Genomic DNA, 44123 nt, shown 5'->3' with positions numbered 1-44123 from the left:
CCCCCCCCCCCCCCCCCCACACCACCACCCCCCCGGCCCGCCCCCCGCCGCGCGGCCGGGCGCGCGCCCCCCGGGGGCGCCCCCCCCCCCCCCCCCCCCACTTCAGCACGGTGAGATGGGGCAGGGCTCGCGCTCGGACCAACTCGGCGGGTGGTTCCGTCGGGGGATTTTTGCATGAGACCTCGCCCTGCCCTGCCGCCTTCCTCCCTCGTGAACAGAGACCTGAAGATGGCCAGGGTTAAAGCGCCCGCGACCGCTTCACTGGATTCGAATAATAGATGACAAATTCCTCCTTGCATGTGCCCTCGCCGCTCGCGGGAGCCTTGCGCGAGATCCGTCCGGGCCTCTTCGCGGCCGGCGGGCTCTCGCTCTTCATCAATCTTCTCATGTTCGTGTCTCCGCTCTACACGATGCAAATTTATGATCGCGTCCTAACGAGCCGTAATGCCGTCACGCTCGTCATTATTTCGGTGATCGTGGGCGTGTTGCTGATGACCTATGTGGCCCTCGAACATTATCGGGCTCGTATCCTCCAGCAGGCTGGCGTGCGGTTCGACCGGCTCTTGTCCGGTCCCGCCTTCGAGGCGGCGCTTTCCTCGGCGCTGCGTGTCCGCGGATCGAATCATGCACAGACCCTGCGCGATCTCGACCTCATGCGCGACATTCTTTCGGGCGGCGTCATCATGGCGCTGATGGACGCGCCCTGGGCTCCGATCTACATCGTGATCTGCTTCCTACTTCACCCGTTGATCGGCCTTGTGGCCCTCGTCGGCGCGGTGGCGATAGTGACGATCGCACTCGTAAATGAGCGAGCGACGAAGGGCTTGCTCTTGCGAGCCTCGCTCACGAACACTCGCGCGATCGACAGGCTGGGCTCCTCGCTGCGCAATGCAGAGGCAATTCGGGGGCTCGGGATGGGGCCCGCTATCCGGTCATGGTGCACCGGAATCCGCGAGGAAGCGCTAGGTTACTCCGTCAGCGCGGGCGAGCGCGGCGGCACCCTTCTTGCGTTGTCCAAGTTTCTGCGCATGGCCATCCAAACGGCCATGATGGGCGTCGGTGCGTACCTGGCTATTAACCAGGAAATCTCCGGGGGCGTCCTGTTTGCGGCGTCGCTTATCATGGGTCGGGCGCTTGCCCCGATTGAGATCATGGTGGCGCAATGGAAAAGTATCGTGTCCGCGCGCAGCGCCCATGCGCGCCTGGAACGCATATTCGAGGAGAACCCGCCCATTGCCGGACGCGTGCGTCTGCCTGACGTCAGGGGTACGGTTTCCGTCGAGAACCTTTTCGTCCTCGCCCCCGGTACGAACACGCCGGTCGTCATGGGCGCGACGTTCACGCTGAACGCGGGAGAGGTCGTCGCCCTCGTCGGGTCATCGGGCTCGGGCAAATCCTCGCTCGCGCGTGCGCTTGTGGGTGCGTGGCCGCCGGCGCAAGGATGCGTGCGACTCGATGGCAACGATTTGCGCCATTACGATCCGGACCAACTCGGCACCGCGCTCGGCTACCTGCCCCAGGATATCGAGCTGTTCTCCGGTTGCGTGCGCGACAACATTGCGCGCTTCCGAGCGGACGCGGCCGATGCGCAGGTGACCGAGGCGGCAACACACGCCTCTGCGCACGAGATGATCCAGCGCCTCCCCAACGGGTATATGACCGACATCGGGGAGGATGGAGTCGGACTGTCGGGTGGGCAGCGGCAGCGGGTCGGTCTCGCGCGCGCCCTGTTTGGCAAGCCGAGCTTCGTCGTGCTCGATGAGCCTGATGCCAATTTGGACAGCGATGGCAATCGCGCACTGATCCGGGCCATCGAAGGGTTGCGGAGAGACGGAAAGACCGTTGTGATCGTGACCCACAGGCCGAACCTCCTGTCGGCGGTGGATCGAATGATCATCATGCAGGAAGGACGAATAGCGCAGATGGGCAGTCGTGACCAGTTGCTGCCGTCGCTCGTCGGCCCGAACGTAGCGCCGGCACCGCGGCGGCCCGTCTGGGATGGAGGGCGCGCCGGACCGCCGGCGTCAGATCCAGCGCACTCTCTCCTCCGCCGGACACGCGTCGATGCATAACGAGTCGAGACCAACGATGATGATGCCTGACACCTCGAAAAGGACTGCAGTCATAGCACGCGTTCGCGGGCTCCCGACGCGGACGGCCCGCTCGACGCCTGCCTCCGCTTGTACAAGCGCGGTGGGGCCGACACTTTCCGCGCTCTTGCGTGCAGGACGGGTGACTCGAGCTAGCTTCCCGCAGATTTTCACGCCGTTAGATTTTGCCGGCCCAGACCACAAGCCGGCACACGCAAACCTCTCCGGCGACTGGCGCAAGCCCGCGCGGATGGGCTTTGGCATCGTCGTGCTGACCTTCGGCATCCTCGGCGGGTGGGCCTCTCTGGCCAGCCTCGACAGCGCGGTGGTCGCTTCGGGTACAGTTGTGGTCGAAACCGACCGCAAGGCGGTTCAGCACCTTGCGGGCGGTATCGTGCGTGACATTCTCGTCTCGCCCAACGCACACGTGACCGAGGGTCAGGTGCTCGTGCGCCTTGATCTCACCGAGGCGCAGGCGCAGGGCGAAATCGCGAGGTCCGCCGTCTTCTCGCTGCTTGCCGAGAAGGCACGGCTGCAGGCGGAACTGGACGGAGCCGAAATGGTCACTTTCCCGCGCGAACTCACGCTAGGGAGCGCCCCCCTGGCCCAGCGCGCGATGGAAGACCAGTTGCGACTGTTTAACAAGCGCCGCTTGGCCCGTACGAACGAGGTTCCCATTTTGCAGGAGCGCATCGCCCAGTCCGAACGGAAGATCGAGGCCGTACAATCCCAAAGCGAGGCTGTCCGTTTGCAGATCGAGAGTATCACAGAAGAGCACGACATGCTGGCGCCCTTAGCCCATAAAGGCATCATTCTGGGCACGCGGCTGACCGCGCTCAAACGGCAGCAGGCCGATCTCCAAGGTCAGCTTGGTGCCTTCCTTGCCGGAATAGCGGGCGAGCGCCACACTATCGGCGAGGCGCGACTCCAGATCGAGCAAGTCGGGCGCGAGGCCATCGAAGAGGTCTCGGCACAGTTTGCCGAGACCAGTGCCAAGCTCGCCGACGCCGGCGAAAAGCTGCACGTTGCAGATGACGTGCTCAACCGCACCGAAATACGCGCACCGCGGTCCGGGCGCGTTGTCGGCTTTAAGGTACACACGATAGGAGCCGTGGTTCGCCCCGGCGAAACCTTGATGGAGATCGTCCCTGATGACGACACTCTGATCGTCTCCGCGAAGATGTCGCCGGTCGACATCAACAATGTTGCCGAGGGCCTTCCTGCCGAGATCCGACTGCCTTCGTTCAAGGCTCGCTCGACGCCGGTCGCGATCGGCGAGGTGCAGACCGTTGCCGCGGACGCGCTCCATGACGAAGTGACGCGTGAGCCCTACTACGAGTTGAAAGTTTCCGTGCAGGTCTCTCAGTTCCCCGAACAGGTCCGCGAGAAACTTAGGCCCGGCATGCCGGCGGAGGTGATCGTTGCTACCGGCGAGCGGACCGTGCTGTCCTACTTGACGCAACCTCTAACGGACGCGTTCCGTCTCGGCATGCGCGAAAACTGAGCCCCCTTCCTTAGACAGGATCAGGGTAGACCGCAGAGGCGCGGCAATATGGCAGGATCGATGACTGCTGGGGCAAAGATCGGGCGAAGCGCGCTTCCGTTTCCACGGCCGCCTCCAACCGACTTAGGCGTTCCGGACTACACGTCATCTATGATCGGCCAGAACGACCAACGAAACCATTCTAAGGCTTGCGGCCAGAGTGGACGCGTTTCTTGCTGCCCCATCCATGTCCGGGACGTGCGCCATGCGATGCGGCAATAGCTTGCGAGTTCAAGCTCGTGCCAAGCAACAGAGCAATGGATGGAGGTGTTACAACAGCAAAACGCCCGGCATTCTTTAGAAATTCACGACGTGCCTGTTCTTCCGGGACAAGTTTATCTGTCTTTACTTTGGAATATTTCCAGCTCTTCATCAAATGTACTCCAGGCTTAGAATAACAACTCTAACCTCTAACCATATAAACTATCATATGCGACTCGTGAAGACAACGCGCCATCAAGATACAATTCAGGAAATTAAGTATTACTACACTTTTGACCCGAGATCGCCGTCAAGGAGGATGCTAGTGGCGCGGCGTCCAAAGTCGAGCGGACTCCGTCGGCCCAAGCCATCGCCATGTAGGAGTCGCCACATACCCCACAGCGAATTGCCGACCAGGCGCAATGGAACGCCGAGGACGGGATGGTACAAGGGGAAGACACGCCGCCAGTGTTGAAAGCGAACCAATGGGCGCCGCACATATTGCGCCGGTGCTCTGACGCCAAAGAAGTGACTCAATGCCAGGAGTTGAGTATCGAACGCGTTCCGCGCGCTCTGGTCGGGCAAGGATGTTCGGAGCACCGCCCAATCCAGCTTATGCTGTTCCGCCAGCCGCGCCAGATCATAAAGGTGGCGAAAGTCGGTCCTTCCGCGCCAGTAGTCCGCCTCCTTGATGAGATCATGCATGATCCAGTGGAGGGCCCGCGACTGTGGGGCGGGGATTTTCGCCCTAAGGCCGTGACGGCGGGCAAGCCTCGGGGACTCGCGGTCAATCTCCCGGTACGGCCGGAGCTCCAGGAGACCGACGTCTTGCGGGCGCGCCATGCCACCATCGACCGTCACTTCGGCATAGCCAAGCTTGGCAAGGCAAGCCCGGGCAGCCCCTTCTTTGGCCGTTTCCACAGCCACGTCGAGATCGCTCATGATCCTGTCGGGAACCCTGCCGCTCGACGAAAGGAACAAGGGAACGGCCCCTTTGAGCAGGACCGGAACGACGCCCCCCTGATTGAGGGCAGCAACGGTTTCATTCAGCTGCCTGCGCAAGCGCAAATTGCGTTCCCGGTTGCAGCGGTAAATGAACTGAAGATACTGGCCCACGTCTTCGGGGAGCCGGTCAAGCTGGCCCGTGTGCGCAAGAGTGGCGAACAAGACGGGCGTAAGCAGAGTGTGGTTGGCGAGTGCAATTACCGCCTGCCAGTCGGCCGTTACCACCAGGCGGCCGCTAAGTCCCGCGATCAGGGCCTCGAGCGCATCCCTGGTGGGCTTCATCGGCACGCCGCCTTCAGCAGTTCCAACGCGTCATCCAATTTGGCATAGGTCAGGCAAAAGCCCTGTGCCGATCGGATGACTTGGCAAAGAACGTCGAACGCGGTGCTGCTTAGCTCTTTATTCCGCGCAAAGGCGCCGTTCAGCAAGCCACCCAGGATGTCGGTCGGGTCAATCACCCGCAGTGAAGGTTTGGCATCCTGCGTCCGACAGAGCAAGACCACCCAGCCCACGGGCCGGGGAACGGGAGGGACATGATCCTTAGGCACAAGAAAGCGCACGCGCCTGCGATCGGGGCGCCGGTAAACCGGAGACCTGCCGAGTTCGGGGAAAAATTGTCCGAGAATGGACCATGATCCCGATTTGACTGCAGGCGCAAAAGCAAGGCCGATACCCTGTCCGGCCGAGTCGAGAAGTGTCACATCGTCTGCCGCGAAGCCAAACCCCGCGTGGACCAGCGCCAAGGTCAGCGTCGTCTTGCCCGAGCCGGGGTTACCACAAAGGAGGAGCGTGCGGCCGTTCTTGAAAAGCGCCGCCGCATGGAGGGCGAGTTCATATTCACTGTCCCCAAGCACTTCGGCCAGCAGTTGCCCTTTGACCATAATGGGTATCTCGTCTCGACCACAGGAATCAGTCCAGTGGCCATCCCGGAACAGGTGGATCCGCTCCCTGCGCTCAACCAGATGGAATAGAACGTCGACGGCCCTGTTTCGAACTTCGAGATGCTGAAATACGGTCGCGGCCGGAAAGGCGACGGCCGCCGGATACAGTATGCGCACACACACGCCTGGAACAGCAACGACCTGGCAGATATATTGATGAGCTGCGGTTGGGCACGGCGGTGGAGCAGGCTGGATTAGGCCGAGTTGTTCCCAGTCTTGAAGGGCAGCCTCGACATAGCCATAGGCCTCTTGCCTATCAACGCCACGGGCTGCCATCTCGCCCAAGATAGCCTCGACCGGCACGCCTTCTTCAAGCGAGCGCCAGATATCCGCCGCAGTGTCATTGAGCGCAAAAACTACCCCCTGCGTTGAACTGAGCAGGATATTTTGTCCTTTGATGCATGCAAGCCGACCTTGGGGAACTAACCTCGCCGTAGCATACTCGATAAGGGGAGGCCCCGCAGTTCGGTCAGTGGTTCGGGTTTGTTGCGGACTCACAGAAGCCGTCATCCTCGTTTGTCTGGGCGTGGAGATCGTTCCATTCGAGTGGAACTCACGACCAGAGAGACACGATCTTCGTCAATCGCCCGAGTCATAGCATTCCTCTCCGCTCCCATAGCGGTACCTTGCCAACCCCGTTGCCGTGCGGGCACTTTTGCTTGAAGTCGCAGGTTATGCATTGAGCGGTCGCTGTGTTTCGCACTGATCATCGCTTGCATTCAGATGTTCTGTAACAGCGCCAGCCGCCACTCCTTGCAAATCAATCACTTGCCACACAAAATCGCCTCCAGCGGCCTCGGACCGGCAAAGTTGGGCTAGAAGGCGTTTCGCCCCGTCCAGATGCGGGGGATGGTCAGAAGCAGGATCTTTATGTCGAGCCAGACCGACCAGTTGTTGACGTACCACATATCGTGTTCGACACGCTTGATCATCATGTAGACATGCGGCGTCGCGCCGCGGCAGCCATTTATTTGTGCCCAGCCGGTGATCCCCGGCTTCACCTTGTGCCGAGCCGGATAGAGAGAAATGATCTGGCTGTATTCGCTGTCATGCGCCAGCGCGTGCGGCCGCGGGCCTATCAACGACATGTCGCCCTTCAGCACGTTCCACAGCTGCGGAATCTCGTCGATACTGAACCTTCTCAATATGCGCCCAACGCGGGTGACGCGGGGATCGCCCCTGCAGGCTTGAGGGACAACAGGCCCGTCCTCCAGGATCGTCATCGTTCGGAACTTATAGATCTTGAACGTGCGGCCATTGAACCCGGCCCGACGCTGACAGAAGAGCACCGGCCTCCCGGATTCGAGCGCAATCAGCCCCGCTACAACGGCCAGAGGGGGCAGAAGAAATGGAAGGGCGGCAGTGGTCAGCACAAGGTCGAAGAGCCGCTTCGTAAGCAGCTGAGGCGTCGTTAGGGGCGCGCGTTGCAGTTCTATCGCCCTCGTCCCCCCCAGGTTGACGACAGGCCGCTTCAAGAGCGCGCTAACGACGTGGTCCGGAAGGAGCCTTACGGGTACCGGAACCACGCAAAGGTGAGCCGTGATTTTCTCAATCAGGGATATGTCAGCCCAACTGACAGCAAGGACTATCTCGTCGACAGAACGCCGACGCACATGTTCAATGAGCTTATCCATACATTCAAGGAGCGAGCCCTCGCTGGATGCCGCCGGCAATGTAATCGTTTGGCAGACGTCGCATCCGGAAGCCTCGATTGCCTGGACTACGCCACTTGGCACGCGCACGTCCGATTGCGTTACGATCACTACTTGCGGTTTGGCAAGCATGTCCGACCTGGTCAAGGAGGCAAACAGTCGTCCGGCGCCCAAGCGCACGAAGATGATGCCGCCAAGTCCCGTCACGAAGAACAGCATGACGGCTTGGCGCGAAAACATGTCTCCCACCTTGAGTGCAAGCGCCACAACCGACAGGCAAAGAAAGACCGCCGTCCAGATAAGCACGACCTCCTTGATCTGAGAGGCCAGCGACCGCGGCTCGGAACTCAGATATGGGCAGCGCGCATATGCGGAAGTCGAAAAAAGGGCGGCTACAACAACACCGAGCCCGAAGTTCCGGCCGTACTCGCCGAGATGTCCGAAACTCACAAGATCATATACCATTCCCGAGACGATGCTGAGCAGCACGACGGACATTGCCTCGAGAAGCGGAAACGACTGCAGAAGAACATTGCCCTTGAGGGGCACGTTCCACCGCGGTGCGTTTGACGTGGCGCCCGCACGGGGGCCTTCATGAAGAAGTGCCATGACGTTCACCTGCGTTCAAAGCCGCATCCATCCACCAATGTCGTGACGACCGCCCCCTCCTCGGCTGAAAACCGCCGAAATGCCCAGCGTGACTGCGTCCGCCGCCTGCGGTCATTGCCCCTTCACGCGAAGTTCGATTGCCGTGGCTGCGGTAGCACTCGGTTCTTGGAGTTGAGAGAATGGCAGCGACACTGTGCGAATCCAATTCGGCATAAGCTCTAACCCCAAAGGGCAGAGCCGGCGGACACACGACCTTCTCCTTGCCCGCTTCCGGCGCCTGTTAGCCCTTCGGAGTACGTCGAAATGAAATGCTCTCGCGCGCAGCACTGGAGCGGCGGACGCTCCGACGGAAGCAACCGGTTCGGAACTGCCGCTCTTTCACCGTTTGAGCACCGAACCCGAAACCGGTTCCCACTTTCGGGCCTGATCGTCTAGGCGAGCGCCATCGCATCGGCGGCGATCTGTCGCAGCAGGGACTTGCGAATGTGGAGTCGCGGGAACGGCTCCATTCCGATCGTGACAAGGATGTGCTCCCAACGGTAAACCCAATCGTGCATCTCTAGGCAACGGACCGCGTTTGTTCGGCGCAACAATTCTGTGCGGCGGGGGTTTGCGTCGAGTTCGCCAATTACGTCTGCGATACTGCTCGAGTCTGGTGATACCTCGATCACCGCGTCTTGCCAGTCAAAGTGCTCGCCGAATTCGGCGCATAGCGGCGCGGTCCCAAGCATGACGGCGCCGCCCGCGGCCCCTTCGAAGAGACGGGCAGGCAGCACCTGCTCGCCGGCAACCGTGACGGACTTGGAGTTTGCAAGTGCCGCAGGACTGAAAGCCATGAAATAGCGCGTGCGCCTGATGATATTGGCGAGCAGCAACCGATGCTCATGCCAGTCCCTGACCCGGGAATCTGTGCTTGCGAGCGTGTCGTAGAGATAGAAGAAGTCCCGCTCTTCGGCCAGCTTCAGAAGCTGCCGGTGCATTTTCGCGGCTCGGTTGCCGAACGAGTATACGTCGACCACGCGTTTGACCGGCGACAAATACGGCGTTGAAATAAGGCCGTCGACACCCGTGGCAAGAAAGGAACAGGGCGTGCGGGTGTATTGAGGCAGGCGCGGTATGCACGCGCTGTGCAACAGGAACACGTGATCGAACTGGTCCAGGAGCTTCAGATATTGGCGGTCCTGTTCGAGCGTGCTCGACCAGAGTTCGAACAGATACGCGACAGCAACCTTGCAGCGGCCGCGCCAGTCGTGGATCCGAGACAATTCAACAAGACTTTGCGGGCTCCAAGCGACGAAGAAGAAAAGGTCATAGTCTTGGGTGAGCCGAACATGCTCCATGGTTGGTGCGTTCCTCAAGCCTAGCCCTTTGCGAATCGCGCTCGTCAGTCTGTTGAAGTCACGCTGGACGTTGTGAGGGTCGTGCTTTGGCAAGATGGCGTGAAAGTGTCTCGTCAGGTAGTTGTCGATGCCGGGGGCGATCAGATCGGCATCCTCGCATTCGGCAACGATGCGGCAAAACTCATACGCCAACGCAAAGTGAGCCCGGTCCTTCGCATTGAATTCAGAGGCAACCAGTGTACGTCTCTTCAAGGAATTCTCCCGGCACTTGTCGTTCGACTTTCAACTATTCGGCCGCCGCAGGTTGGACCGGCGCATGGTGTTCCAGTGCCGGGAGGGGTTGCCGACCCAGGATCATGTCTGCTGCCTTTTCCGCGATCATAAAGACAGCGGCCGAAGTGTTGGCCGAGGGAACGGAGGGCATGATGGAAGCATCAATGACCCGCAGGCCCTTGAGGCCGTGGACCCGCAACTGGTCGTCCACGACAGATTCAGCACTGTCGGACGGGCCCATCCGGCACGATCCGCACAAATGATAGGCAGTCAGCCCGATTTCGCGGGCAAACTGCAGACGGTCGGCGTCGTCGGCTATTTTCGGGCCGGGAAGCTCTTCCGTGCAGTTGTAGCGCCTGAGCTCGGGAGCCCGAAACAGCTGCTGCACGGCCTTCATGCCGTCGACGACGACCTGTCGGTCCCGATCATCGGCGAGATAGTTGGGCTGGATGAGCGGAGCTTGAAACGGATCGGCCGAGATCGCCCGAACATGTCCGATGCTCTTCGGCCGCAACTGATAGTAGCCAAGCTTGATGACCGGAAACCGCCGCGCGCCGTGGTCGGTATAATTGCCCAGGGTAAGTTCAAGCTGGATATCGGGGGTGGACTGAAGATCCCGCGAGTTGATGTACCCGTAGACGAGCGACGGACTGACGGCGAGAAAGTTCGGGCGGCCCAGCATCCATTTGGCCGCCTCGCGCAGGAGGGCGACGCCGTGTCCGCTGACCGTTTCAATGCCCTCCACCCGGGCGATCAGGTGGACGGTGTAGTGATCCTGAACCTTTGTACCGACACCGGACAATTCGTGCACGACCGGAATTCCAAGCCCCGAGAGCATACCCGCAGCACCGACGCCTGACAGCTGCAGCAATTTTGGTGAGTTCGCGGCCCCAGCCGAGAGGATCACCTCGCCACGGGCCTTCACACAGCTCGTTGGATGACCCGGCCCTCCTCGTGCATATCGAACGCCGATGGCACGCTTTCCCCCGAAGAGGACGGCAGTGGCCTGCGCGTTCGTGCGGACATCCAAGTTCTTCTTTTTGGCGATCGGCCGTAGGAAAGCCCGCCCTGCGCTCACGCGCCATCCCTTTTCTATATAGCGCTGATAGTAACCCACGCCGGCTTGGTTTGCCGCATTGTAGTCGGGATTGCGCGGGACACCGGCATTTAGCGCGGCCTCGATGAATGCATCACAAAGCGGATGTCGCCAATCGCAGTCTGTAACCGGAAGCAGCCCGTCAGTCCCGCGGTAGAAGGGATCACATGCCCCAAGCCTGCGCTCGGTTCTCTTGAAATAGGGCAGCAGGTCGGCGTAGCCCCAGCCTCGATTGCCCTGGCGGGCCCACTCGTCGAAGTCCGCAGCGGCGCCACGGTTGTAGATCATCCCGTTAATTGCGGTCGACCCGCCTAGTGTCTTGCCCTGCACCATTGGAATGGAACGATTGGCCGTGCCCGGGCTCGGCTCCGTTTCGAATTGCCAGGTATATTTCGGATTCGAGCATGTCTTGTAGAGTCCCGCCGGAATGTGCAGAAGGATGCTGCTGTCGGACGGTCCCGCCTCGAGCAGGCACACCGAATTGGTCCCGTCAGCCGCCAGACGATTGGCCAAGACGCAGCCTGCCGCCCCGGCTCCGACGATCACATAGTCAAAGACATCCGCCTCGACCGACATCGGTTCGCGCTCCGCTTATCGCCAGCTTCAGAGAATGGCAGGAAATCCGGCAGATGGCACTTTGCCCATCGGTATTAAGACCTATGAAGGGCTTTCGCGGCGGGCTGAATGGAGAGATGCTGTGCGGGCACAAGCCTGCCGCCAATCTGCATTCTTGGGGAACCTGCGCCGGCCGGCGCACAGGGGAGATGGGGGATGCCTGACGACAATCTCGCCGAGGAAGCCGCCTTGCCGAGAGGACGGATGCGGCATGCCCATCCGCATCTCGTCGGCGACCTCGACGTCTCCGCACAAGCGGAGCCGACGTCTGACACCCGAACGGGTCGCGCGGCCAGCAATCTCTTGAAGTCCCGCCCTAATCGGCGCTGTCTCCTTGCCGGGCTGGCGCTGCCCGTCTCGGGCGTCGTCGGCGCAGCGCTGCATCTGGGCATAGGGCGATCGGGCGGCGGTAAATGGTTCGGGGGCGCGGCCACCTTTCTGCGTCCAAGCGGACCGGTGCTCTCGCGCGCAGATGGGCAGATCATTGAAAATCTTGACATCTATGCCCCCCATGGCAACGGGATCACGGCACTCCATCGGGGCGTCATCGTCCGCAGCTGCCGCATTCGTCATGCCATGGGCAGCGGGATATACGCTTGCGGAGCCGCCGGAATACGCTTGCAGGATCTCGAGATCGATCATGTCGGCGTTCCCCCCTCGGGGACCGGACCAAGCCAGAACCGCAACAACATAGAGCTGGAAAGCTGCCCCGATGCGATCATCATCCGTGTCAAGGCGTCCCGCGGCTCCTCCAATATCTATGTCGTCGACTGTCCGGGCACTCAGATGAGCTTCCTCGAACTGCACGACGCGCGCGGGCCGTTCCCGCGTGGACAGAATGTGCAGTTCAACCGCTCTTCGGATACGAGCCTCGAAGAATTCTCGGCCGAGAACGGTCCCACCTCCTGGACCGAGGACAATATTTCCGCCTTTCACTCGGATCGCTGTACAATTCGACGTGGACTCGTCTTCTACAACAACAGCCCCACGGGCGCTGGCGTCATGCTGGAGGGAAGCTTCAATTGCCGGGTCGATGACGTCGATGCCGTTCAACAGGGCAACGGCGCGTTCTCGGCCGTTCCGCAGGGTAAGGTCGGCAGTGGCGGTTGCTCGTTCAACCGCTGCCGGAGCCGGGACACCTACAATGAGCCACGGGACGGCAGGGACGCCCCGACATCCAACGGCCTGTCGTTCCATACCCGGATATCGGAAGGCGCTGAAAAGCACAGCGTTAGGGACTGCTGCGTCTACGCGCTCGCCAATCCCGGCAACATCATCTGGGAAACGGCGGCCGTGCATGCCGGGTGGTCCATCGAGCGCAAGACATTTGATCCTAGGCCGCCATTGCGGCTTGCCTTCGACTGGCGGTGAGCGGAGGGTGCGCTGGCGCATCGCCTCCGACCATGCCCTACCGACGACGACGCCAAAAGAGAAACAGGTCTGCTAGCATTGACCGCGGCGGGGACATCCCAAGCGTCCACAGAGGCGCTGATGCAAGGATCATGCGTCCCGTCGTCGTGCTCGTATCGATAGGTGTGTCGACGATGCGAAGACCGACATCCTTGGTGCCAAGCCTTTCGATGAGCGCCAGCACTTCGCGGGTTGTGCGCGCAACACGGTACGGTTTCGTGACCGCAATCACGTCTCCCTTCCTGGCACATGCGATCGCCCTCTCCAGCTCCGGCGTCGAGCCGAACATACTGGCCTTCTCGCAGAAGAAGTTCTCGGCTCCCAACCGGGCAAGATAAAGCTTCTGCGCCTCCAGCCTGGCAGCGGGTTCGAAGGAGTTGATACGACAGTAGCCGATGATCATCGCATTCCCCAACCGTAAGAAGCTTTCAGGGAATGGGATGCAAGGGGCCCGACAAGCCGCTGACGATCTGCGAGCCGCGGTTCGTCAGTCCCTTTGTCTTCCTCCCCCTTCACCGAGATTCCGATGTTGGACCGCAATCCGGAGGGGTTCGCGAGCTCCAGATATTGCTTTGCAACACTGTGAGCATCGAACTGTCTAACCCTCTCGCGGGCACCCGCCGACAAACGCGACCAAAGGTCATCATCGTCCAGCACCGCCTTCAGCGCTGCGGCCATCGCCTCGGCCTGTGGTTCGACCACTGCCCCATTCACGCCATCCGCGAGCAGATCCCGGCTGAGCCTTGAAGACCCAACGATGGGCGTGCCGGTGGCGATCGCCTCCATCACCGTTGCCGAGGCGACAGGGACCGTATAGCGCGTGGGGAAAGCGGCGACGCGAACGCGGCTGTGTAGTTCGCGAACGCGTGCTCCCTCTGCCATGCCGAGAAGGACCACGTGCCCCCGTATCGCTTCAGGAAGAGCGTCGACCGCCTCCGTCACCGGTCGTGTGATGTCACCCGTCACGTAGAGCCGTACGGAAGGGTCGTTGAGGGCGCCGAATGCACGGATCGTCGCCTCCGGCGCCTTGTAAGGCGAGGTGCCGGCATGGAGGATTGCCCGCTCGCGATCTGCCAGTCCACGGGACGCATATGACTGGCGATCGATGCATTCGGGAATTTTGAGGATTTGGTCCCTTGGCAGACCAAGATCTAGCACGAGTTCTTCCTGTAGCTCGGACGTAGTGGCGACGACGTGGTGGGAGCGCCGCGAACTTATCCGTCGAATGGCTCGCCAGACTGCCGCGAGCGTCCCTTTCCGCCTCTGAAGATCGTGGACGACCTGCACGATCGTGCCATGCAGCGGAAGCGGCACCGTCTCGCTGTGGATGATAACCTCCGGCCGGAAGCGATTGATGATGCCGATCGCCCGCAGCCACGCCGCGACTGAGGCCGGCCCGGTCAAAGGCACACGGCTCAATCCGATTATCGGCAGCTCGAGGCGAGGCGAAAGAAGTCGCTGGAATTTTGCGCGGCTTTCGAAGGTGCCGACCACGATCTGCACCTGGTGCCCCAGTTCGAGCAACGCCTGGGCAAGTGCCACAATGAAGATGCTCACACCGTCAGGCGAATCCAAAGGTTCGCGCCGGGTCAAGACAATGCGCATTCGATCAAACCCCTCGCATAGGTGCCTGCGAGCGGGCCGCAGCCTCCCGTCGCACTCGCGGCTGTTTCAGTAATGGAAACAAAAGAGGTAGTCATGGGCACGCGCTGAACCTCTCCGAAGTGCACGAGGCGGTAGGATCGATCCTCGGGGCAAATCGATCAGCGACTAATAGGGAGTACCCCGGCCCGCCGGCATGGCCGCACTGCGCTCGTTGACGCGTGAAGCTTGGTGTGCCCTTTGGGCAGTCCTGGCCGGTTCCTGCCGGCGCATGTTCCGGGCCCACCTCACGACACTGCCGCGAAGGCCCGGCTTGGGCGCCTGACCAGGGGTTCATAGATGGCCATCAGCCGGTTGAAGTTTGCTTCGGGCGTGTACTGCTCCTGATAGGCGGCATAGGCCCGGCCTGCCAAGTCCTCCAAGGCAGATCGGTTTGAAAGCGCCCAGCGCACCTGATTGGCCAATGCGCCGGCATTGCCGACAGGAACGACAAGGCCGGTGACGTCTGGCTCCACGACCCCTTTGATCCACGGCAGCTCCGAGCAGATGACCGGCAGCCGGCTTGCGAAGGCCTCGATGACGGTCATGGGAAACAATTCATACCCTTTAGACGGAAAGAGCAGGAATGCTGCAGCCTGCATCTCCTTCAGCACCGTCTCGCGCGACTGACGCCCGAGATATTCCACGCGCTCGCCCGCAGATTGCTCGACGAGCGGAGCCAACGGCCCGTCGCCGATGATCCGCAGCGGATAGTCGATCTCCTTCCACGCCTCGAGCAGCGTGGCCACTCCCTTGTGGTGCTCATCCAGTCGTCCGACGAACAGCCCTCCATTGCGACGAAGGTCACCGAAGATCGGCGGCCTGGCAACTGCGTTCGGCTTGACGACAATGCGTTCGGCCGGCAGGCCGCCTTCCACAAGCTTGCGCCTGGCCCAGTCGGTAAGGGCAATGAAGCGGTCGACCTTGCGGGACCAGGTGCCGACTCTCTTGTGAAACTCGACCATTGCGGCAAGGGCGAGCGTACCCGCCAGGGAATTCCTGTAGACCTTCTTCGGAACAGTCCACCAGCAGGCGTGGCCGAGACTTCGCTCCCGAAGCCTCTCATCGGGATAAAGCAAGGCGCTGGGACAGAGGATCCTGAAATTGTGCAAGGTCATTACTGATGGCACGCCGGCCTCGCGGCACGCATCCAGGATCGAGGGGCTCAGGAGAGGAAAGAAATTGTGGATATGGACGACATCCGGTGAAAATTCCGCCAATTTTCGGGACAGGGCCCGCCGTGAATGACGGTTGTAGACAACCCCCAGGGCGGTAGAAATCTTGCGCGCGACCCGCACGATATCGTCATTCGTGGCGGAGAACAGCTCGACGTCGACCCCATTCTGCTTCAGGCACGCGAACTCCTCCCGAACCACGCTGTCCTCTCCGGCCCTTATCTGGTAGAAATTATGAACCATTAAGACGCGCATCGCAGTCCGCCCCGTCCGAATCTCAATTCGGCATCCCGGACGCCCGTGGCGACGACGCGACGGCTCCGGCAAAGTCGGCCTTTGGCAAAACGACCTCCACAACGTCGCCGGGCGCAAGCCCGAGATCTTCGCTGCCGGGGAGCGTCTCTGCGCCCTGCTCTCGCTTTCTATGGACTGTTATCTCGGGCCGACCCGCGGCTATCAGCAAGGTGGATTGCGCTTGACCTGTAAGCGCCAGCTTCTGCGCGGTACCCTCAAGACGCGCCGAGATCTGGGCCAGATTCATATAGGCCTCCTGTAGCTCCCCCAAGGCCGCGATTTGTCGTTCACTGTCGATCTTGTTCATCTGTCTGACATATTCACCGCGCTGGCGCTCGATGTTCGATGCCTGGACGATCGTGTCGAGCAGTTGGGTTGATGACATAAGCACCGCTCGACGGGCTTCAGATAGACGCGTGGTCGGCGCCAGGCCCTTCTGAAACAGCGTCCTGACGCTCTCGTATTCGTCGGCGTCGGCCTGGCTTCCCTCTTCGTCCTTCTTCTTCTTTTCAGACAGAAGCCCCAGTTGCAGGTTAGTCTCCTCGACAGCACGTCGCAGAAGCTCCTTGTCCTTTTCACTGTCTGACAGCCGAGCTTCGATATGCGCTGTTGCCGTTTGCTTCAATCGTTCGGCGAGCGCCTCAGGCACCGGCACGTTCTCGACATGTTTGACTTCTTCGCCGAGTTCGGTGCGAAGGCGCCAAATGCGAGCCTGTTCCATTGCGAATTGCGCCCATAGGGCTTTGTACTCGGAACGGAAATCGGCCGCTTCCATGAGCGGATTGGCGATGCGAACCTGGGCAGCGCTGTAGCCACCCGCAACCGCCACAGCCTGTCGGACGGTCATACCCGGCCGGAAGATGTACTCTCCCGGCTTGGCCACATCACCATAAACATAGATGGGCCGGTATTCGGCAAGCGAAACGAAGACCTGGTCGGTCTCGATCAGGTGCGTTATTTCACGGCCGTCCGCGGTCCCCTGCCGATACTGCTTGCTGGCGAGACTGCCAGCGATTATTTCCTGCGCTTGTTGAATGGAAAGGCCGCTGACTTGAACCGCTCCAACCAGCGCCAAGTTCACCTCGCCGTCCACTCCGATCAGCAATCGCTGCCTGAAATCCGGAATACCAGGGACCGATACTTCCAGCGTATCTCCGGGCTGTAGCGTGTAGTCGGCAAGTGCCGCTGTCGGAATCAGAGCGATGGCGCCAGCCAACGAAGCGAGGCGGGTCGAAGCCATGGTCATCGACAGCGCCGACAACAAGGATCTCAACAGCTTCATGGGTCCCCCAACGGTTGCCTCCGTATCTCTACGGGCGACTTAGCACGGGTTTCTCCGGCGCGGCCGAACCTGCGCAGTGGATGGCCCTATACTACCAGAGGAGGCATAGCCAAGGCCGAGGCAAAATGGCTGGCTCGCTGGCTCTTTCGAGGCACTCCTCATGGAAGCGGCACGGCGCCGACGCATGAGCGGGCACATCAGCGGACGGCTCTCCTGCTCCTGCCGCGCCAAAATCGGTACAACGCGATCCCCTTCTACCGAGAACGATAGCCCGCCGATGTCGGGTGGGCCGCATCCATGTTCGGTCAGATGTATGAACAAGCGCAATGCTGCGTTCGACCCGCTTCAACTGGAGGGGGTTCCACAGCCAAGGCCGGAACGCTGGCGCGAAGTGCAATCAAATAGCCGTATGAGAAAGCAATTCCCACAATCTGTACAGGGCTCTCCAGGACTGGATTGACGAACATGGCGAGGAAAATCGTGATGAAGACTGTGGACGCATGATTGCTAACACCGCGTGGCAGTCGATTTGGCGGGAAGGCCACCAAAATGGCAGACACGATCAAAATGAAACCAATGACCCCCGTCCGCAATATGGCTTGAAAGAACGAATTGTGAATTCCTGTCGAGAGTATCTCAAGCATTTTGGCATGCGTAATATTCCTGGTGTCAGGAAGAAAGGTAATATCCTCGAACCCGGGAAACTCATATCGCCATCGGACCGATTCCTTCCCAAATCCGATGCCAAATCCGTATGTATCCGCAAGGGATGCGAGTGCGTCCGAAATGAACGCGAGTCGGATCCCGGAATTCGGGTCCAGAGCAAAGGTTTGAGGTATGAAGTTCAGCCCGACGGCATAGGCCGAAGTCAGTGCGGTCGCCAGAGCTGCGGCCATCAACCGGCCAGGCACGCCAATTAGAATGACGATCATCGTGACCGCGAGCACCTTGAACTGAGCCAAGGGGCTGGCGAGGGCTATTCCCAATAAGAGCAAAATGCCGCCGTATCGGCGCCAGTCGTTCGTCAGAAAAATACCGCCTGCAATGAAAAACGCGGCAATGACCATGTTATTGATCAGCGAACCATAAAGAATCGGTATCGTGGCTTGCGGAGATGCGCCCTGATATTGCACGTCCTGCTGAAACATCACCGCCGGAGCGACAACGAGAGACAGGAACAAGAAAACGGGTGCACCAAAAAAGGCATTGCCATTCATCAGCCTGCGGCGGAAATAAGCCTTGGATGCCCATGCGACGGCGAAGAATCCCACAATCGGGACGATTTGCCTTATGACTGCTTCTTGAAGGAAGTGAACCTGCCAGGAATCCGGCATCAGCCCGTATCTGGACAGCAGGGCAATGAAGAGGCAGAAGGCGGTGTAGACCGCCAGCAGACGAGGCGGCACCGTCTGCCGCAGCACGGCATAGGCCAGACAGACACCGACCGGGATCACTATGAAGAAAGGGCCAAGCAGGCGCAGGGATATTGCGAGGGCGCAGGCCAGCCAAATGCCGGAGAGAAAGAGGGTGTAGTCGAGCACGTCAGGGGAATGGCTGCAAACGAGGTCGACCGGCTCTGAACCCTTCCTGCGTGACAATGTCGCTGGCGAGGTCATGGCCTGTATTCCCGGTTAGGACTGAAAGCCGCACGGTTGATCCTGGTCAAAATTACTGCCGAGAGTTTCTCTGCAGGGATGATGCGCAGGATTCCCTCAAGGTGGTCCGCGAAAGTGCGGCGTGCCTTCAGCACCAGGAGGACCTCGCTGATGACGCCCATGGCCGCTTCCAGATCAGCAGTGCGGTCGGTGCTGTGAAAATCAACCACTATACAACTGTATTCTTGCTGCAGATGCTGGAGTGCAGCGGAGATGGAGAGCGAGGCATTCAAGTCGGAGATTGACCCCGTGGGCCTGAGAACCAGAACTTCCAGCCCTTCCTGATCCGCGGGAATGGTGGCAAACGCCCTGGCGAGCTTGCGACCTGGCTCCGCGTTCAGCATTGGCTGGTCCATTGATGGCTTTTGCCAATTGGCATCAACGAGCAGTGTCTTTTGCCCGGTCGCCGCAATGATCCTTGCGAGATGAACCGCCACCGTGGAGCTTCCGGACCTGCCGAGGGGTGAAGCAACGCCGATTACAAATCCGCTTTGGCGGCCCTGAACTCCGCGCATCCGGGTGGCAATCTTACTCAGCGAGCTGTGAAGCTCGGGAGCGTCCTTTGAGTAGACGGGCTGCAAAGACTGCTCGCATGGCCCCACAACATTCCACCTGCGGCGGGGAATTCTGGGGATGCCTACAATCCGATCAAGGCCGGTCGACCTGTGCACATCCTCGACCGTTATAAGGCGGTGGTTCATTGCTTGCCTGATCAATGCATGACCAACGCCGGCAACCCCACCGGCCATAACGGAGAGCGCTACCATCAGGACCGTTGGCGGCCAACTGCGTTGGCGAGGCGGTTCGGCCGCCGTGATAACCCTTGCGCTCGGGATCAGCGACGAGGCGCTAAAATCGGAGTGGGTCCGCTGCAGAAGGGCATTGTAAAGCGAGCGATAAACCTCGGCCGCGCTCTGCTGCTCGCGGAAAAGGACTCTTGCCCTCTCCGCAGATTCAGGGTCTGATGGGGGTTTCTTCAGTGGTTCGGTCACAAAAGCCTTTTCCCGAAGTTCCGCCAGCCGCTTGTGCAGATCAGAGGCTTCTTCCGCGCGAGCCGCCTGCCGGCTCTCGCGCTGACTTCCGATGTAACCGCCGGCGATCGCGTTCGCGAGCATGGCCGAGAACTGAGGATCGGAAGAGGTGGCCCCTATCTCGACGGCGCGGGAGGAACCCAGCTGATGAACGGAAAACGCGCGTCTCACAAGGACCATCGCCTCATGCCGAATATTTGGCTCCGCCGTCGGCAGTTCGGTGCCGAAGAGAGACGCCAATTGGCTCCGCACATAGCTGGAGATCCGCGCGCGCAAGCTGTCATCCATCACAAACTCTTCGTCTTCCGCTAAGCCAGTGTGGTCAACAACGCGTCCGACGACCTCGTCCGACTGAATGACCTGTATCTGGCTCTCTACATAGACCCGCTCATCTGCCTCAGCTTCGCCCGGTTGCGAAGCGGGCGGAGATGAAAGGAGGATCGTCGCATAGGCGGTGTAATATCCAGGCGAAAGGACCGCATATGCGCCGCCGACACCAAGGCTCACAACCATCCAGAGGAGGCAAAGGCGCCAACTGCTTCGAACAAATCTCAAGATGTCTTTCGCGGTCAGCTCGTCGCGATCCTTGGGGGGGATCGGCTGGTGAGGCGACCCGGACGGCTGAACGACAAAGTGATCAGTGGCGAACATACATGCTCTCCTACGACCGGAAACGATCGGCCTCGTGCTCCAACGGCGCGGATTGGGACGCCGGCGGATATCCTCGCACCCGGCCTGCGTCGCAAGCTGCCGCCGTGCGAAGGACGGCCGCTCCGCCAATGAGGAAGAAGCCGGCTGAAACCACCAGCACGACGACTTCCTTCGCCACCATCGCATAAACAATGGCTTGCTCCGCCATGACGAAAGACAAAAAATATGCGGCCACCAGGAATACTAGCAGACCGGATGCGTTAAGGGCGGTCCATTCATTTTCATACCCGTAACTAAACATGAATATATTTGATGTGAATGTATTTATGTTCATCAGCAATGGTATAATTGCCATTGCGCGCACGATAGGTGTCGCTCCTGAAAATTCATCTCCAAAGAGGATCAATATTATATTTGGAGCAACAAAGAACATTCCAATACTCATCGCCGTTCCGCCTGCTATGGTGAATAGTGATCTCCTTATCAGTCGTATCCCGGCAGCAGGGTCGACATGAGCGTAGTATGAAACCCTCGGGAGGAAGGTATCCATAAGCAACTTGAAAAATACCCGCGCGGCTAATAGGAATTTTTCGGCGACAGAATATTGTCCGGCTGCGACATAACCTTCGAAATGCTCGACAAGGGCGACAGGGAGGGTGACGAGGGCAGCGTCCATGGCTACGAAGAGGCATCCGCTCCAGCCATTGCGCAGCTGCATTCCAATCGTCGAAAGCGTCACGGACCTGAAGCCGCCGAACCCAATCGGAAGGATGAAAGGTAAGCAGATGACGCCACTGACGACGGGAACTGCGCTTTGGATGGCAACGGCGAGCGCGACCTGGTCAGGTGATGCGACCAAGGCGACGAAACAGACTAGCGCCAGAACGCGAGCAACAACCACCGCGACGGCCGCCTGCCAGGCGCGTTCCAGGCCGACGAAGAGCCAGGCCGGAAAAATAATGCTGCCGGCGGCCGCGAGCATCGCGCACAGGAATGTCGGCCTACTGAGCGCCAGGACGTCGCCGGCCAGCACAAGGCCAACCAGGCATACGGCAACGAACAGCACTGCCTTGGTGGCCATGACCTGAGCAGCGAGTGACGCGATCGCCGCCGGCTCGTATCGAAGGGAAGCAACCCTGCGCTGCGCGGTCCAATGAAATCCATAGGCCACGACGACGGCAGCGAGTTGTCCGATGGCGAGCGCATACGCGTACTGCCCGAAACTCATGGGTCCGAGGACACGCCCGGCATAGGGCAAGATGATCAGCGGCTGCAGGACGTCGGTGACATGCAGGACAGCCAGACTGGCGGCCTGTTTGCTCAGAGTCATGGTAGCCTCCAGTCAGGTGCCTGTCGAGGCAATGCAAACCACACCGTCCAGACATGGGCAGCGCCGCCTCCCAGCAGCGCCAAAGAACAGCCGCCCGTGAAGGAGTTGGCGCAGATCAGCAACACGGCGGTCCGAGTGTGTTCACTGGTTCCGCCTCCCTCTAACCGTCACGAAGTCTGCGCCTGGGAAGCAGCGACGCCTGCAGCAAAGCCAGGATGAACAGGCTGTTCGTCACGAGATACCTGCTCGCCAGGCGGCGGGGATCCTGGAAGAGCCGGTGCAGCCATTCCAGCCCGCTCTTCTGCATCCATTGCGGCGCCCGCTTGACGTCTCCGGCGTGGAAATCGAAAGCTGCTCCTACCCCCAACATGACCGCATTGATCCGGCCGCGATGCGCCTGCATCCAGCTTTCCTGCTTGGGACATCCGAGCCCCACCCACACGATCCTCGCACCGGACTGATTGATCATTCTGACCACTGCCTCATCTTCCTCGGCCGACAGAGGGCGGCGCGGAGGTGAGTAAGAGCCCACGATGTTTATGCCGGCAAACTCGGTTCGAATGCACCCTCCGAGACGCTGGAGGGTGCCCGGGCTGCCGCCGTACAGGAACATTGGCGTGCCGAGTTCCGATGCCCTCCGGCAACAAATCCACATCAGGTCCGGTCCGCTGATGCGCGGCTGATCCGCGTGTCCCTGCCGCCTCAGCATCCAGGCCACCGGCGCTCCATCCGGCGCGACAAGGTCGGCGCTATCCATCGCTTCGGCATGGGCGCGATTGCGGCGGGCGGTGACGACACTGTGGACATTGCACAGGAAAACCGTTCGGCTCTCCCGCCGTAGGGCCCAGTCGAAGACGCAGTTGACTGCCTGCGCCAAGCCCAGGGCGTGCACGGGTACCCCAAGCACTTGCTCGCGCAACTGTCCCTGATCGATCGCGTGTCCCTGATCGATCGCGAGCTCTGTCATGCCACACCCTCGATTGCTGCAATAGGTGAGCCATCATCACAGCGTGCGAGCACTTCGAGTTCAATTGCTATTCCGAACGGGAAGCTGGCGGGCGGCGCGCTCACCGGAGGTAGCTAAAAGGAATATCCCTTGTTCTCTCCGTGGTGCCGAAAGAGCGCATGAAATGCGCAGCCCGTCCCGCCGTCGAGCAGGAGGTAAAGCCCCATCACCGCGGGTTTGCCTACGGCATTGTTGTCGGGCGACACCGTGACGATCTTGACGCCGATATGGCCGCCTGCCGACGTGCCGGCCGCAACGGAGAGAACAAGGGATTTAGGTACCTCCGATGAGCGCCGCCCGCCGGCTTCCGTTCGGAATAGCATTCGGAATAGCAATTGAACTCGAAGTGCTCGCACTGTGATGATGGCTCACCTATTGCAGCCATCGACGGTGGCATAACAGAGCTCGCGATCGATCAGGGAGTGGTGGGATGTCGCAAATGTTCGCGTATGATGCCCTCTGGTTGCAGCCTAAAGAATTCACGCAGGATTATCTGGCATCGCTGTGCATCGCATTGGCGCAGATCGATACGGATGCCGTGCAGGAGGCGATACAGATGCTGCGCGCCGTACGCGATGCGGGCGGCACAGTCTTCGTCGCCGGCAACGGCGGCAGCGCAGCGACCGCCTCCCACTGGGTCAATGACCTCGGTAAGGCCACGAAGCGCTCGGGAAGGCAGCCAATCCGGGTCATGGGCCTGACAGACAACGTCTCCTGGATGACGGCGCTCGGCAATGACGAAGGCTACGAGCGTATCTTTGCCGGCCAGATGGAGAACTTCGCCAAGCCGGGTGACGTGCTCATAGTGATTTCAGCCAGCGGGAACTCGCTTAATCTCGTGCGGGCAGTCGAACTCGCTCGCGAAAGGAAGGTAGCCACCATCGGCATTGTCGGTTTTGACGGCGGCACGCTTAAAGAGCTCGTCGATCAGCCAGTATGGGTGCGGTCTGAAAAAGGCACCTACGAACTCGTCGAGGACGCCCACGCCGCGATCTGTCATGCCATCACGCGATACCTCGTCGCCGACCGACCGGAGCGCGGTCAATGAATATTGTCCTGCCGAGCTCTCCCTGCCTGCAAAAGGCAGATGTCGAGGGCCGCACCTACAGCCGGCCGCGCCAGGCGGTCATCCTGGCCGGCGGGCGTGGCACGCGCATGCGGCCGATCACACTCGACCGCCCGAAACCAATGGTGCCGGTGCTCGGCCGCCCTTTTTTGGAATACCAGATCGAACAGCTGCGGCAGGAGGGGTTCGAAAGGGTTCTTCTTCTACTCGGGTATTTGCCCCATGTGGTGATGGACCACTTCGGCGACGGCAGCAGGTTGGGCCTCAGTATCGAATATGCCGTCACCCGTCCCGACGACCTCACCAGCAGCCGGGTATCCAATGCCCGTCACCTCATAGATCCGTGCTTCCTGCTGCTGTATTGTGACAATTACTGGCCGATGCGCATGGAGCGGCTGTGGCAACGCTTCTGTGCGGCCGGCAAGCCTGGAATGATCACGGTCTACAGCAACAAGGACGGCTATTCACGCGGCAGCGTGATCCTTGATGCGGACGACAATGTGACCGTCTTCGACCGGCTCCGCACCACGCCTGGGCTGCAGGGAGTCGAGATCAGCTATGCCATACTGACCGATCTCGCCCTCGAACTCCTGCCCGACGAGGACACCCTCTTCGAGGAGGCCATCTACACGCCGCTCGCGACGCAGCATCGCCTCGCCGGCTTCGTGAGCGAGCACCGCTATTACAGCGTGGGCTCGATCGAGCGTCTACCCGCGACGGAGCGCTTTATGAGACGCGAAAAAACCATGCTCGTAGATAGGGACGGCGTACTCAACTGCAGACCGCCACGGGCTCAATATGTGTGTTCATGGGACCAGTGGGAGTGGGTTCCGGGTGCAAAGCAGGCGTTGGCCCTTCTGAACGAGGCCGGCTACCGCATAGTCATCATCTCGAACCAGGCAGGGATAGCGCGCGGAGCGATGACCGCCGCTGATCTCGAGGCGCTTCACCAGCGCATGTGCGCCGAGTCCGAAGCCGTCGGCGGCAAGATCGCGGAGATCTACCACTGCCCACACGGCTGGGACGACGGCTGCGACTGCCGCAAGCCCAAACCCGGCATGCTGTATCAGGCACAGCGCGACTTTGATCTCGACCTCACACGCACACTCTTTGTCGGCGATGACGATCGTGACCGTCAAGCGGCCGAAGCCGCGGACTGCCTATATGCGCAAGTAAGCGAGCAATGCTCGCTTCTGGACCTCACCCGTCAACTCCTTTCGAAAGCGGAGCAGGGCAGACATGAATGAACCAACACGCGTTCTCGTCACCGGACACAATGGATATCTCGGTTCTGTCATGGTGCCCGTGTTGCAGGCGGCGGGCTATGAGGTGGTCGGGCTGGACATGGGATATTTTCGTGCGTGCACCCTGGGAGCCGACAATACCAGTGTGCCCGAGATCACAAAGGATCTGCGCGCCATCGAACCCCCGGATCTCCAGGGCTTTGACGCGGTGATCCATCTGGCGGCACTCTCGAACGACCCGATCGGAAATCTCAACGCGGATTGGACGAGGCAGATCAATGCGGAAGGGACAGTTCGTCTGGCCACGATGGCCAAGGCGGCCGGCATCCGGCGGTTCCTATTTTCCTCCTCCTGCATCATGTATGGCATGTCGAAAGCCGCCGTCGTCGACGAAACCGCCCCGCTGGCGCCGCAAACAGAGTACGCAAGATCGAAGGCTGTTGCCGAAGAAGCGCTGCGCGCGCTGGCGGACGACCGGTTCTCGCCCGTCTATTGCCGCAACGGCACCGTCTATGGTCTCTCGCCGCGAATGCGCTTCGACACCGTGCTGAACAATTTCATGGGCAGCGCCTGCACAACTGGACACGTCGAAGTCCATAGCGATGGCACGCCATGGCGGCCCGTGGTTCATGTCCAGGATGTCGCGCGCTATTTCAAATTGATGCTGGAGGCGCCGCTACAGGACATCCACAATGAGGCGTTCAACATGGGTGTTGAAAGCCTCAATCTTCAGGTGCGCGAGATAGCGGAGATCGCCGTTGACGCCGTCCCCGGCGCGCAGCTCACAATGACACCGAAGCCGGGCGCGGACCAAAGGACCTACAAGGCGGACTTCAGCAAGTTCTCACGGACTTTCCCGGATTTCGAGTTTCAGTCGACGGCGCGAAAGGGAGCGCAGGAGCTTTACGAGGCGTTCCGCTCGATCGCACTTAGATTTGAAGACTTTACCGACAAGCGCTTCACGCGGCTGCGCTGGCTCGATCATTTGCTCAAGGCGGGGATGCTCGATGATCAGCTGCGCTGGCGAACCGCACAGCCGCGTGTCGCCTAATTTTCATTCCGTTGATTTTCGAGAGGGCAAAATATGGAACAGCTAGACGATACCAAAGCCGTGGGGCGCCGCTCAGGACTGGACCTTCTGACCATCATCGATCGCGCTGCACAGCGTCTACCGTCTCTCGTCCTGACGCGCACTCCTTTGCGCGTCAGTTTTGCTGGCGGCGGTACCGACCTGCCCGATTTCTACAATCTCGATTGCGGCGCGGTCTTCAGCGCGGCAGTGGACAAGTACATCTATGTCACCGTCAAGCGTCACAGCGAGATCTTTAATGAACCCATCCGCTTGAACTATTCACAGACAGAGCAGGTAAACACCATAGGGGAGATCAAGAACAACATCGCTCGCGAATGCCTGCGTTTCCTGGAGATCGAACCGCCGATTTACATCTCGACGGTCGGAGACATGCCTGCCTCGACGGGCATGGGGGGGTCGAGCTCGTTCACGGTGGGACTGCTCAACGCCCTACATGCATTCCGGGGAGAACGTGTCACCCCTGGCCAACTCGCCGAAGAGGCATGTCACATCGAGATGGACATCCTCAAGGAGCCGATTGGCAAGCAGGACCAGTATGCCGCCGCGTTCGGGGGCATGAACCTGTTCCGCTTCCAGCCTGGCGGCGCGGTAACGGTCGAGCCGCAGCGGGTGCGCAATGGCGCCGTCGAACATCTCTTCAGCAACCTGATGATGTTCTGGACATCGCATCAGCGACCGGCCAGTTCCGTGCTGGCAGAGCAGAAGGCGAACACGTCAAGCAATCTCGATACGCTCAGGCGGATGCGGGACGATGCCTTCATGCTTCAGGAGATCTTTTCGGAGCCCGTCATCGACATAGAACGCTTCGGTGCCGTCCTTCACGCAGGGTGGGAGATGAAGCGGAGTTTGGCGTCCCGCGTGAGTAACGCGGCGATCAATGGCCACTACGACCTCGCCAGGGACGCAGGTGCGGAAGGCGGCAAGCTGTGCGGCGCCGGCGGCGGCGGATTCCTTATGTTCGCGGTCAAGCCGGAACGCCGGGAAAGCGTAAGACGCGCACTCTCACACCTAGCCTATGTGCCTATCGGCTATGAAGTCCACGGCTCGCGCCTCTTGCATCCGGCGCAAGTCTGATGCCGTCCCGCGATCGCACAAGCGGACCGCCGGCGCGAGCAACCCTCAGGAGAGCGTCGGAGATGCGACCCGACGTGACACTCATTTGATCAATCGATCTACGATGCTTTTCACAAAGACCGATATTCCCGGCGCCACCCTGGTGGAACTGCAGAAATTCGAAGACGAGCGGGGCTTTTTCGCACGCGGCTGGTGTTCGCGGGAATTTGCCGAGCAGGGGCTTCCGGATCATGTCGTGCAGATGAATATTTCATACAACAGGCACAAGCATACACTGCGCGGCTTCCACTACCAGCTGGCTCCCCATGGCGAGGACAAGATGCTTCGCTGCATACGGGGCAGCCTGTACGACGTGCTGATCGACCTGCGGCCCGAGTCGCCCACCTATAAGCAGCACCTCACTGTGGAACTTTCCGCGGCGAACCAACGGATGCTGGTGATACCGAAGGGCTGCGCGAACGCCTTTCTCACCATTGAGGACCACACCGAGGCCACGTATCTCGTCTCCGAATTCTATGCACCTGCAGCCGAACGCGGTGTTCGTTGGAACGATTCTGCTTTCGCCGTGAAGTGGCCAGTGGATGAGCCGGCGGTGATCTCAGATAAGGACCGAACTTGGCCGGACTACGCCGAATGACCTTTCTCGGCGACGAACTTGCGGGAGCGCTACAGAGGAGACGCAAATGTTCATCGTCGACAGGGAGTTGGAGTTGCTCCAGGCTGAGGGGCGTCCAATTCGCGTGGGTATGGTGGGGGCCGGTTTCATGGCCCGAGGCATCGCGATGCAGATGCTGCGACATGTTCCGGGCATGAAACTCGCAGCCATTTCCAACAGACACGTGGAAAAGGCGCGAGAGGCCTATGCCGCTGCGGGCGCGGACGATGTGACGGAGGCGACCAGCACCAAAGCGCTTGAGGATCTCGTGGCCAGCGGCCGCCGCGCGATCACGGCGGACCCGATGCACATTTGCGAGGCCGAAGGCATCGACATCGTCGTCGAGGCGACAGGCGCGATCGAGTTCGCTGCCCACGTCACAATGCGCGCGATCCGGCACGGCAAGCATGTCGCCCTGATGAATGCCGAACTCGACGGCACGATCGGCCCAATCCTGAAAGTGTATGCCGACCAGGCAGGCGTGGTCCTCACCAATGTGGAGGGGGATCAGCCGGGCGTCATCATGAACCTCTACCGTTGGGTCAGGGGCCTGGGCATACGTCCCGTGCTTTGCGGGAACATCAAGGGCCTGCACGATCCCTACCGAAATCCGACGACCCAGGAGGGATTTGCCAAGAAATGGGGGATGAAGGCCCCGATGGTCACCTCCTTCGCGGACGGCACGAAGATCTCATTCGAGAACGCCATCGTCGCTAACGCCACAGGCATGCTGGTGGCCAAGCGCGGCATGTACGGGCCTGTGGTCGAGCCCGGGACCCCGATCCAGGAGGCGGTCGGCTGGTATCCGCTCAATCAGCTCCTCGAGGGGCCGGGGATAGTTGATTATTGTGTCGGCGCCACGCCCAACCCCGGCGTCTTCGTTCTTGGCACCACAGAGAATGCCGTCGAGAAACACTATCTGTCACTCTACAAGATGGGCCCCGGGCCGCTCTACTGTTTCTATTGGCCTTATCATCTGTGTCATTTCGAGGTGCCCTTCACGGTGGCGAGGGCCGCGATCTTCCGCGATGCTGCGATTGCGCCCCTGGGCGCGCCGACCGTTGACGTGGTGGCCGCCGCCAAGCGGGACCTTAGTGCCGGAGAGATCCTCGATGGCCTCGGACATTACATGACCTATGGCCTCTGCGAGAACGCGCCGACGGTGCACGCCGAGCGGCTTGTGCCGATCGGGCTCGCCGAGGGCTGCCGACTGCTGCGCGACGTCAAGCGCGACGAGGTGCTCGGCTATGACGACATCGAGCTTCCGGTAGGGCGGCTGTGCGACGCGCTGCGCCGGGCGCAGGATCTTGTCTTCTTCGGCAGCTCTGCCGCGTCACCGCAGCGCGAGGTTCTTACAACCGCTTAGTTAGCGGGATGTTCCGCAGACCGAGCCCGAGGAGGTTCGAGATGGCCGAACCGATGGCGCGAACGCTATCCGACTTCCATTACCTGAAGCATGCCGCCGCGCTTTGCCTCCTCTTTGTGGGTACGACTTTCCTGGCCCTTAACCCGGATTGGATCGACAGGCCCCTCGTAAAGGCCATTAACACCGTAGCGAGCAATCAGCCCTTCGCCAGCCGGCTCGCTTTCGGTGCCGTCTACCCAACAACCGAGGGCGCTATAGTTGTGTCCTTGCTTTGGTATTGCTGGTTCGCCCATGACAGGCCGGAATCGAGGGCAAGGCTGGTGAGCGGCGTCTGCGCAGCTGTCCTCGCGGCGCTCGTCGCGCATTTCCTGCAGGGCACTCTGCCGACGACGCCAAAGCCGATTTTTGACGCCGCACTTGGGCTTCATATCCCGGAGGTTCTGGGCGACGCTGCCGTTCTGCGCTCAGCGCCGTTCGCCGGCAGCCCCGGGTTCCCCAGCGAGCGAGCGGTTCTGTTCGCGGGTTTAGCGATCGCCATTCTTCTCGTTCGCTTCGAACTCGGACTCCTCGCCCTGGCCTGCACCTTGGTGATAGAGCTTGCGCGAGTCTACTTGGGGCTGCATTACCCGACCAATGCTCTGGGTAGTCTCGCCTTGGCTGCGACCCTGGCATGGCTAGCACAAACGCGCCCGAGCCTTGAACTCGGCGCCTTGTTTCTCCGGTGGGAGCGCGGCGCCGCACCAAGCTTCTATCTGTGCAGCTTTCTGGTCTCATACCTTGTTATTGCGTTTCAGGACTTGCGCGAACTTGCCAAAGGGCTTCTCCAGTAGGAACTGGTGTGAAGCCATGCTGAAGGGTTCGCAACAGCGGCGAATTACCACAATGCAACGGATCAAAAAATATGCATCCGGCAGCTGGATAAGGCCCCCCATACGGCTTCCACTGGCCCTATTACCTCTGCCATTTCGAGTACCCACTACGTCGCGCGGCCGCTGTTCAAAAAGCCCGATCGCTCCGCTCGGCGAAGCCCAAGGTCAATTTCGTTCGAACCGCGAAGGCCCGCCCTCCCCTGCGTTCAGCTCCGCAACGAACAGGATCACCACTCCTTCGGCTCCGCAAGTAGCCGGCACGCAGCCCTCGGACAGGGCATCGGCGTAGGGACTCGTGAGCCGGCGATCGCAGCGGGGCGGCTACTTCCTATGCAGCGGGGCGAAGACGTTGGCCGAGCCCAAGGCGACGCTCCCGCAGCATCTGTTACGAACGCCGAGCGATGGGGATTACCTCCTTTTGCTGGAGTGCCTGCCACAATGACACTCTGGTCGCGGGAGGAAATGATGTAGAATTCACAGGGCGATAGCCGCTCCGCGTTGGGCCAGACTGAACCCATCTGGCGCTCTTGTCCATTTTGGACATGGTGAGGAAGGCGCAGTCAAGCGGAACAGCTACTACAAATAAGCCAAAGGCACTATTGATGTACAATCCAGATTGGCTCCGGTATTGTAAGCGCGTTGTAAGAGCGGCCTTAGGCTTCGATCATCTTCTCCGGCCCGAATGCTCTGTTCCTACACAAAAACTCGGCTCCGTATATGGAGGTTGGGTGGTTGCGGTCGAGCCTCTTCTAGGTACTCCATCCCCTATTGTTCTTTCCTTTGGCTTAGGGGACGACATTTCATTTGATCAGGAAATCAGCAAAGTATTCGGCGCAAAGGTCTTTGGGTTTGATCCGACTCCGGCCAGTCTTGACTGGATTGCCGCTCAGGAATTACCCCCCACTGTGCGGATCTACCCCCTGGGAATATCTAATTTCGACGGGGAGCAGACGTTTGCTGTGTCCGAAGATGATACACGCAGCAATTTTTCCACGAAGATGGTTACGGGCAAGAGCATTATCTGCAACGTGAGGCGTTACTCTACTATCCTGGATATGCTCGGACTGGCAACTATCGATGTGCTGAAGCTCGACGTTGAGGGGGCAGAGCACGACGTCCTTCCAGAGGTGCTTGGATCTGATGTCTTACCGAGACAGATTCTCGTCGAGTTTCACCACTGGTGGCACCGCACTCCGGTGGAGCAAACCTACCGAACAGTGGAAGCGATAAAGGGCCAGGGGTACACCCTGTTCCATGTTTCTCCTGCGGGCCACGAATTGTCATTTTTGCTGACGCGATAACAAGCCTTACGAGAACTTTCGACAAGCCGCCGTCGGTGGCGGGGATCGTCGGCAACAAGCGCCCCGACGCCACGCTTGCCAGGTGACCCGAGATGCAGGCTGGACGCGAACGTTTCTCAGCCGGCATGGCCCGCGCTGCACTGGTCAGACGACCCACATGTTCGGCATTGCCGATGGCAGCATGGGCGGCAAGCAGCTCGCGGAGAAGCGGTGGCGCAAGCGCTTGTGAACTGACGGCTCGCGGCAGGGCGGCTACGTCCGACGAGGCTAGCCAAGCAGAAAGGGGACGCACGGGAAGTAGCTGTGACGGGCATTGAGCGGTGGGGATTACCTCCTTTGCCGGCGTGCCTCCCACAATGACACTCTGGTCGAACAAAGCGCTTTCGCCTTTCATTTGAGGAGTGCGGGGGCGGACCGTCGGTCGACGGCGCCACCACAGCCCTCAACGATTGGATGGGGCACGATGACAGATCGCATTGCGCTCATAACTGGTGTGACCGGTCAGGACGGTGCCTACCTTGCCAGACTGCTGCTGGAGAAAGGCTATACTGTCCACGGACTGAAACGCAGATCCTCCTCCTTCAATACCGAACGCATCGACGACATCTACGTCGATCCGCACGAACCGGACGCACGCTTCTTTCTCCACTACGCCGACCTGACCGATGCGACCAATCTCATTCGCATCATTCAGGAGACGCGCCCTACCGAAATCTACAATCTTGCGGCCCAAAGCCATGTCCAGGTAAGCTTCGAGACGCCGGAATATACCGGCAACGCCGATGCCCTTGGCACACTCAGGCTGCTTGAAGCCATACGCATCCTGAAGATGGAAGAGCGGGTGCGCTTTTATCAAGCGTCAACCTCCGAGCTGTTCGGCAAAGTCCAGGAGGTGCCCCAGACGGAGAAGACGCCGTTCTACCCGCGCTCTCCCTATGCGGCGGCCAAACTCTATGCCTATTGGATCACGATCAATTACCGTGAAGCGTACGGAATGTTCGCTTCCAATGGCATACTATTTAATCATGAAGGCCCCACGCGCGGCGAGACGTTTGTGACCCGCAAGATCACACGTGCGGTTGCAGGTATCCAGCGAGGCTTTCAGTCCACCCTCTATCTTGGAAATCTGGACGCGAAACGCGACTGGGGGCATGCTCGCGACTATGTGGAGGGCATGTGGCGGATTCTTCTGCACGCCGAGCCTGACGACTTCGTCCTCGCCACGGGCGAAACCCATTCGGTGCGCGAGTTCGTGGAACGTGCCTTTCGGGCAGTCGGCCGCGTCATCGTCTGGGAAGGTAAGGGGGTGGACGAGATCGGCCGGGATGGCAAGACAGGAGAGATCCTCGTCCGAGTCGACCCACGCCATTTCCGTCCGACGGACGTCGATCTCCTGATGGGAAATCCGGCAAAAGCCCGCTCAAAGCTCGGCTGGTCGCCTAAGACGACGTTCAGCGACCTCGTGGCGGAAATGGTGGCCGCCGATCTCAAACGTCTGGAGCGAGAGAGCTGGCACATGGACAGTAGCGTCTAGAGAGGGCCACCGGTCATGGACTACACTTATCGGCTCGACGCAAAACGGATATTCGTGGCTGGCCACCGCGGCATGGTCGGCTCGACTGTGGCGCGGCGATTGGAGGAGGAAAACTGCGAGGTCCTAATGGCTCCGCGCGACGTTCTCGACCTTCGAAATCAGGACGCCGTGCATCGCTGGATGACAGAAACCAGGCCCGACGCCGTGGTCCTCGCAGCCGCAAAGGTCGGCGGGATTCTCGCCAACGATCGCTATCCGGCCGATTTCCTGCTGCCGCACGCCTGGACCAGCCAGGCTGCGCTCCTCGGCTTCTGACGCCCTCCCTCAAGCATCTAACTCGCAACGCCAACCATCGCTTTGGCAAACACTTGGCTACGGGATTCGCCTGACGGAGACGGATGGCCAAAAGCTAGGTGATTTCGGCGCTCACTGCGGCGTCTCAGCCAAGTGTTGCCCACTACTCGGTGCTAACCTACGGAAATGTCGACGCCATTCTGAGACGGGTGAAAAACCCGGAGATCGAGCAGACTGTATGGTGGGCCCGGAGGATGTGTTAAGAACATTGATTCTATTGCGTTTTTCGTGGGCCAAAATTAGAAAGTTTCCCGTATCGTTCCGTATGCTTCTGCGCCTGGTTAGACTGGTCAGCCGAAGACGATACGTTCAGAGCGAGAAAAAAAGGGCCTGGGCGCCGCCGAGCGCCCAGGCAGCCCATCATGGCCGGTTCACTTCTTGCCGACATCGGCGGCCGCCTGCTTGATGAGGTTGGCGACAGCTGCGGGATCGGAGACGTAGACAGCGTGGCTGCCGGGCACCTCGACGGTCGGCGCCTGAGCGCGGCTTGCCATCTGGCGCTGCGCCGGCGGCGGGATCATCTTGTCGTCCTTGGCAACGAGATACCATGAGGGCTTTGCCTTCCGGGCCGGAGTGGTGACCTTGCCTTCGAGTGCCGCCACACTCCACGGCACCTGCGAATCCGCCATGAAGGCGGCGAGTGAGGGACGGACGTCGGCGGCGAGCATGACCGCAGGCTGGCCGACGAGGCGTTCGCGGCAGCCCTGGCGCTCAGCGCATCCTGCGCCTTCGTCTATGCCTTCGGCTGCGTGCCGGTGGCCTATGGCGGCGACGCGGCGCGGGCGATCGACTGGGGCGAGCAGGCGATGCGGCTGAGCCCCCTCGACACGATGAGCTGCGTGCCGCAAGGTATCATCGGCTTCGGCAATTTCCTGTCCGGCCGACACGAGCAAGCCGTCATAGCAGGCCGGCGGGCGGTGGAACTGAACCCCGGCTTCAGCATCCTGCACGGATGGCTGGCGGCACCGCTAGCCAGGCTCGGGCAGCTCGACGAGGCAAAAGCCTCGGCTGGGCGGCTGCTCTCGCTCGACCCGCACTTCACCATCGGGCGCTGGTCCGCTGCCGTAGGAATTGCGCCTGATATCATCGATGACGTCACCGACGCCATGCGTATGGCAGGTTTGCCGGCATAGGCATAGCCAGTAAAGGCGCATGCCTAAACAGCGCACTTCGGTCGCCGCCTTGACGAAAGAGCCTCGCGGCGACCCTGCGTAAGTCCATCGCGACGAGACAATTCCGACTGGATGTCTGGAACGGTTCCGGTTTCGCAGGGCGCTGCGCGGCGAACGGTGGAGGTTGCGGCGCCACGCCATGCAACTTCCGAAGGTGCTTGACCGGTTCGACCTCACCCTCGTTCGCGCCATACATGCGCCGCTTATCGACGATCTTTTTTCCAAACTGCAGGAGAGACGAGCGGACGTGCGGTTGTCACGTCCCAGTGCTATGCGGGTGGTGCAATAGCGTTTTCGGAGTGTAGCAAATGTCCAATCTGCCGATTTCATCGAAGCGTATATCTGTTCCAATGCTTTTCAATGTTTTTGTCCCACTACCGCGCCGTATTTCACCGATGAACGCCTCGCTCACGTTCACGCGTGGACGGTCGGGTTGTGTGATCAGCCGACGAAAAAGCCGACATTCGGCTTTGCCCTTCCTAAGCGCTTTGGGATCGGCCCCTAGCAACCCACTCGGGAGCTTTACGGCGATACACTTATCTCGCGAACTGGACACAAAACGCACTTTCGGCAGGATATCATGGCTCTCGCAGGTGCCAGTCGAAACGCGCGCTTGCACCGAAAGCTTCGCGTCCGGCACAGCCACACAGTATGGGCCTTCTTCGCGTTGGGATACTACAGAACTTAAGACGGTTCTGGCCCTACAGTAGAGAGAGAGCTGCAAGTGCGAGGGCGCGTATGGCTAAGAAAACAAAAACCGGAAAGCGACACGATGAACCAAAGCAGCTGCAAGGCCGCATCGAGGGCCGGATCCAATGCTGGCCGGGGTTTTCGGTATCAGGATGCGGTGTCTGCTTGGTTGGCGGTGGAAATATGGGCAGGTCGGCGGGCACCGACCATCTTGATTCCTGAAGGCGGTGATGATGTCGAGCTACGCGGCGAACAAACGAGCTTTGTCCAAGTCAAAAGCCGACGAGAGCATCTCGGAGAGTATACGGAAGGCGAGACAGCCGGACATATAGAAGACCTATGGAACCGATCCCTTAGCTTTTCACCGCAGCCGGAAAGACTGGAGCTCGTTCTTGAGCGGGACGTTGCCGGCCTAGCTCCTCTGAAAGAACAGCCCACGAACCGCTCAATTGAAGGTCCGATCACCGCCAGACTTTTAAAGTTCAACGGGGTCTCAGATCTTCTCCCGAATACGTCGATCATCGTGGCCGCTTCACCGCAGGAATCCGCGATCAGCCTGATCGCGGATCGGCTGAACTGCTCTCCAATCGCGGCCCAGATGTGCTTCGCCGAGCTACTTGTTCGTGTGGGTATTCTGGCAGACGCCAATGGGAGGTTGACGCCGGAGGACTATCGTGGCCTTTCGATGTCTGACACGGAAACGGCAATCCGCGATGTTTTGGCCGCTGTCGATGTCGACGCGATCGAACGCGCCCTCAGGGAAGGCGTCTGCGAACCGGTCGATTTCCTCACACCCCTGAACGATCCGAACTTCTATCTCGGGGTCGACGTAGAACCCGGCCATCTAGCGGCGGGGCTGGTATCCGAGCGTCCCCGAAGCAGGTCGGCACTGGTGGAAGGAATTGAAGAACGCCGTGCCGCAGTGATCGTCGGCCCATCAGGTGCCGGTAAGTCCGCTTTGATGTGGGAAGCGGCCAACTTATTGCGCCATACCGTACGGTGGTTTCGTATCCGTCGTCTGGGCATGGCGGATATTCCTTCTGTGCGCCAGTTGATCCGGACGTTCCGAGCCTCGGAAGATAGCCCTTTGGGTTTTGTTATGGACGATATCGGCCGAAACGGGCCGGAAAGCTGGGGCGCATTGCTCAAAGAAGCGATGTCAGTTCCCGGCGTCATCCTGCTCGGCTCTGTCCGGGAGGAAGATGTAACACTGATTGCTGAGCGTGCCCGTGCAGCCGAAGTGCGGGCCGACCCCGACGATGAACTCGCGGAGCGGCTCTGGCGGGAACTGAGCGAAGCCGGTAAGACGGACTGGGTGGGTTGGCGCGAGCCGTGGAAGCTGAGCGATGGTCTCCTTCTTGAATATGTCCACATCCTGACACGCGGTCGAAGGATGTCCGAACTCCTCGCCGATCAGGTTGCGGCCAGGATTTCGGATCCAGAGCGTTCACTTGAACTCGATATCCTGCGATCCATCGCTTGGGCAGGCGCGGCGAATGCTGAAATCGATGCGTCACGATTGGCGCACACGCTCTCGGTTGGTGAGGCTGATCTATTACGAGCGCTGCAGCGGCTCGTCCAGGAACATTTGGTTCGCGCACCTGCTCCAGGCGCACTCGCAGGCCTGCACCAGCTTCGATCTGAAGAATTGCTGCGACTGACGCATCAGACGGCATTGCCAACTCTCGAAACGAGTTTCCAACGGACGGTCGCAAGCGTGCCCGCCACCGATCTCGAGCCCTTGGTCGCCGACACGCTATCGGCGCGGCGCCTGTCGGTCGCGGCAGTGATCAATAGCTTGACCGTCCGGTTGGAGCGCGATCCAGATGCCATGGTGCTCGCATCCGCACTTCGGGGTTTGGGCGCGGGACGCATTTCTGCAGGCGTGGACGAATGGCTGGAAACATCCGAAGCCCGTGCGCTCCCGCGAACGCAAATCGGGACCGCTGCGATGTTTGGGATTGCTGGTATCAATCTCGGCAGTCTCGACATCCCGGAAGTTCAGGCTGCAGCTGATCGGCTATCGCGGATCAAAGGTCCCTTGGGAAATGACCCTCGTCGCCTGCTGATCGAGCGGATGGTCCCGTCCACCTTATCTGCCATGATCGAGACGGCGGATCTGGCGAGCTTAGATGAGATTCTTGAGGCATTGGTCGGTGTGCCTTTGTCAGAGACGATACGGACCGCGCTACGACAGGTTCCAACCAACCTGCTGAATACCGATCTACATCTTGTGGGGTCGGTGATGGGCACTCTGTCTGCACTAGATCGTGACATCGCGATCCAATGGGTCACCGAGATCGGACAAGAGACACTCTTTGCAAAGATTCAGGCAGAAACCGCCTGGGCCAGTCTTGTCACAACTGAAAATGCGGATGATGGAGTGATCGTCCGTTGCGATCTCAGGTATCTCGCCAGCTCCGTGCAAGGAAATCCGCATGACGCGGTTGTGAGTTTGTGCGAGTTGATTTTAGCCCTGTGCCCATCAGCTGACATCGCGGTGTCAAACGCAATCACTGCAAGCGGCGAATTGGCAGGCCTTGCCCAGTTGCCGCTCGCGACAAAGCGGATACCGCGAGAAAATCTTCCGCCACCTTCTATTCCGCTATGGAACAGGCAGTGGCGCGATCTGATTTCTCGCCGCGTCGCCGCCCCGAGCTATAGCGACTATCTTGCAAGAGGCGTTAGCATCCTCGAAGCCCTTGTGCCCACGTTAGAGAGGATTTTTGACGCGCATTTTCGGGGAAAGAATGCGCTTGGCGGCCTCTTTGAAACGTTGAGTACCCTCAATTCGGAAACCGAAGCGCTGACACCTCCGGCCATTTCGTCATTGGAAGCGTTAGGCGCCGGGAGTAGAGACGCAAACACCGCTGTAACCAAGTTCCAGAACCTGCTGCACAGCGCGAGCGTCAATCTGACCAAGAGGTTCGCGAAGCTGCCCGAACAGGCAGGTGTATACATAGCCTGGCTGAACGATCTCATCGCTGACGTAGACACAGCAATTTCCGAAGAGCCGTGGCAGCTCATTGGCGATGGCTCCCCGCCAGCGCTCGCGCGGCTGAAGGCGCTCTTGGAGGCGCTGCGGCTATTGGCCGGTGAAGCGCATGAGAGACAGGAGCCGCCAGCGGCTACTTGGGTAGCCCGCGGCAAGGGTGCGCGAGTGGGTAACGCTCTGAGGCTCGTGGCCCTCTCCGCCGAAGGCGCGGGAGAGAAACGATTGGCTCAGCGCAAGGCAAAAATTGAACGGTCGGCGAACGAAGCCGGAATCGATGCGGTTTTCCATCTCCGCGGCGATCCGACAGGTATCCTTCCATGGCCTCCGACAGATGTTCTCGCACTAATTCCCGGGAATGATGTTGCGGGCGCGGTGATAGCCCTCGCGGAGCAAGCGGAGGTGTTGCGATCGTTGGTGGAGTCTTCGACCCGTCTGACAGTCATGTCTTTCATCGACGGTGTCGCGTTCCCAGCGCTCGCGAAGTCCGGTCATCAGACTCTCCTTCCTGACGTCGAAGGCGCTGCCGCCTGGGCTGAAGATCTCGGATTGCCGCATGCTCCGTCTGCTATCGCGAGCTTGTTTGGAGAAGTGCTGAGCCTGGCCGGTGAACTTGGGGCAATGGACTGTAAGGGACTCGGTAATGAGACCCGCCCCGAAGAGGAGATCATTGCCCGCCGGAGTTTGGAGTCCACCTTCGCCACGAAGAGCGAGGAGTTGATCAGACAACTCGATGCTTTTGACGCAGGCCTGCAAACGGCTGTGTCCGATTTGGTCGAGCGTCTGCGAACCGGAGATATCGACTTTGCTGCAGAGGCACAGGCAGCGATTGGCGGAGTTTCCACGGAAGTTGTAGAAACGACAGGTTACTTGACCCTGCTTTTGATCGAGAGTGAGCGGCACGTCAAATAACAATAGAAAGTAATTGGTAGTTAATCGTAACGGCAGTCAGGAACAAAAATTTGTGAGGGTATTTTTTCAAACCGGAACGACCCAGTCAGTCGGCCGCCTAGCGCGTTCGGCATCCGAGAAGGAGTTTCGTGCGGCAGACTGTGCGGGTATCAAGCGCTCACGGGCTATCTCAAGCGCTCGGGCAGAGTCCTCAGTCATCAGATTTTGGCGCTTCAGGATGTCGTGAGCATCGTCGACTGTTTGTAGGAAGCGTGGAAGCTTTGCTTGGATCAGCCGTACTACGCACTTAGCGAAAGTTTTGAGCACGGTTGTTTCGTCTACTTCGTCCGCGGCTTCGTCATTATCCTCATCGACGGATGAGTCGGCGAGTCGATCGATCGTATGACGAAATTCGAGCAACAGCGCGAGCGCTGCGTAAACATTGAGGTCGGGTCCCAGCCGGGACCTGATCTGTTCCGCGTGATCGGGATCGAGCATCCAGTTGCCGATGTCGGTCGCTTTATCAACGACTTCGTGGGCGACGGAAGCCATACGATCGAACCAGCGGCTCCGGTCGCCATCCTTTGGCCCGATGCGAAGAAGGGCTTGCCAATGCTCAGCGCGTGCGAAAGCGCCGTCATAAACGCTATGCTTCAGCAGTTGTTCGAAGACCGGATCCGCATCCGTACCTGCTGCCACTGTCATGCAATCTAGGAACGCAGGATCGGTGCGCTTGGCACGGGCCGCGATGCGAGAGAAGGCCCCCTCGAAGAGCGGATCGGTCGGTTGCCGCGCGATCGCGTCAATCGCCTCGTGCCAAATCGCGGCCTGTGCCGATGGGCTAAACTCGCTGAGATTGCCGGGAAAACCGCATACTATGCCGATGCACGCAGCGAACAAGTCGGCAGGCAAGACAGCGCGAATGCTTGTCTGGCCATCGGCAAGCCGTACACCGACGGGTAGCAATACTGCTTCGATCTCAGAGGGCACTTCGGTGCGCGTTAGCGCAACTGCCTTGCGCCAGCGCGCATCTGGGCCGTCCTGAGTTAGGCACTCGACGAGCGCTCGACGTTCGTCCGGAGAAAGATCTGGCCAAAGGTCCACGGCGTCCTTGATCACAGTGAGGAGCGAGCCGGTAAGTCGGAGCGACAGCAGCCGTTCTACCATACGCCCACGTAGCTCGGGCCGGCCGCTGAGGGACCGAAACAGGATTTCGAATACGCCCAGCGCATAGTCACTGAGCCAGCGATCGGCCGCGTCCATCCGCTCGATCCAGCTAACCCAGCAGTCGCAGATAGTGGCGAGTTCCTCAACGGGAAGGTACCGGTCCGCCTCGCGCATTACATTGTGCAGTCGCGCCTCGACGAATGACGCGTTGGCGGGGAGACCATCAAGCACCAGCGGCATCAACCGCGCGAACGCTGGCCAGGGGCGATCGCCCGCAGCAACCGGGTCACGGTCGAACAGTACCAGTCGTTGCAAGAAGAGCGACGCGTTTGCGGGCGCGACGGCCATGGTTGCCAACCCATCGATCAGCCGGGCGCGGCGCTGTTTCCCGGACTTGGCGTAGCCCGCGATGACCCCATTCAGCGCCCGCCGCGCGACCAGCGGATGCGAGTCGGCGAAGATCCGCTCAAGGATGGGCTCGTCATGGGTCCGCTTGCGCGACAGCCACACTTGAGCTGCCTCCGCGCGGATTACCCCCTCGTTGTAGGCGAGCAAGCTCGTGATATGTTGGGGGGTCGCTGCTCTGGGATGGTTCTTAAGATACAGCAGAGTATCCGCCGCAGCCTCTGGCGTCAGCGCGGCGCCACCGGCAGCAAGCGCGGCGAGCGCGGGCGCAATCGCGGCCGCACTGGGTGGAAACCATCCTCGCCATATCTCATCATCACGAACATGGCCATCGACCGGCAGCATAGCTTCGCCGCCAAGCCAAGCAAGTGCCTCAAGCCTAATCGAAGCGACGCTGTTTGCAGCTTGGACAATACCGCCGTCGAGTACGACCTCCGCGCGATCTAAGTTGCGTAGAATGAACTCGAAACAGAGATCGCGCGTCGTCGGAAAGAGCGAATTAAGTCCGGACTCAGCATGCCGGAACAAGGCCTCCGAGACGCCCGGTGACCGGCTGCTATATTCTAGCAGCCAATCGAGATTGCGCGCCGCGGCCCTCGAGGTGCGCGGTGCGCGCGAGAACAAGGCACGCTCGTGCATCGCAAGCATGGCGTTTGCGGTGCGCCGGGTTGGGTCACGCAGCTGAAGCTCAGCGGCAGCACGATAGAATGGATGGGTGAAGGCAGTGCGATTGTCTGCATCGGTCGCGATCATGCGCCGCCGTTCGAGCGCATCGAGATCATCCTGCATCTCCGCTGGTAGCGCTATCGAACCCTCGTAGGACGGCAGTGATGCCGGAACGTGTGGCTCGCCGCCAATTGTTCGGACAAGTCCGAGATGAGTTGATTTACTCGGCAAGCCATCGCCGCCCGCGCCGGTCACGAACGCAAGTTCTTCGTTAGCAACCGGCTCGCGCGCGGCGGAAGCGATAGCAAGCGCCGGCAGCAGCTTCATCGCACTTGCTTCGCCGGCCAGCGCGCGCGCCAATGTGGCCGCATCGACTAGCGCAGCGCGCTCAGCCCGCTCGACGGACCAGGTTCCGGGAAGCGCTTCGGGCAGGTTCGCGAGATATTCGAGGCTGCCTGGCTCAAGCTGGACTGTTCCTTCCTCCACCGCCTTTGCCATTTCCGATCGCAGCGGCTCAAGTAGCCCTGATCGGTCGGCAAAAGACCGCCACAGCTTCGCGAGAAAGCTTGACGGCCGCTTGGCGGTGTCGATCCAAGGCTTTCCGTTGATGGCCGCATCTGCCAGGGTCGCTACGCGCGCGGCCTCTAGCAAGCGCTCACGGCCTTGTGCCACAATGAGCCGGCGGCGCGTGTCGAGGCGAGGCAAAAGCGCCTCGAGCCGGTGAAGCTGCCGATCGGGATCAACCGTCGCATGCGCGCCGCCTAGAGGATCATCAACGATAGCGATCCGTGCGCCAGGCGTGGATCCAAGCAGGAAGCGTTCGGCGGCTTCGATCGTACCAAATTCCTCGACCCGGACGCCGTGGCGCTCGAAATCCGCTGCGACGAAGCGCGCGGCAACGCTCTTACCTGAACGCGTGACGCCGGAGAGGAGAAGGTAGTTCTCGGTGCGCACACGCTCAATCCACGCCGACTCCTCGTCGCCGCGTATGTAATCGTGTGGCCTAACCGTAGTCGGTGAGTCGCGCTCGATCTGAGTAGCGATCGCCGCCACCACGTCTTCCCCGCCCTTGCGCTTCAAACCGACAATGGCGCGCAACCTCGCGGTCGCGTCTGGGAGGGCGTCGTTAGGTATCGCCCGGGCAGCAAGATAGCGGCCGATGTTATCGCGCACTTCGCTAAGCGTCGCTCTTTCGATGATCACAGTCCGGCGCAGCACCGCTGCGATGTCCGCGTCCGTCATCGCTGCGGCGACTTTGGCATGATGGCCGACACGTTCGGTGCGTAGCTTCTTCTTCGCCTGCCCATCGACATCACTGCCTCGGAACGCGTCAAGCAGATCCGCGAACAGCGCTGCTGGCGGCGCAGTGAGATCGGCGCCGGTCCAGCCCGGCGGCGCAACCAGCGGTGAAAGCGCGTCTGATGCGCGTCCTGAAATGACCACGATCAGGTGCCGGCTTTTATCCGCTGCCAATCGCTCTAGCAGCATATCTTTCGCTTTCCGCTCGGGGAAATGCGTCAGCCACAGCGCTAGATCGGCAAGGCTAATGGTGCCCGATATGCCCTTGACCTGGATCTCGTAATGGCGCGGATCATGGCCAACAATGAACAGCGAGCCGTCCTCGCCGCCGCTCGGCTCGACCAGCATCCGGCCGACGCGGGCGAGCCCAAAGCGGAGTGTGAGCTCCACGCAAACGAGGTCCTGAAGTTCGAAGCTTTCTGGGGCAATGCGGGCGATTGACATGCGGTGTCATCGCATCTCATCAAATCACCGTGCAACATTTTTCCCTAAGACCAACCTTGCGAATGCACGGCATGGTCGATCTCTTGGCAACTGGCCAACGTCGATGACCTCGAAGCTTCTGTCGTATTGGTGCGCCGTTCGCCTCGCGATCTCTTGGACGGTCGCGGTCGAGTAGCTCAGCCATTCGGCTTTCGCCCTCACAGATCCGGGCGGGCGGATTTCCCGCACCCGGCTCTTCCCGAGGGTAACCCGCGTCATATCCGTGCTTGCGCCCAAGTTCGAGTGATGCGCGGAGTTGGCAGGGGGAAGCGCGCCGTCAGGGTCTCGAACTCCGACCAGCCCATACGCCGGCTTTTCTGGCTGCGCCGTCTCAGACACCGTAGCCATATCCGGCGCATTTGCCGATGGAATCCGTTGAGCGCTGGGTAGTTGTGCGGCCTGCCGTAGTAGCCGTAGTGTCCGCGCAGAACGGCGGCGAACCACCTGTGCTGCGCGGCCAGTGGCGCGTGCATGAGCCGCCAGGCATCCTGGCGCAGCGCCGTCAGCTTGCGCGTCAGGCGTTTCCCTTCCGTCTTGTGCTTCACGATGAACCGGCCATCCCGGGTCCGCCCGCAGTAGTGGGTGAAGCCCAGGAAGGCGAAGGTCTCTGGCCGCCGCTCGCCACGCCGCTGTCGTGAGAGGGCAGCGAACCGCCCAAATTCGATCAGCCGCGTCTTGTCCTCATGGAGCGTCAGGCCAAAGCCGGCCAGCCGCGCCTTGAGGGTCAACAGCATCTCCTCTGCATCGGCCTTCTTCTCAAAGCCCATGACGAAGTCGTCAGCGTAGCGCACGATCACAACACAACCGCGTGCATGGCGACGTCGCCATTGGTGGGCCCAGAGATCGAGGATGTAGTGCAGGAAGATATTGGCGAGGAGCGGGCTGATTACTCCCTGAACGCAAAAGGTAACTTCGAGTTCGATCGGACAATCCCGCTCGATCGTTCCCGCTCCGTACTTGAT

The 44123-nt window shown here is 60.4% G+C and carries 31 protein-coding genes and 2 pseudogenes; 15 read left to right on the top strand and 18 right to left on the bottom strand.

The annotated features are described in order from the left end of the window. Positions 1-278 precede the first annotated feature (278 nt). Positions 279-2072, top strand: a complete 1794-nt coding sequence (locus tag AC0L3I_RS33150) for a type I secretion system permease/ATPase (protein ID WP_473529719.1) — start codon at positions 279-281, stop codon at positions 2070-2072. A gap of 268 nt (positions 2073-2340) precedes the next feature. Next, positions 2341-3594 (top strand): HlyD family type I secretion periplasmic adaptor subunit, encoded by a 1254-nt coding sequence (locus AC0L3I_RS33145; RefSeq protein ID WP_473529718.1) that lies wholly within the window; start codon positions 2341-2343, stop codon positions 3592-3594. Between the two features lie 181 nt (positions 3595-3775). Here the strand turns inward: AC0L3I_RS33145 and AC0L3I_RS33140 are convergent, their stop codons facing one another. From AC0L3I_RS33140 to AC0L3I_RS33115, 6 genes are all read right to left on the bottom strand, one after another. Continuing rightward, positions 3776-4006, bottom strand: a complete 231-nt coding sequence (locus AC0L3I_RS33140) for a hypothetical protein (RefSeq protein ID WP_473529717.1) — start codon at positions 4004-4006, stop codon at positions 3776-3778. Between the two features lie 113 nt (positions 4007-4119). After that, a complete protein-coding gene (locus AC0L3I_RS33135) occupies positions 4120-5121 on the bottom strand; it encodes a nucleotidyltransferase family protein (protein ID WP_473529716.1) in 1002 nt (333 codons plus the stop codon). After that, positions 5118-6290, bottom strand: a complete 1173-nt coding sequence (locus tag AC0L3I_RS33130) for a PqqD family peptide modification chaperone (RefSeq protein WP_473529715.1) — start codon at positions 6288-6290, stop codon at positions 5118-5120. Before AC0L3I_RS33130 ends, AC0L3I_RS33135 begins: the two co-directional genes overlap by 4 nt. 305 nt (positions 6291-6595) lie before the next feature. Next, a complete protein-coding gene (locus AC0L3I_RS33125) occupies positions 6596-8041 on the bottom strand; it encodes an exopolysaccharide biosynthesis polyprenyl glycosylphosphotransferase (protein ID WP_473529720.1) in 1446 nt (481 codons plus the stop codon). Between the two features lie 431 nt (positions 8042-8472). Continuing rightward, positions 8473-9633, bottom strand: a complete 1161-nt coding sequence (locus tag AC0L3I_RS33120) for a glycosyltransferase (RefSeq protein WP_473529714.1) — start codon at positions 9631-9633, stop codon at positions 8473-8475. Between the two features lie 34 nt (positions 9634-9667). Next, positions 9668-11326: a GMC family oxidoreductase gene (locus tag AC0L3I_RS33115; RefSeq protein WP_473529713.1), complete on the bottom strand. Its 1659-nt coding sequence runs from the start codon at positions 11324-11326 to the stop codon at positions 9668-9670. Between the two features lie 195 nt (positions 11327-11521). Here AC0L3I_RS33115 and AC0L3I_RS33110 point away from each other — a divergent pair, with 195 nt between their 5' ends. Then, positions 11522-12736 (top strand): hypothetical protein, encoded by a 1215-nt coding sequence (locus AC0L3I_RS33110; protein ID WP_473529712.1) that lies wholly within the window; start codon positions 11522-11524, stop codon positions 12734-12736. A 37-nt stretch (positions 12737-12773) separates the two neighbouring features. Here the strand turns inward: AC0L3I_RS33110 and AC0L3I_RS33105 are convergent, their stop codons facing one another. The 9 genes and pseudogenes from AC0L3I_RS33105 to AC0L3I_RS33065 form a co-directional block, all read right to left on the bottom strand. Next, entirely contained in the window at positions 12774-13178 is a 405-nt protein-coding gene (locus AC0L3I_RS33105) for a recombinase family protein (protein ID WP_473489142.1), read from the bottom strand. Continuing rightward, positions 13175-14380 carry a glycosyltransferase family 4 protein gene (locus AC0L3I_RS33100; protein ID WP_473529711.1) on the bottom strand — a complete coding sequence of 402 codons (1206 nt, stop codon included), beginning with the start codon at positions 14378-14380 and terminating at the stop codon, positions 13175-13177. The genes AC0L3I_RS33105 and AC0L3I_RS33100 overlap by 4 nt, the downstream gene beginning before the upstream one ends. Positions 14381-14664: 284 nt before the next feature. Continuing rightward, complete coding sequence (locus AC0L3I_RS33095) at positions 14665-15846, bottom strand: glycosyltransferase family 4 protein (RefSeq protein ID WP_473529710.1); 1182 nt, start codon at positions 15844-15846, stop codon at positions 14665-14667. Positions 15847-15868: 22 nt separating this feature from the next. Further along, positions 15869-17167, bottom strand: a complete 1299-nt coding sequence (locus AC0L3I_RS33090) for a polysaccharide biosynthesis/export family protein (protein WP_473529709.1) — start codon at positions 17165-17167, stop codon at positions 15869-15871. A gap of 305 nt (positions 17168-17472) precedes the next feature. After that, positions 17473-18783, bottom strand: coding sequence for an O-antigen ligase family protein (locus AC0L3I_RS33085; RefSeq protein WP_473489146.1), 1311 nt, complete (start codon positions 18781-18783; stop codon positions 17473-17475). Continuing rightward, positions 18780-20504, bottom strand: a complete 1725-nt coding sequence (locus AC0L3I_RS33080; protein ID WP_473529708.1) for a Wzz/FepE/Etk N-terminal domain-containing protein — start codon at positions 20502-20504, stop codon at positions 18780-18782. Before AC0L3I_RS33080 ends, AC0L3I_RS33085 begins: the two co-directional genes overlap by 4 nt. 10 nt (positions 20505-20514) lie before the next feature. Then, a complete protein-coding gene (locus AC0L3I_RS33075; protein WP_473489148.1) occupies positions 20515-21834 on the bottom strand; it encodes an oligosaccharide flippase family protein in 1320 nt (439 codons plus the stop codon). 160 nt (positions 21835-21994) lie between these two features. Then, positions 21995-22801 (bottom strand): WecB/TagA/CpsF family glycosyltransferase, encoded by an 807-nt coding sequence (locus AC0L3I_RS33070; protein WP_473489149.1) that lies wholly within the window; start codon positions 22799-22801, stop codon positions 21995-21997. Between the two features lie 170 nt (positions 22802-22971). Continuing rightward, positions 22972-23094 (bottom strand): annotated as a pseudogene (locus AC0L3I_RS33065) (bifunctional Delta(1)-pyrroline-2-carboxylate/Delta(1)-piperideine-2-carboxylate reductase); the annotation flags it as partial. Between the two features lie 176 nt (positions 23095-23270). Here AC0L3I_RS33065 and AC0L3I_RS33060 point away from each other — a divergent pair. The 10 genes and pseudogenes from AC0L3I_RS33060 to AC0L3I_RS33015 form a co-directional block, all read left to right on the top strand. Beyond that, complete coding sequence (locus AC0L3I_RS33060; RefSeq protein WP_473489150.1) at positions 23271-23888, top strand: SIS domain-containing protein; 618 nt, start codon at positions 23271-23273, stop codon at positions 23886-23888. Further along, positions 23885-25153: an HAD-IIIA family hydrolase gene (locus tag AC0L3I_RS33055; protein WP_095490897.1), complete on the top strand. Its 1269-nt coding sequence runs from the start codon at positions 23885-23887 to the stop codon at positions 25151-25153. Before AC0L3I_RS33060 ends, AC0L3I_RS33055 begins: the two co-directional genes overlap by 4 nt. After that, on the top strand, positions 25146-26201 hold the full coding sequence (locus AC0L3I_RS33050) for an NAD-dependent epimerase/dehydratase family protein (RefSeq protein ID WP_473529707.1): 1056 nt from the start codon (positions 25146-25148) through the stop codon (positions 26199-26201). The genes AC0L3I_RS33055 and AC0L3I_RS33050 overlap by 8 nt, the downstream gene beginning before the upstream one ends. Positions 26202-26234: 33 nt before the next feature. Further along, a complete protein-coding gene (locus AC0L3I_RS33045; RefSeq protein WP_123147937.1) occupies positions 26235-27317 on the top strand; it encodes a GHMP family kinase ATP-binding protein in 1083 nt (360 codons plus the stop codon). A gap of 103 nt (positions 27318-27420) precedes the next feature. Then, positions 27421-27954 carry a dTDP-4-dehydrorhamnose 3,5-epimerase gene (gene rfbC / locus AC0L3I_RS33040; protein ID WP_352963810.1) on the top strand — a complete coding sequence of 178 codons (534 nt, stop codon included), beginning with the start codon at positions 27421-27423 and terminating at the stop codon, positions 27952-27954. Positions 27955-28000: 46 nt separating this feature from the next. Beyond that, positions 28001-29338: an NAD(P)H-dependent oxidoreductase gene (locus AC0L3I_RS33035; RefSeq protein ID WP_473529706.1), complete on the top strand. Its 1338-nt coding sequence runs from the start codon at positions 28001-28003 to the stop codon at positions 29336-29338. Positions 29339-29379: 41 nt separating this feature from the next. Continuing rightward, complete coding sequence (locus AC0L3I_RS33030; protein WP_133254760.1) at positions 29380-30168, top strand: phosphatase PAP2 family protein; 789 nt, start codon at positions 29380-29382, stop codon at positions 30166-30168. A gap of 767 nt (positions 30169-30935) precedes the next feature. Then, positions 30936-31508 carry an FkbM family methyltransferase gene (locus AC0L3I_RS33025; protein WP_473489156.1) on the top strand — a complete coding sequence of 191 codons (573 nt, stop codon included), beginning with the start codon at positions 30936-30938 and terminating at the stop codon, positions 31506-31508. 463 nt (positions 31509-31971) lie between these two features. Further along, positions 31972-33042: a GDP-mannose 4,6-dehydratase gene (gene gmd / locus AC0L3I_RS33020; protein WP_473489157.1), complete on the top strand. Its 1071-nt coding sequence runs from the start codon at positions 31972-31974 to the stop codon at positions 33040-33042. Positions 33043-33057: 15 nt separating this feature from the next. After that, a pseudogene (locus tag AC0L3I_RS33015) lies at positions 33058-33312 on the top strand (NAD-dependent epimerase/dehydratase family protein); the annotation flags it as partial. 455 nt (positions 33313-33767) lie between these two features. Here the strand turns inward: AC0L3I_RS33015 and AC0L3I_RS33010 are convergent. Then, positions 33768-34244 (bottom strand): alpha/beta fold hydrolase, encoded by a 477-nt coding sequence (locus AC0L3I_RS33010; RefSeq protein ID WP_473529705.1) that lies wholly within the window; start codon positions 34242-34244, stop codon positions 33768-33770. Here AC0L3I_RS33010 and AC0L3I_RS33005 point away from each other — a divergent pair. Together AC0L3I_RS33005 and AC0L3I_RS33000 are read left to right on the top strand one after the other, a co-directional pair. Further along, the gene (locus tag AC0L3I_RS33005; RefSeq protein ID WP_473529721.1) at positions 34152-34529 is read left to right on the top strand and encodes a hypothetical protein; all 378 of its coding nucleotides are present in this window, start codon (positions 34152-34154) and stop codon (positions 34527-34529) included. The genes AC0L3I_RS33010 and AC0L3I_RS33005 overlap by 93 nt on opposite strands. A gap of 811 nt (positions 34530-35340) precedes the next feature. After that, positions 35341-39162, top strand: a complete 3822-nt coding sequence (locus AC0L3I_RS33000; protein ID WP_473529704.1) for a hypothetical protein — start codon at positions 35341-35343, stop codon at positions 39160-39162. Between the two features lie 66 nt (positions 39163-39228). On the opposite strand, the gene AC0L3I_RS32995 is transcribed toward AC0L3I_RS33000, so the two are convergent. Together AC0L3I_RS32995 and AC0L3I_RS32990 are read right to left on the bottom strand one after the other, a co-directional pair. Next, a complete protein-coding gene (locus tag AC0L3I_RS32995; protein WP_473529703.1) occupies positions 39229-43122 on the bottom strand; it encodes a hypothetical protein in 3894 nt (1297 codons plus the stop codon). A gap of 254 nt (positions 43123-43376) precedes the next feature. Further along, positions 43377-44123 (bottom strand): reverse transcriptase domain-containing protein (locus AC0L3I_RS32990; RefSeq protein ID WP_473529702.1); only part of this gene is annotated, 747 nt, incomplete at its 5' end.

It is taken from the genome of Mesorhizobium sp. WSM4840, assembly GCF_055811755.1.
This window is presented reverse-complemented; position numbering and strand designations above follow the sequence as displayed.

What these genes read in the sequence shown, in the direction of transcription:
- AC0L3I_RS33150 (WP_473529719.1), top strand. Translation starts at nt 279, where the DNA reads ATGACAAATTCCTCCTTGCATGTGCCCTCGCCGCTCGCGGGAGCCTTG.
- AC0L3I_RS33145 (WP_473529718.1), top strand. Translation starts at nt 2,341, where the DNA reads ATGGGCTTTGGCATCGTCGTGCTGACCTTCGGCATCCTCGGCGGGTGG.
- AC0L3I_RS33140 (WP_473529717.1), bottom strand. Translation starts at nt 4,006, where the DNA reads ATGAAGAGCTGGAAATATTCCAAAGTAAAGACAGATAAACTTGTCCCG.
- AC0L3I_RS33135 (WP_473529716.1), bottom strand. Translation starts at nt 5,121, where the DNA reads ATGAAGCCCACCAGGGATGCGCTCGAGGCCCTGATCGCGGGACTTAGC.
- AC0L3I_RS33130 (WP_473529715.1), bottom strand. Translation starts at nt 6,290, where the DNA reads ATGACGGCTTCTGTGAGTCCGCAACAAACCCGAACCACTGACCGAACT.
- AC0L3I_RS33125 (WP_473529720.1), bottom strand. Translation starts at nt 8,041, where the DNA reads ATGGCACTTCTTCATGAAGGCCCCCGTGCGGGCGCCACGTCAAACGCA.
- AC0L3I_RS33115 (WP_473529713.1), bottom strand. Translation starts at nt 11,326, where the DNA reads ATGTCGGTCGAGGCGGATGTCTTTGACTATGTGATCGTCGGAGCCGGG.
- AC0L3I_RS33110 (WP_473529712.1), top strand. Translation starts at nt 11,522, where the DNA reads ATGCCTGACGACAATCTCGCCGAGGAAGCCGCCTTGCCGAGAGGACGG.
- AC0L3I_RS33105 (WP_473489142.1), bottom strand. Translation starts at nt 13,178, where the DNA reads ATGATCATCGGCTACTGTCGTATCAACTCCTTCGAACCCGCTGCCAGG.
- AC0L3I_RS33100 (WP_473529711.1), bottom strand. Translation starts at nt 14,380, where the DNA reads ATGCGCATTGTCTTGACCCGGCGCGAACCTTTGGATTCGCCTGACGGT.
- AC0L3I_RS33095 (WP_473529710.1), bottom strand. Translation starts at nt 15,846, where the DNA reads ATGCGCGTCTTAATGGTTCATAATTTCTACCAGATAAGGGCCGGAGAG.
- AC0L3I_RS33090 (WP_473529709.1), bottom strand. Translation starts at nt 17,167, where the DNA reads ATGAAGCTGTTGAGATCCTTGTTGTCGGCGCTGTCGATGACCATGGCT.
- AC0L3I_RS33085 (WP_473489146.1), bottom strand. Translation starts at nt 18,783, where the DNA reads ATGACCTCGCCAGCGACATTGTCACGCAGGAAGGGTTCAGAGCCGGTC.
- AC0L3I_RS33080 (WP_473529708.1), bottom strand. Translation starts at nt 20,504, where the DNA reads ATGTTCGCCACTGATCACTTTGTCGTTCAGCCGTCCGGGTCGCCTCAC.
- AC0L3I_RS33075 (WP_473489148.1), bottom strand. Translation starts at nt 21,834, where the DNA reads ATGACTCTGAGCAAACAGGCCGCCAGTCTGGCTGTCCTGCATGTCACC.
- AC0L3I_RS33070 (WP_473489149.1), bottom strand. Translation starts at nt 22,801, where the DNA reads ATGACAGAGCTCGCGATCGATCAGGGACACGCGATCGATCAGGGACAG.
- AC0L3I_RS33060 (WP_473489150.1), top strand. Translation starts at nt 23,271, where the DNA reads ATGTCGCAAATGTTCGCGTATGATGCCCTCTGGTTGCAGCCTAAAGAA.
- AC0L3I_RS33055 (WP_095490897.1), top strand. Translation starts at nt 23,885, where the DNA reads ATGAATATTGTCCTGCCGAGCTCTCCCTGCCTGCAAAAGGCAGATGTC.
- AC0L3I_RS33050 (WP_473529707.1), top strand. Translation starts at nt 25,146, where the DNA reads ATGAATGAACCAACACGCGTTCTCGTCACCGGACACAATGGATATCTC.
- AC0L3I_RS33045 (WP_123147937.1), top strand. Translation starts at nt 26,235, where the DNA reads ATGGAACAGCTAGACGATACCAAAGCCGTGGGGCGCCGCTCAGGACTG.
- rfbC (WP_352963810.1), top strand. Translation starts at nt 27,421, where the DNA reads ATGCTTTTCACAAAGACCGATATTCCCGGCGCCACCCTGGTGGAACTG.
- AC0L3I_RS33035 (WP_473529706.1), top strand. Translation starts at nt 28,001, where the DNA reads ATGTTCATCGTCGACAGGGAGTTGGAGTTGCTCCAGGCTGAGGGGCGT.
- AC0L3I_RS33030 (WP_133254760.1), top strand. Translation starts at nt 29,380, where the DNA reads ATGGCCGAACCGATGGCGCGAACGCTATCCGACTTCCATTACCTGAAG.
- gmd (WP_473489157.1), top strand. Translation starts at nt 31,972, where the DNA reads ATGACAGATCGCATTGCGCTCATAACTGGTGTGACCGGTCAGGACGGT.
- AC0L3I_RS33000 (WP_473529704.1), top strand. Translation starts at nt 35,341, where the DNA reads ATGAACCAAAGCAGCTGCAAGGCCGCATCGAGGGCCGGATCCAATGCT.
- AC0L3I_RS32995 (WP_473529703.1), bottom strand. Translation starts at nt 43,122, where the DNA reads ATGTCAATCGCCCGCATTGCCCCAGAAAGCTTCGAACTTCAGGACCTC.